This is a genomic window from Ekhidna sp. (genome assembly GCF_040223195.1).
Lineage (GTDB): Bacteria > Bacteroidota > Bacteroidia > Cytophagales > Cyclobacteriaceae > Ekhidna.
Genome location: NZ_JAVKDX010000012.1, coordinates 230,687 through 288,357 on the forward strand (window position 1 = coordinate 230,687; position 57,671 = coordinate 288,357).

Annotated in this window: 53 protein-coding genes (2 of these 53 running past the window's edge); 24 read left to right on the plus strand and 29 right to left on the minus strand. The window is 43.9% G+C overall.

Annotated elements, in window-relative coordinates; all coding sequences use genetic code 11:
- The 4 genes in view from RLN88_RS05890 to RLN88_RS05905 are tightly spaced (at most 40 nt apart) and all read right to left on the minus strand, a layout consistent with a single transcriptional unit that may run on beyond the window.
- Positions 1-55: the 5' portion of a hypothetical protein gene (locus RLN88_RS05890; RefSeq protein ID WP_350220450.1), read on the minus strand. Its footprint begins 845 nt before the window's first position; only the first 55 of its 900 coding nucleotides appear in the window; its start codon is at positions 53-55; the stop codon falls past the left edge of the window.
- 25 nt (positions 56-80) lie between these two features.
- A complete protein-coding gene (locus tag RLN88_RS05895) occupies positions 81-956 on the minus strand; it encodes a bestrophin family protein (protein WP_350220451.1) in 876 nt (291 codons plus the stop codon).
- 40 nt (positions 957-996) lie between these two features.
- Positions 997-2,148 (minus strand): glycoside hydrolase family 3 protein, encoded by a 1,152-nt coding sequence (locus RLN88_RS05900; protein WP_350220452.1) that lies wholly within the window; start codon positions 2,146-2,148, stop codon positions 997-999.
- A gap of 2 nt (positions 2,149-2,150) precedes the next feature.
- Positions 2,151-3,221 (minus strand): alanine racemase, encoded by a 1,071-nt coding sequence (locus RLN88_RS05905; RefSeq protein ID WP_350220453.1) that lies wholly within the window; start codon positions 3,219-3,221, stop codon positions 2,151-2,153.
- A 91-nt stretch (positions 3,222-3,312) separates the two neighbouring features.
- On the opposite strand from RLN88_RS05905, the gene RLN88_RS05910 reads away from it, so the two are divergent.
- Positions 3,313-3,567, plus strand: a complete 255-nt coding sequence (locus RLN88_RS05910; RefSeq protein WP_350220454.1) for a type II toxin-antitoxin system Phd/YefM family antitoxin — start codon at positions 3,313-3,315, stop codon at positions 3,565-3,567.
- Positions 3,564-3,824 (plus strand): Txe/YoeB family addiction module toxin, encoded by a 261-nt coding sequence (locus RLN88_RS05915; RefSeq protein WP_350220455.1) that lies wholly within the window; start codon positions 3,564-3,566, stop codon positions 3,822-3,824. Before RLN88_RS05910 ends, RLN88_RS05915 begins: the two co-directional genes overlap by 4 nt.
- A 3-nt stretch (positions 3,825-3,827) precedes the next feature.
- On the opposite strand, the gene bshC is transcribed toward RLN88_RS05915, so the two are convergent.
- The 3 genes from bshC to rimO all read right to left on the minus strand — a co-directional run bounded on the left by bshC (position 3,828) and on the right by rimO (position 7,370).
- On the minus strand, positions 3,828-5,381 hold the full coding sequence (gene bshC, locus RLN88_RS05920; protein ID WP_350220456.1) for a bacillithiol biosynthesis cysteine-adding enzyme BshC: 1,554 nt from the start codon (positions 5,379-5,381) through the stop codon (positions 3,828-3,830).
- 12 nt (positions 5,382-5,393) lie between these two features.
- Complete coding sequence (gene vapC / locus RLN88_RS05925) at positions 5,394-5,798, minus strand: type II toxin-antitoxin system tRNA(fMet)-specific endonuclease VapC (protein WP_350220457.1); 405 nt, start codon at positions 5,796-5,798, stop codon at positions 5,394-5,396.
- Between the two features lie 255 nt (positions 5,799-6,053).
- The gene (gene rimO, locus RLN88_RS05930) at positions 6,054-7,370 is read right to left on the minus strand and encodes a 30S ribosomal protein S12 methylthiotransferase RimO (RefSeq protein WP_350220458.1); all 1,317 of its coding nucleotides are present in this window, start codon (positions 7,368-7,370) and stop codon (positions 6,054-6,056) included.
- Between the two features lie 189 nt (positions 7,371-7,559).
- On the opposite strand from rimO, the gene RLN88_RS05935 reads away from it, so the two are divergent.
- Both RLN88_RS05935 and RLN88_RS05940 read left to right on the plus strand, forming a co-directional pair.
- Complete coding sequence (locus RLN88_RS05935; protein ID WP_350220459.1) at positions 7,560-8,039, plus strand: hypothetical protein; 480 nt, start codon at positions 7,560-7,562, stop codon at positions 8,037-8,039.
- A complete protein-coding gene (locus RLN88_RS05940; RefSeq protein WP_350220460.1) occupies positions 8,020-8,676 on the plus strand; it encodes a DUF6048 family protein in 657 nt (218 codons plus the stop codon). The genes RLN88_RS05935 and RLN88_RS05940 overlap by 20 nt, the downstream gene beginning before the upstream one ends.
- On the opposite strand, the gene RLN88_RS05945 is transcribed toward RLN88_RS05940, so the two are convergent.
- Both RLN88_RS05945 and recF read right to left on the minus strand, forming a co-directional pair.
- The gene (locus RLN88_RS05945; RefSeq protein WP_350220461.1) at positions 8,673-8,966 is read right to left on the minus strand and encodes a DciA family protein; all 294 of its coding nucleotides are present in this window, start codon (positions 8,964-8,966) and stop codon (positions 8,673-8,675) included. The genes RLN88_RS05940 and RLN88_RS05945 overlap by 4 nt on opposite strands.
- A complete protein-coding gene (gene recF, locus RLN88_RS05950; protein ID WP_350220462.1) occupies positions 8,963-10,030 on the minus strand; it encodes a DNA replication/repair protein RecF in 1,068 nt (355 codons plus the stop codon). Before recF ends, RLN88_RS05945 begins: the two co-directional genes overlap by 4 nt.
- A gap of 239 nt (positions 10,031-10,269) precedes the next feature.
- Between recF and pdhA the strand changes: the two genes are divergently transcribed.
- The 3 genes from pdhA to ribH all read left to right on the plus strand — a co-directional run bounded on the left by pdhA (position 10,270) and on the right by ribH (position 12,658).
- Positions 10,270-11,286: a pyruvate dehydrogenase (acetyl-transferring) E1 component subunit alpha gene (gene pdhA / locus RLN88_RS05955; protein WP_350220463.1), complete on the plus strand. Its 1,017-nt coding sequence runs from the start codon at positions 10,270-10,272 to the stop codon at positions 11,284-11,286.
- Between the two features lie 99 nt (positions 11,287-11,385).
- The gene (locus RLN88_RS05960) at positions 11,386-12,081 is read left to right on the plus strand and encodes a tetratricopeptide repeat protein (protein ID WP_350220464.1); all 696 of its coding nucleotides are present in this window, start codon (positions 11,386-11,388) and stop codon (positions 12,079-12,081) included.
- Between the two features lie 94 nt (positions 12,082-12,175).
- Positions 12,176-12,658, plus strand: coding sequence for a 6,7-dimethyl-8-ribityllumazine synthase (gene ribH, locus RLN88_RS05965; RefSeq protein WP_350220465.1), 483 nt, complete (start codon positions 12,176-12,178; stop codon positions 12,656-12,658).
- On the opposite strand, the gene RLN88_RS05970 is transcribed toward ribH, so the two are convergent.
- Together RLN88_RS05970 and gpmI are read right to left on the minus strand one after the other, a co-directional pair.
- Positions 12,655-13,194, minus strand: a complete 540-nt coding sequence (locus tag RLN88_RS05970; protein WP_350220466.1) for a hypothetical protein — start codon at positions 13,192-13,194, stop codon at positions 12,655-12,657. The two genes, ribH and RLN88_RS05970, sit on opposite strands and share 4 nt — an antisense overlap.
- Positions 13,191-14,693, minus strand: a complete 1,503-nt coding sequence (gene gpmI, locus RLN88_RS05975) for a 2,3-bisphosphoglycerate-independent phosphoglycerate mutase (RefSeq protein ID WP_350220467.1) — start codon at positions 14,691-14,693, stop codon at positions 13,191-13,193. Before gpmI ends, RLN88_RS05970 begins: the two co-directional genes overlap by 4 nt.
- 96 nt (positions 14,694-14,789) lie before the next feature.
- Here gpmI and RLN88_RS05980 point away from each other — a divergent pair, with 96 nt between their 5' ends.
- The 7 genes from RLN88_RS05980 to RLN88_RS06010 all read left to right on the plus strand — a co-directional run bounded on the left by RLN88_RS05980 (position 14,790) and on the right by RLN88_RS06010 (position 19,300).
- Positions 14,790-15,164: a DUF4783 domain-containing protein gene (locus tag RLN88_RS05980; protein WP_350220468.1), complete on the plus strand. Its 375-nt coding sequence runs from the start codon at positions 14,790-14,792 to the stop codon at positions 15,162-15,164.
- Positions 15,165-15,205: 41 nt separating this feature from the next.
- Positions 15,206-16,063, plus strand: coding sequence for a carboxylating nicotinate-nucleotide diphosphorylase (gene nadC, locus RLN88_RS05985; RefSeq protein WP_350220469.1), 858 nt, complete (start codon positions 15,206-15,208; stop codon positions 16,061-16,063).
- 51 nt (positions 16,064-16,114) lie between these two features.
- Positions 16,115-16,594 (plus strand): YcxB family protein, encoded by a 480-nt coding sequence (locus tag RLN88_RS05990; RefSeq protein ID WP_350220470.1) that lies wholly within the window; start codon positions 16,115-16,117, stop codon positions 16,592-16,594.
- 5 nt (positions 16,595-16,599) lie between these two features.
- Positions 16,600-17,076, plus strand: coding sequence for a regulatory protein RecX (locus RLN88_RS05995; RefSeq protein ID WP_350220471.1), 477 nt, complete (start codon positions 16,600-16,602; stop codon positions 17,074-17,076).
- A 74-nt stretch (positions 17,077-17,150) separates the two neighbouring features.
- Complete coding sequence (locus RLN88_RS06000) at positions 17,151-17,657, plus strand: DinB family protein (protein ID WP_350220472.1); 507 nt, start codon at positions 17,151-17,153, stop codon at positions 17,655-17,657.
- Between the two features lie 6 nt (positions 17,658-17,663).
- Positions 17,664-18,689 (plus strand): ATP-grasp domain-containing protein, encoded by a 1,026-nt coding sequence (locus RLN88_RS06005; RefSeq protein ID WP_350220473.1) that lies wholly within the window; start codon positions 17,664-17,666, stop codon positions 18,687-18,689.
- Complete coding sequence (locus RLN88_RS06010; protein ID WP_350220474.1) at positions 18,686-19,300, plus strand: LysE family translocator; 615 nt, start codon at positions 18,686-18,688, stop codon at positions 19,298-19,300. Before RLN88_RS06005 ends, RLN88_RS06010 begins: the two co-directional genes overlap by 4 nt.
- Here the strand turns inward: RLN88_RS06010 and RLN88_RS06015 are convergent, their stop codons facing one another.
- Both RLN88_RS06015 and RLN88_RS06020 read right to left on the minus strand, forming a co-directional pair.
- The gene (locus RLN88_RS06015) at positions 19,301-19,960 is read right to left on the minus strand and encodes a LiaF transmembrane domain-containing protein (RefSeq protein WP_350220475.1); all 660 of its coding nucleotides are present in this window, start codon (positions 19,958-19,960) and stop codon (positions 19,301-19,303) included.
- Positions 19,961-20,024: 64 nt separating this feature from the next.
- Complete coding sequence (locus RLN88_RS06020; RefSeq protein WP_350220476.1) at positions 20,025-20,612, minus strand: hypothetical protein; 588 nt, start codon at positions 20,610-20,612, stop codon at positions 20,025-20,027.
- A 295-nt stretch (positions 20,613-20,907) separates the two neighbouring features.
- Between RLN88_RS06020 and RLN88_RS06025 the strand changes: the two genes are divergently transcribed.
- Positions 20,908-21,282 (plus strand): Hsp20/alpha crystallin family protein, encoded by a 375-nt coding sequence (locus RLN88_RS06025; protein ID WP_350220477.1) that lies wholly within the window; start codon positions 20,908-20,910, stop codon positions 21,280-21,282.
- Here the strand turns inward: RLN88_RS06025 and RLN88_RS06030 are convergent, their stop codons facing one another.
- Both RLN88_RS06030 and RLN88_RS06035 read right to left on the minus strand, forming a co-directional pair.
- Positions 21,283-23,907 carry an ABC transporter permease gene (locus RLN88_RS06030; protein ID WP_350220478.1) on the minus strand — a complete coding sequence of 875 codons (2,625 nt, stop codon included), beginning with the start codon at positions 23,905-23,907 and terminating at the stop codon, positions 21,283-21,285.
- Entirely contained in the window at positions 23,900-24,232 is a 333-nt protein-coding gene (locus RLN88_RS06035) for a PadR family transcriptional regulator (protein WP_350220479.1), read from the minus strand. The genes RLN88_RS06030 and RLN88_RS06035 overlap by 8 nt, the downstream gene beginning before the upstream one ends.
- Positions 24,233-24,357: 125 nt before the next feature.
- On the opposite strand from RLN88_RS06035, the gene RLN88_RS06040 reads away from it, so the two are divergent.
- Positions 24,358-24,954, plus strand: a complete 597-nt coding sequence (locus tag RLN88_RS06040) for a bifunctional class I SAM-dependent methyltransferase/NUDIX hydrolase (RefSeq protein WP_350220480.1) — start codon at positions 24,358-24,360, stop codon at positions 24,952-24,954.
- On the opposite strand, the gene gdhA is transcribed toward RLN88_RS06040, so the two are convergent.
- On the minus strand, positions 24,951-26,300 hold the full coding sequence (gene gdhA, locus RLN88_RS06045) for an NADP-specific glutamate dehydrogenase (protein WP_350220481.1): 1,350 nt from the start codon (positions 26,298-26,300) through the stop codon (positions 24,951-24,953). The two genes, RLN88_RS06040 and gdhA, sit on opposite strands and share 4 nt — an antisense overlap.
- A gap of 182 nt (positions 26,301-26,482) precedes the next feature.
- On the opposite strand from gdhA, the gene RLN88_RS06050 reads away from it, so the two are divergent.
- The gene (locus tag RLN88_RS06050; RefSeq protein WP_350220482.1) at positions 26,483-26,656 is read left to right on the plus strand and encodes a hypothetical protein; all 174 of its coding nucleotides are present in this window, start codon (positions 26,483-26,485) and stop codon (positions 26,654-26,656) included.
- On the opposite strand, the gene RLN88_RS06055 is transcribed toward RLN88_RS06050, so the two are convergent.
- Positions 26,653-28,572: a CASTOR/POLLUX-related putative ion channel gene (locus RLN88_RS06055; RefSeq protein ID WP_350220483.1), complete on the minus strand. Its 1,920-nt coding sequence runs from the start codon at positions 28,570-28,572 to the stop codon at positions 26,653-26,655. The genes RLN88_RS06050 and RLN88_RS06055 overlap by 4 nt on opposite strands.
- A gap of 228 nt (positions 28,573-28,800) precedes the next feature.
- On the opposite strand from RLN88_RS06055, the gene RLN88_RS06060 reads away from it, so the two are divergent.
- From RLN88_RS06060 to rodA, 6 genes are all read left to right on the plus strand, one after another.
- Positions 28,801-30,033 carry a TAXI family TRAP transporter solute-binding subunit gene (locus RLN88_RS06060; RefSeq protein WP_350220484.1) on the plus strand — a complete coding sequence of 411 codons (1,233 nt, stop codon included), beginning with the start codon at positions 28,801-28,803 and terminating at the stop codon, positions 30,031-30,033.
- A 103-nt stretch (positions 30,034-30,136) separates the two neighbouring features.
- On the plus strand, positions 30,137-31,168 hold the full coding sequence (locus tag RLN88_RS06065) for a rod shape-determining protein (protein WP_350220485.1): 1,032 nt from the start codon (positions 30,137-30,139) through the stop codon (positions 31,166-31,168).
- Between the two features lie 7 nt (positions 31,169-31,175).
- On the plus strand, positions 31,176-31,979 hold the full coding sequence (gene mreC / locus RLN88_RS06070) for a rod shape-determining protein MreC (RefSeq protein WP_350220486.1): 804 nt from the start codon (positions 31,176-31,178) through the stop codon (positions 31,977-31,979).
- Complete coding sequence (locus tag RLN88_RS06075) at positions 31,976-32,491, plus strand: Rod shape-determining protein MreD (RefSeq protein WP_350220487.1); 516 nt, start codon at positions 31,976-31,978, stop codon at positions 32,489-32,491. Before mreC ends, RLN88_RS06075 begins: the two co-directional genes overlap by 4 nt.
- Complete coding sequence (locus RLN88_RS06080) at positions 32,488-34,311, plus strand: penicillin-binding transpeptidase domain-containing protein (RefSeq protein WP_350220488.1); 1,824 nt, start codon at positions 32,488-32,490, stop codon at positions 34,309-34,311. Before RLN88_RS06075 ends, RLN88_RS06080 begins: the two co-directional genes overlap by 4 nt.
- Positions 34,280-35,548 carry a rod shape-determining protein RodA gene (gene rodA, locus RLN88_RS06085; protein WP_350220489.1) on the plus strand — a complete coding sequence of 423 codons (1,269 nt, stop codon included), beginning with the start codon at positions 34,280-34,282 and terminating at the stop codon, positions 35,546-35,548. Before RLN88_RS06080 ends, rodA begins: the two co-directional genes overlap by 32 nt.
- Positions 35,549-35,564: 16 nt before the next feature.
- Here the strand turns inward: rodA and RLN88_RS06090 are convergent, their stop codons facing one another.
- The 11 genes from RLN88_RS06090 to tpiA all read right to left on the minus strand — a co-directional run bounded on the left by RLN88_RS06090 (position 35,565) and on the right by tpiA (position 54,594).
- Positions 35,565-38,459 (minus strand): AsmA family protein, encoded by a 2,895-nt coding sequence (locus RLN88_RS06090; RefSeq protein WP_350220490.1) that lies wholly within the window; start codon positions 38,457-38,459, stop codon positions 35,565-35,567.
- A gap of 79 nt (positions 38,460-38,538) precedes the next feature.
- Positions 38,539-38,937, minus strand: a complete 399-nt coding sequence (locus RLN88_RS06095) for a hypothetical protein (protein WP_350220491.1) — start codon at positions 38,935-38,937, stop codon at positions 38,539-38,541.
- Between the two features lie 25 nt (positions 38,938-38,962).
- On the minus strand, positions 38,963-40,363 hold the full coding sequence (locus RLN88_RS06100; RefSeq protein ID WP_350220492.1) for an aldehyde dehydrogenase family protein: 1,401 nt from the start codon (positions 40,361-40,363) through the stop codon (positions 38,963-38,965).
- 60 nt (positions 40,364-40,423) lie between these two features.
- Positions 40,424-42,475: an OmpA family protein gene (locus RLN88_RS06105; protein WP_350220493.1), complete on the minus strand. Its 2,052-nt coding sequence runs from the start codon at positions 42,473-42,475 to the stop codon at positions 40,424-40,426.
- A 10-nt stretch (positions 42,476-42,485) separates the two neighbouring features.
- Positions 42,486-43,163: an OmpA family protein gene (locus RLN88_RS06110; protein WP_350220494.1), complete on the minus strand. Its 678-nt coding sequence runs from the start codon at positions 43,161-43,163 to the stop codon at positions 42,486-42,488.
- Between the two features lie 96 nt (positions 43,164-43,259).
- Positions 43,260-44,567: a peptidoglycan DD-metalloendopeptidase family protein gene (locus tag RLN88_RS06115; RefSeq protein ID WP_350220495.1), complete on the minus strand. Its 1,308-nt coding sequence runs from the start codon at positions 44,565-44,567 to the stop codon at positions 43,260-43,262.
- 18 nt (positions 44,568-44,585) lie between these two features.
- Entirely contained in the window at positions 44,586-46,589 is a 2,004-nt protein-coding gene (locus tag RLN88_RS06120; protein ID WP_350220496.1) for a protein-disulfide reductase DsbD family protein, read from the minus strand.
- 3 nt (positions 46,590-46,592) lie between these two features.
- A complete protein-coding gene (locus RLN88_RS06125) occupies positions 46,593-47,960 on the minus strand; it encodes a dipeptidase (RefSeq protein ID WP_350220497.1) in 1,368 nt (455 codons plus the stop codon).
- Between the two features lie 68 nt (positions 47,961-48,028).
- Positions 48,029-52,951, minus strand: a complete 4,923-nt coding sequence (locus RLN88_RS06130) for a hypothetical protein (protein ID WP_350220498.1) — start codon at positions 52,949-52,951, stop codon at positions 48,029-48,031.
- Between the two features lie 54 nt (positions 52,952-53,005).
- Entirely contained in the window at positions 53,006-53,830 is an 825-nt protein-coding gene (gene prmA, locus RLN88_RS06135) for a 50S ribosomal protein L11 methyltransferase (RefSeq protein WP_350220499.1), read from the minus strand.
- Positions 53,830-54,594 (minus strand): triose-phosphate isomerase, encoded by a 765-nt coding sequence (tpiA, locus tag RLN88_RS06140; protein WP_350220500.1) that lies wholly within the window; start codon positions 54,592-54,594, stop codon positions 53,830-53,832. Before tpiA ends, prmA begins: the two co-directional genes overlap by 1 nt.
- Before the next feature lie 167 nt (positions 54,595-54,761).
- Between tpiA and RLN88_RS06145 the strand changes: the two genes are divergently transcribed.
- Positions 54,762-55,172 carry a tellurite resistance TerB family protein gene (locus RLN88_RS06145; RefSeq protein WP_350220501.1) on the plus strand — a complete coding sequence of 137 codons (411 nt, stop codon included), beginning with the start codon at positions 54,762-54,764 and terminating at the stop codon, positions 55,170-55,172.
- Here the strand turns inward: RLN88_RS06145 and uvrA are convergent.
- Positions 55,167-57,671, minus strand: partial view of an excinuclease ABC subunit UvrA gene (gene uvrA / locus RLN88_RS06150; RefSeq protein WP_350220502.1) — the 3' portion only. Its footprint extends 288 nt past the window's final position; only the last 2,505 of its 2,793 coding nucleotides appear in the window; its start codon lies off the right edge, out of view — the gene reads right to left on this strand; it ends in the stop codon at positions 55,167-55,169. The genes RLN88_RS06145 and uvrA overlap by 6 nt on opposite strands.

Sequence of the window (57,671 nt, forward strand, 5' to 3'; positions counted from 1 at the left end):
TAAGCACTGCTGCAGATAGTGCAAAAGAGGCTAGTTTGAGTTGATTGAATTTCATAATTAGAAGTTTTTAGCTTGCCAAGTTAGTTATTGTTGAAAATTTCGATAATGTTCTTTTTGATCTTCACACAAAGTTCATCCAAAGGAAGGTCATTGATGTCTCTGCCGAATGGGTCTTCAATTTCTTCCGAAATAAGCTCTACACTCATCAAAAAATAGAAGGCGATGGCTACCAATAAAATGGACCAATATCCAAACTCACCAATGAAGGTCATTGGAAGTGTGATACAGTAGATAAAAAGGAATTTCTTGATGAACATACTGTATGAGTATGGAATCGGGGTGGTTTTGATCCGCTCGCAGGCTCCTATGATGTCTGTAAACCCTTTAATTTCTTTATCAAGAATGAACAGCTTGTCTGCTGTGATTAAGCCCCGCTTGTTCATGTCCATCACCCGCTCCATCATTATTTTATTGATGATGTTAGGTCGGTGCGCGCTGTTGATAATTCGTCTTTTGTGGTTTTCATCGTGAAAATCCATTTCACCCACAAGGATGCTATTCCTAAGGTGATGCTTCATTGCGAATGTCACATTTGGAATCATCTTCTTAAAAAAGAGGCGATCTTCTGTGGCTTCTTCAGGGATAAAAGTCGAGATTTTAATTGCCAACTGACGGGTATCATTTACCAACTGACCCCAAAGCTTTCTTCCTTCCCACCATCGATCATAAGCAGTATTTGTCCTGAGCACCAGGAATAGACCCAGGATCACCCCGAGAATAGAGTGGAATGCTTTGGTATCCTCAATGGTGATATGAAGTACATCAATGAAAAGAAAGCAAAGCACAGCAGTGAGTACTCCTGCAAACAGAATCAGTGGAAAAAGGGCTCTGATGACGTATCTACTATAGACGTCAAAGATTAGTGAGAACCACGATTTGGGATTGTATTGGATCATGGATTGGTGAAGATAGTAAAATCAGGCTTTTATTTTATAGCTAGTTGTAAGCACGCAATTTATTTTTAAGGGACCGAAAGTAATTCTCATCGCACAATCCAGTTTCAGCCTTCAGTTTCATGATTCGGTTATAAGATTGATAAATGCGCTCGCGAGTGACAATGCCTTCAAACAGCAGGTCTTTAATGATGCCGTGAACAGCGCTGGCAGTGATGCGATTGTAGTCCTGCACATTGTTGGCAAACATGAGCATATCCACTCCGGCATCAATCGACATTCTTATAGCTTCTCTCAGCCCATATTCATTGTTGATGGCTCCCATCTGCATGTCATCAGAGATGATCACGCCGTTAAATCCGAGGAAGTCTCTAAGCATACCGGTGACCACTCTTTTGGATAAGGTGGCGGGATTCTTGGTTGCATCCAAAGACTGGTTAACAATATGTGCGGTCATCACGGCTTTTACCACACCGCTATCGATGAGCGCAGAGTACGGATACATCTCCTCGATTTGCCAGGTTTCAGTCACATCTGTCAGGCCAAGGTGAGTATCGCTTCTACTACTGCCGTGACCGGGAAAGTGCTTTAATACCGGAACAACGCCATGTTTGTTGTGTTGATCAATTACTTCGAAAGCCTGACGAATCACTTCATTATAATCTTCAGAGTAGCTTCGTTTGATCCGGCCAATGACAGGGTTTCTTGGGTTCAGGTTTAAGTCAACTACCGGCGCATAGTTCATGTTGATGCCAAAGCTATTGAGCAAAGAAGCCGTCTGGCCTGCATAAAATCGAGTTGAGTCCAGGTTGTTCATATCGCCCAGATATTGTGCGGAGACGTTTTTGGGGAAGCCATAGCGGGTCTTCATCCGGGAGACAAGACCTCCCTCTTCATCTATGCTAATAAAAAGTGGTATGGATGCATTTTTTTGAAGGGTCTCCACCAGTAAAGCAAGCTCTGGCTTGGGGCTCTCAAAGAGGATATTTTTTTCATACAACACCACACCCCCAACTTTCCCGGACTTCACCTCATCAAAAATTGGCTCATCCCCATCCACCAGGTTGAAATCCCCGATTCCGATCATGATCATCTGTCCGATCATCACGTCTATGGTGTCTTTGGTTGGGTCGTTATTTTTGGAAAAACCAGAGAGGGCGAGTAAAGTAAAAAGCAGCGAAAGTGTTTTTTGCATGTTTAATTCTTCGTCATCTTTTCAATTCTCTCACCGGAGGTGGAGAGGTAGTGTCTCTGCAAATCAGCAGTAAGGCACGAATGTACAGGAATAACACCAATCACATCACCAACTTTTACATGAGCGAGCTCGCCTTCATTGAGCTTAATGATGCCGTGCTCTTGGGAAATCCGACTTACATTTCCAATGACTTTTGTACTCCAGCCGATTTTCTCCAGCTTCACCGCTTTCCCAAAACTCTTGGTCTTCAATTCTCCTAGTGAATCTTTGGAAAGATGAACGGCTCCTCCGTAAATAACAATTTCGTTTCGCGAAGGGTGGATAGCCACCACAGGACAGGCCAAACAAACAGCGATCTCTTCAATGGAACAAGAACCAATCTCATGTTGCATCCAATCATAAAAAATGAAATTTCCAGGACGAAGCTCGTCACAAAACGAAAGGTCATCCATGAGGCTACAAGAGGGGGTGTCTCCATAGGAAATGATACCCCCAAACTTATTTTTTAGATCGGTGAGTACTTTAGTAGCTCCATCAAAGATCCATTTCACACTATCAAAATCTTTGCAACCGTAGGTGTGTCCGGCATGAGCAAGGAGCCCTTTGTATTGAAGCTTGTCTGTAGATTGGTTAAGAAGGGATTTGATTAGGGATTTATTCCGTGGGTCAATTCCGGTTCGGTTGCTGCCCACATCGATTTTAACGAAATAGCCAACCGTGTTTTTCAGGTGCTGTTTTGCATGAGCGAGACTCTCCTCGGACTCAATTAGAATATTCAGCTTAACCCTACCTGCCAATGACGAGATATCGCCAACCTCAAGTGGATTGTAGGGAAAGGCAATGGTGATATCAATCCAGCCATGCCCGGCAAAATAATTAGCCATGGATACCGAACTTACTGTGCATGCTTCAACACCCACATCTTTATAGAGCTGTCCTATTTGAGCAGAAAAATGCGTTTTAAAATGAGGTCTTAGCTGAGCAGACGATTGCTGTGCCTTTTTTAGCGCGGTATCGATGTTGCCTCGGCATTTTTCCAGGTCTATAAGGAGGGTGGGAGTCTTTATGTCCATTTAGCTGAATAATGTTGATACAGTAAAATACTAATGAATTTGTTGTCAACAAAAACTAAAACACGTACGTTTACATGTACAAAATATTATTATGTTATCTACAACAATTTCGGATTTCAGAAAGAATATTAAATCCTATTTGGATAATGTTTCTGAAAACTTTGAAACACTGATTTTGAATAGAGGGGAAGGGAGCGGGGTTGTCATCATGTCCTTGGAAGAGTACAATTCGCTAAACGCCACTAGCCACGAACTGTCTTCAAAAACAAACGAGCAAAGACTGGACTCAGCCATAGAGAAATTAAAATCAGGCAAGGGGGAGGAAAAAAAGCTGATTGAAGAATGAAGCTTGTTTTTGTCGACGAGTCTTGGGAAGATTATTTGTATTGGCAGAAAACGGATAAAAAGAGACTAAAGAGAATTAATGATCTCATTAAGGATATTTCAAGGAACCCCTTCGATGGAATAGGAAAACCCGAACCTTTAAAACATAGATATCAGGGATTTTGGTCTCGGAGAATAGATCAGGAACATCGGCTGATTTATCAGGTAAAAGATGACAGTATCCTGATAGCCAAATGCAGGTTTCACTATGATAAATAGTACTTACTTTTTAAGTAAGTACATTCTGTATTCAAACGCATCAAAAGTGGTAAGGAGCTTCTGTATAAACTGCGGATCCTGAAGGTAGAAATTCAGAAAGTTGTCCCTTCGCTCTTGCAGGCTGCCACCAGGGAAGAGCGTTTCCTTCACTGCTTCTATTTGCCTCCGTCGATCTTCATGCTTTCGCTTTTCGGCTCGTTTGAGTTTCTTTTCAGCCTTCTCAATTCGCTTGGAGAAGGAAGCATGCAAAGCGTCCAGATGTTGTACCAATGTGGGGTCTACTTCTGCCGCTTTCTCCTTTAGCTCAGTTTCAATCGTATGGATTTTTTGCAACTCTTCCTGATACGTGAGGGCGTTTATGGTGTTGGCTTCTACCCATTTGGTAAATGCCTTATCAGTATTTAAAAACAGGTCCGCATGAGATAGTCCTGTTTTTTCCCATTTTTTGGAAACCTCATCAGGGATGATCAGCGCAAAATTTCGTGGCATCAATAAAGGAAATGAGGTTTCGAAGTGATCGAAAACAGCCTTGAGTTGCAACCAATATATGGCTTCCGATGGACCGCCCACATAGGCCAGATTGGGGAGGATGGTTTCCTGATATAGCGGACGGAGGACCACATTCGGACTGAATCGCTCCGGATTGCTCTCGATCAGTGATTTCATTTGATCATCACTAAACTGAAGATCAGTATTCAAAACGGTAAATCCGTCTTTGGTTTTTTCTATTCGTTCTCTAATGCCTTTACCGAGATAGAAAAGATTGATCTGACGGGCATAGACCTGAGTTTTGTATCCTAGCGACTCTAACGAATCAGATGTCTTCGCCACCAGATTCTCGGCAGAGTGAATGAATAAATCATCTTCAATCACTTTGGCAAAAAGGCCTTTCAATTTGGGATGATCAGCATCAACAACCACCAATCCTTCATTGCCGAATATATGATTGACGTAAGATCGAACCGCACCTGCTAATGTTTCTCTTGAATAGGCTTCTTTAAAAAACTCTGCTCCCTTCGGGAGCTTGTCTGCCATCTCTGTTAATCCTGAAGGATCGAAATGCCCAACTGCTCCTGTTTGATCCGTTTTCCATTCATACTTCTTTCCTTCGAAAAAGAAGTGGTTGATTTCTGCAAAATCGTGATCCTCACTGGCCATCCAGTAGACCGGCACGAAGTGGTAATCCGGGTAGGCCTGCTTCAGTGTTTTGCAAGCATTGACCACTGTCACAATTTTGTAAATGAAGTAGAGCGGGCCTGTAAAAATATTAAGCTGATGACCCGTAGTGATCGTGAAAGTTTTGTCGTCACCTAAAGACTGTATGTTTTGACTTACTGCGGAATTGATTGTCAGGTCGTTGTATTGCTCATGCACCGCGTCTACCAGCACTTTCCTGTTTGACGCAGGAAAACGCCTTTTTTCAATGGCGGATTTGAAATTCTTAACCGATGGAAAATCCGAGTAAAAAGGCTTTAGCGTTTCTTTTTCATTGATGTAGTCAATAAAAAAAGATGAAAAACAGTCGGTTTCGTCTAAAGGGATGGTCTCTGTGTGCACAATGGTGTTTCCTTATTGAACGTCTTTAACCCAATTTTCAATTTTGAGGTTTTCTAATCTTGAAAATTCGCTTTCATTCTCAGTAACCATGATCATTTTATTGGCCAAAGCTGTTGCGCCAATTAGAAGATCAAAGTCACTGATTAAAGTCCCTTTTTTCCTTAAATCAGATTTTAATTTTCCGTAGATTGGAATGGCATCATAAATGGGGAGAATAGGAATTTGGGATATAAAATCTGAAATTATTTGGAGATGTTTTTTGGGGTTGGCGCTATTTTCAGCCCCATATGTCAGCTCGGCAAGGGAGATTTCTGAAATAGCACAATTCTCCACCTCTCGTTCAATGATTTTTTCATCTATTTCATATTTGCCACGAAATAGATAAATGCAAATGTTGGTATCGAGTAGATACTTCATTCAAAATTCAATTCGGAAGAACGATCGATTCTTGAATTTCGAATTTCCCCAATTTGCTTTTCCACGGGGAGTGAATCTTCCCATTTGCCATACAATTCCTTTATTGTAAGGGAGCCTTTTTGGGGTTTAGTAATAGACTTCCTTAATCTATCTATTAATCTGGTTTTGGAAGAATCATCAAGCTTATTTAGAAAAGCAAAATATTTCTTTAATGTCTTATCGCTAATGTTCAAAGCTCCCATGATTATAAATATATCAATTAATTATTGGTTCACCGTAAAGATCAAACGCCGTAGCATCGGTGATTTTAATTTGAGCAAAATCTCCAATCCTCAAATAGGTCTCATCTGCAGGAATAATTATTTCGTTATCCACTTCCGGGGAATCATGCTCGGTTCTTCCGATAAATGCCCCACTCTCCATCCGATCGATCAAAACTTTGAATTCTTTCCCCACTTTCTCCTCATTTCTCCTCATGGAAATTTCTTCCTGAAGTTCCATTACGGCATTTGCACGTTCTTGTTTGGTTTCATCCGGCACATCATCAGCAAAATTGTATGAATGGGTATTTTCCTCGTGTGAATAGGTAAAAATGCCCAATCGTTCAAATCGATTCTTCTCCACAAAATCGAGCATCTCCTCAAAGTCTTCTTGTGTCTCTCCTGGGTGTCCTGCTATGAGTGTCGTCCGTATGGCAATATCAGGAACTTTGCTTCGCATCTTATCCAGCAACGCTTCGGTCTTTTCTCTGGTTGTGCCCCGACGCATCATTTTCAACATGTTGGTAGAGGCATGCTGGAGGGGGATATCCAGGTAGTTGCAAATGTTTGATCGCTTGGCCATGACATCCAGCACATCTTCGGGAAAACCTGTTGGGAATGCATAGTGCAGACGGATCCATTCCAGGCCTTCCACATCTGCCAGCCGATCCATCAGCTCGGCAAGGTTTCGCTTTTTATAAAGGTCCAATCCGTAATAAGTGGAATCCTGTGCGATGAGTAAAATTTCTTTTGTTCCCTGACGAACGAGTGATTCAGCCTCAGCAATGACCTGCTCCATTGGTTTGGAAACGTGCTTTCCTCTCATCAATGGGATGGCACAAAAGCTACAGGGTCGGTCACAGCCTTCAGCAATCTTTAAGTATGCATAATGATTGCTGGTGGTGAGAATTCGTTCACCAAGCAGCTCTTTCTTATAATCTGCTTTGAATTTTTTTAAGAGCGCCGGAAGGTCGCCGGTCCCAAACCAGGCATCCACATCGGGAATTTCTTCTTTGAGTTCTTCTTTGTAGCGCTGAGAGAGGCAGCCGGATACATAAACTTTCTCTACCAGGCCTTCCTGTTTGGCATCTACATAGCGAAGGATCGTGTCGATGGATTCTTGCTTGGCATTATCGATGAACCCGCAGGTATTTATCACCACCACACTTGCATCGTCTTTAGTGGACTCATGTGTGGCATCAATGTTGTTTCCCCTCAGCTGTGTCAGCATCACTTCAGAATCCACCAGGTTTTTGGAGCACCCAAGTGTGACAATGTTGACTTTCGTTTTCTTTAACCCCTTTGTTTTCATGACTTTACTAGAACCCTACGATCTTTTATTTGTTCAATTCCGATTGACGAGTGCAAAGCTAATGGAATATAAAGTGCTTTGTCGTTTAGCTAAGCCCATTTGTCTCCCTTCGGTGGGAGTGAGAAGGAGGACAGATTAAAAACTCTTTGCTAAACGACATTGAATACTAAGGTTTAATTTTGCCAGCCTGTGAAAAAACTCGAAATCATACTTTTTGGACTGCTAATTCTCTCGTGCCAGGATATTGAAAACTGTGGCACAGATGACAATCGTGATTTTATAATCGTAAGGTTTTTCGATTTTGAGACAAAAGATCCAAAAGTTGTTGGGTTCACTTTCACGGCAGAGAATTCCCCTTACCAATTTCGCTTTTTGGCGGATACCACGGTTTCAACTTCGGGTGATACTACGATCGTTTCGGATTCCACTTTTATTCTGCTACCTCTTGACCCCTCCACTAGCTCCACTAGGCTCCTGTTTGATTCGGATACCACCAGTCATTTTATTGAGCTGAGCTATGATAAAGAGTATTCAATCTTTGATCCGGCCTGTGAGCCGTCCCTGATTTTTTTGAATATTGATACAGTAGGGTATTCCTTTGATTCACTTTCTATTCCGGGTACGGTTACCAACAGACAATTAAGCACCAATGTGGAAGTGTACTTTTAGCATATTGTCACTGGTGTTCTGTCTGGGTCTGAGTGGCCAGGAGCAGCCTTCTGAAAAGAAGGAGAAGCTGAGCTTTCGTCCGTACGAAGTGAAGATCGGGATGAATGCAATACGAACCGGAAGAACTTTTTTCAACTCCGGGCTGACCACCCATGAAGTGGAAGTCGCACTGGCGCTACATCGGTACAATGTGGTGCTGGATTATGGTATAGAAGAGCATCAGCGGGGAGAGACGTTTGACTATGAAAACAAGGGAAGTTATTTCCGGACGGGCATAGACAGGAATTTTACAAAGGATCAGCAGAGCGGGAATGTGCTCTCGTTGGGCTTGCGGTATGCCAGGGCCAGCTTTGAGGATCAGCTAATCTATACTGAGGATTATGATTTTGGTGAAGAGACTTTCAACTTATCAAACCCAGACCTATCCGCCCGATGGTTTGAAGTGGCTTTTGGTTTGCGGGGGAAGCTCGTCTCCAATTTATACATGGGGTTCACGATGAGGTGGCAGTTTGCACGCAAAATCGATGGAGAGGGCGAACTCAAAACGTATGAAATTCCTGGCTTTGGAAAAACAAAGCGACAGAACTCTACGGCATTTGATTATTACTTGATGTGGAGGGTGCCTTTTAAAAACTAGAGAAACCTCACATCATCTACCTCACCTTTCCCAATCTCCTTTTCTATCAGCTCTATGATCTGTGCTTTGGAGTTTTGCATTTCACTTTTAAGCGGTGCTGAGGAAAGCTTTACAAAAAGTGTTTTTTGATTAAAGAACATTTTAGTTGTACGAGAGGCGATGGTTTTGCCCATGATGCGCTCCCAATCTGCAATGACTTGCTTTTGTTTATAGGTATGCTCCAGGTTTTCTTCTTTCAGGAATCCCTGAAATGCACTTCTGAAACTTTTGATTGGGTCTTCCTTTATCATTGTGCAATATCAATAAAGTTTACCTCTTTCTCTTTTTTGAAAAGCTCTTTACTCCGGTCTTTACGAGCATCAGTGATGAAAATCTGCTGAAAACGATCGTGATCTAGCAATAAAGAAACTAGAAGCTCGATTCTGGAGTCATCCAGTTTATCAAAAATATCATCGAGGAGGAGAAGTGGCTTTTTGCCAGTTTTTTCTCTTAAGAAATCATACAGCGCCAGCTTCAAAGCGATGATAAAGGTCTTCTGTTGTCCCTGTGAGCCAAACTTTTTGATCAGCTCATCATCTAGCAAAAACTCAAAGTCGTCCTTATGGCTTCCGAGCAAAGTTCGCTGCATGATCTGGTCTCTTTGCGTGTTGGCTTTGAACCGATCCGCAAATCCCTCTCCCACATGCGTCTTGAAGTTCAGGCCAGGCGTTTCCCCACCTTCATGCAGGTCTGCATAATTCTTCTGAAGGAACGGCAGGAATACTTCCTTCATTTCTTGCCGCTTTTTTGAAATATCTATCGCAAGCGGAATAAGCTGATCGTCGTAGGTTTCTAGCAGCTTTTTGTTGAGACCTCTTTCTTCCTCAACTTTTAGCAGGCTGTTGCGCTGTTTCAAGACCTTGTTGTATTTCAATAAGGATGTTAAGTATTCACCATCAAACTGTGATAGCGCACCGTCAAAAAACTTTCGACGTTCCTCGCTCCCTTCTTTGATCATGGAGGTATCATCCGGAAGCACAATGACCAATGGCACTTTTCCAATCACATCGCTCAAACGTTCAGGTTCCTGACCATCGATCTTCAGGGTTTTCACTTTTCCTTTTTCAAACTGAAGAGCGATGGTAAGTGCATCATACGTACCAAAAAGAGTGAATGCACGGTGATCGTGTGTGATCGCCAGCTTATCCTGTGAGCCAACTGCACTTTTGGTGAAGGAGAGATAATAGATGGCATCCAGCATATTGGTTTTGCCCACCCCATTTTTTCCCAGAATACAATTGATCCTTTCCCCAAAATCGAAAGCAACTTCTGGGTGATTCTTGAAGGACGTAAGTTTTAATTTTTTGAGGAACATATGCTATATCAAATCCCCTCCCGGGAGGGGTATGGGGTGGGTTTTCGTTAACATTTTATATTCAAAAATGACAGTTTTAAGATTGACCCACCTCTATCTCCTCCGAGGAGGAGACTAAATTGTGTCATTTTTGAATATCGGAATATCTCGAAGCATCTCAAGGCAAATCTTTTCTACTCACCTTGTTTTGAGCTAATTTCGCTATCCGTTTAGCAAAGTAAATCAAACAATTGAGTCCTATGGCGGCTAAAAAGACAACAAAAAAATCAGGAGAGTTTTCGAAGGAGCAGTACATGGAGTGGTTTCGCTCGATGCAGCTGATGAGGAGGTTTGAAGAGAAAGCAGGCCAGCTTTATGGTCAGCAGAAAATTCGCGGATTTTGTCACTTATACATAGGTCAGGAGGCATGCGCATCCGGAGCTGTTTCAGCATTGGATAAAGATGACAAATGGATCACAGCCTACAGAGATCACGGACACCCATTAGCACTTGGAACAGATCCGGGAAAAGTGATGGCGGAGCTTTACGGTAAGGCAACAGGTGTTTCGAAAGGCAAAGGAGGCTCTATGCACATGTTTGATAAAGAGGTCAACTTCATGGGAGGGCACGGTATCGTAGGCGGCCAGATTCCACTTGGAGCGGGCATTGGATTTGCTGAGCAATATAAAGGCACAAAAAATCTGTGTATCTGCTACATGGGTGATGGGGCTGTTCGTCAGGGAGCTTTGCATGAGGCTTTCAACATGGCGATGACAATGAAAATGCCTGTAATCTTTGTGGTGGAAAATAATGGCTATGCGATGGGTACTTCAGTAAAAAGGACATCCAATGTGACTGAACTTTATACGCTGGCAGAAGCGTATGATATGCCATCTGAACCGGTTGATGCTATGAGAGTTGAGGATGTACACATCGCTGTAGAGAAAGCGGCAAAACGTGCGAGAAAAGGTGATGGACCTACATTCCTCGAGTTTAGAACGTATCGATACAAAGGTCACTCTATGTCTGATCCGGCTAAATATCGAACCAAAGAAGAGCTGGAAGAATATAAACAACAAGATCCTATTGAGCAGGTGAAACAAACCATCCTGAAAAATAAGTGGGCAAAAGAAGAAGAGCTCAAGGAAATTGACAATGAAATCAAAGACGTGGTGGCCAAAGCTGTTGAATTTGCGGAGGAATCACCTTGGCCGGAAGCTTCTGAGGCCTATACGGACAACTATGTGGAGAATGATTATCCATTTGTAAACACATAATTGACTGAGAGTCTTACACATCTGAACAAAAAATATATCTTTGCGACCGCATTTTCCGGCTTGAGTCCGGAATTTGATTAACGATAAGATTTTAGAGAAATGGCAAAAGGAAAAAAGCAAGATGACGGCATTGAGATTTTAGAGGATCCAAATGCAATCGTTGAGAAAGCCAATGAATTTTTTAGCAGCAAACGAAATAAAGGAATGGTCTTTGGAATCGGGGGTGTTATCGCACTTTTGATTGTGGGTTTTGCAGGATACAACTACTACATCACCAACCAGAATCAAACTGCTCAAGAGGAGCTTTTCCAGGCGCAGTTTTATTTTGATGCAGATAGTCTAGCCCTTGCACTGAATGGTGACGGAAACAGCTACGGATTCCTTGAGATCATTGAGGAGTTCCCTGGTACGAAGGCCGCTAACCTTTCCAGGTTTTATGCCGGAGCATCATTCCTAAAGCAAGGAGATTTTGATGGTGCGGTACGTCAGCTAAAAGAATTTAGCAGTGATGATTACTTACTTCAGGGCAGAGCATATTCATTGATCGGTGATGCATATATGGAGATGGATGATTTCTCTAATGCAATTGAGTATTACGAAAGAGCCGCAGATTATAAGAAGAATGAATCTTTTACTCCGGTGTATCTGAAGAAGTTGGCGATTGCTCAAGAGCAGAACGGAAGTCTTAAAGATGCGGCAGGAACTTATGGAGTGATCGTTTCCGATTACCCAAATTCAGCGCAGATTCATGATGCAAAAAAGCAGAAAGCAAGATTGGAAGCTTTAGCTCAATAAATATTTGTCATGCTGAATTTATTTCAGCATCTATATTAAAAGGAAGTTGATCCCTCGACATGCTCAGGATGACTTCCTTTTTTAATTTTACATTATGTCATCAGCAGATAAAAACCTCAGCGACGTTAAGATCAGCGCATCTATAGATGTTAGCAAATTCAAGTTTGGGATTGTCGTAGCGGAGTGGAATGAACAGGTTACAGAATCACTTTACTCAGGAGCATATCAGACTCTTATCAATGCAGGAGCTGATCGGGACAAGATCGAGCGGATGAATGTTCCCGGCACTTTTGAGCTAAGTCTTGGAGGCCAATGGATGGCTGAGCGAAAGGATATTGATGCGGTGATTTGCCTAGGATGTGTAATTCAGGGAGAGACTCGACATTTTGATTTCATCTGTGACGCAGTGGCCAATGGCATCACCAATGTCAGTCTGAAATTTAATAAGCCAGTCATTTTTGGTGTGCTCACTCCTAATACTATGAAACAGGCACTGGATCGTGCTGGAGGGAAGCATGGCAATAAGGGCGATGAAGCAGCAGCAACAGCAATAAAGATGCTAGGGGTAAGGCCTTAATCTACTTTTAGCTCTACCCCAAATCGCACGGTATCCTTCATCATCATTTTCTGATAGCCATTGATCTGGTAGGAACTCAAAATTCCTTTCTCGAAATTCAGTTTGATTTCCCGATGATGGATATACACATCTTTGTCTTCATGGAAAGTAGCTTCAATAGAGGTATACCCATCCTCATCTTTAGCATAAATCACCTTCTTCAAAGCTCCACTTTCATTCGCTCCAAGTGAAAGTGTCTGGGTATTCCCTTCTTCAGACTTTTCAAATGTCCCAACATACTCTGGCTGATTTGGATTGATTTCCTTAAGAAAAGAAAGTTCCTCCACCCATCTTGTGGAATCCATCATGATGAATTGGGTTTCCTGCTCATCTCCAAGCATGACCTGTTTCTCAATTTTTCCCTCACCCAGCAATTCCACCTGATCTTTCATCAGTTCCGCAAAGTCAGGATATTCAGGAATACTCACGGATTCGGGCTTCAGCTTTTGACATCCTACAAATAGTAAAGGGATAAAAAGGAGTGTTAGTTGTTTCATGCTAGAATTTCGCCAGTCATTTCTTGTGGGATTTCCAATCCCATAAATTTTAAAATGGTTGGAGCCAGGTCTCCGAGTTTGCCATTCTTCAGGGTTCCTTTAAACTCTTTATCAACCACAATGAATGGAACAAGATTCGTGGTATGTGCAGTATTTGGGGTTCCATCCGGATTGACCATCATGTCTGAGTTGCCATGATCAGCGATAATGATGGATAAGTAGTCATTTTCCAATGCGGTATTCACGACTGCCTCAGTACAGCTATCTACCGTTTCGCATGCTTTTACAGCTGCTTCGAAAACGCCGGTATGCCCCACCATGTCCGGGTTGGCGAAGTTTAGACAAACGAAATCAGCGGACTTTGACTTGAGTTCAGGGATGATCTTATCACGTATGTCATAGGCACTCATCTCTGGCTGGAGATCGTAAGTGGCCACTTTGGGAGATGGGCAGAGTATTCGTTTCTCCCCATCAAAGGGCTGCTCCCTTCCGCCGGAGAAGAAGAAGGTCACATGTGGGTACTTTTCTGTCTCAGCTATTCGAATCTGCTTTTTGCCATTTTTCTCCAACACCTCACCCAATGTCATGGTCAGGTTATCTTTTCCATACATCACATGCACGCCTTTGAAGGAATCATCGTAGTTGGTCATCGTTGCATAATGAAGATCCAACTTCTTCATTCCCTGCTCGGGGAAATCCTGCTGCGTGAGTGCCTGGGTAATTTGGCGTCCTCTATCTGTTCGGAAATTGAAGCAAAGCACCACATCTCCATCCTGAATCTTTGCATCAGCACAGATAATAGGCTTCAAAAACTCATCTGTCACATTCTCCTGATAGGATTCTTCCACGGCTCGGAGCGGATCCTGCACTTTTTTTCCTTCACCTTTTACCATTGCGTCATAGGCGAGCTTCACCCGTTCCCATCGGTTGTCCCGATCCATAGCAAAATATCTTCCCGTAATGGTAGCAAGTGTGCCAACTGTTTCAGCCATGTGGTGCTGAACATCCCTCAAATAGCCAACTCCACTCTTTGGATCAGTATCTCTTCCATCCGTGAAGGCATGAACGAACACATCATCAAAACCCTGATTATAAAAGGCAGTTAGAAGTCCTTTCAAGTGATCGATGTGAGAGTGAACACCACCATCGGAAACCAGCCCAATCAGATGTATGGGTTTGTCCTGGATTCGTGCATACTCAAGTGCATTTTTAAAAGTGTCATTTTGAGCAATGGAGCCATCCTTCACCGCATTGCTGATTTTCACCAGATCCTGATAAACCACTCTGCCTGCCCCAATATTCATGTGACCCACCTCCGAATTTCCCATTTGCCCATCAGGTAGACCCACTGCCAGACCTGAAGCCTCCAGCCTCCCATGGGGATACTCTTTGAATACCCTATCCATAAAGGGTGTGTGAGCAGCATCAATTGCAGAGACGGATTTGTCTTTGGCAATGCCCCAGCCGTCGAGAATCAGGAGAATGACTTTTTTGTCCATATGGCAAATATAGAAGCGCCATTTTTTGAATGTAGTTCATTGAATGAATAAATTGGGCATGGTTTTTACTACATTGTGTATGACTTTTGAAAACCGATGAAGACGCTAATCCTTGTTTTATTCTTTTTTCTTACTCCCGGTCAGGATGAAACGATCCGAGATATAGGCACAGCTATGAAAGCCGGAAGTTCCAAAGAGCTCATTAAATTTTGTAATCAGACGGTGGAGATTAAGATAAATGGGGAGAGCTCAAACTACAGTAAAGCTCAGGCGGAAGTAATTCTGCGAAATTTTTTCAATAAAAACGCCCCCAAAAATTTTACCTATATCCATCAGGGTGCTTCGCCGGAAGGACTGAAATACACGATTGGCAGATACACCCACTCTGATGGGGCCTACCGGGTGGTTATGTTCATCAAAAAAATTGGCGATAATTACCTGATAGACACTTTGAATTTCAGTCAGGAGTAACTTATTTCGTCCTACCGCCTGCTTCATTTAAACCGCCTGATATGAATTTGCCGTATTTGACCACAAAAAATATCAATGCCTTTATCAAGGCTGCCCTGGCAGAGGATATTGGCAGTGGAGACCACTCTTCTCTGGGATCAATTCCGGAAAATGCCACCAGTAAAGCACATTTAATTATTAAAGATGATGGGGTCATTGCCGGGCTTGAGCTGGCTGAGAAAATTTTCCATTACCTAGATAAAGACCTCCAGCTGGAGTTCATCAAAAAGGATGGTGACATGGTGGAACACGGGGAAGTGGGCTTCAATGTAGAGGGAAGTTCACGATCCATTCTTTCATCGGAGCGCTTAGTTCTGAATTGCTTGCAGCGAATGAGCGCGATAGCCACTTATACCCATCACATGAACCAACTGATTAAGGGTTCGAAGGCCAAATTGCTGGACACAAGAAAAACCACACCGCTTTTTCGTTTGCCCGAAAAATGGGCCGTGGTGATTGGAGGGGGAGTCAATCACCGGTTTGGACTGTATGACATGGTGATGCTCAAGGACAATCACATAGACATGGCCGGAGGGGTAAAAAATGCCATCAATCAGACAGTGGCTTACCTTGAAAAGAATGACCTCAAGCTTGATATCGAAATTGAAGTAAGAAGTTTAAAAGAGCTTGATGAGGTGCTTCAGGTAGGAAAGGTGAATCGGGTGATGCTCGATAATATGCTTCCTTCGGACATCAGACAGGCCATCAAAATGATCGGAGGTCGATTTGAAACAGAGGCTTCTGGCGGAATCACCGAGAAAACCATTGCAGAGATTGCTGAAACAGGTGTCGATTTCATTTCGGTGGGTGCACTTACCCACTCATACAAGAGCATGGATATGAGTCTCAAAGCGTTTTAAATTCTATATTCGCGTTGTAATTGTTATTGAAGTAGAAAGAGCTAATGAGCCATGATCGTACGAACAAAAAAATACCAGCTTCCAACCAAAAAATACATCGGCATTGCATTTAAAGCTGCCCTAAAACAACAGTGGTGGGTCTTCCTGATTTATGTAGCAATATGCTCAGGCTACTTTTTGGCACCAAGCCATTGGTGGATCACCGGGGCAACCATTGCGCTTGCTCTTTACATGCTTTTTTGGCTGATCCAGTTTGCTGGCATCACTCAACTAGAGCAGGGCAAATTCATGTTTCAGAAGCTGTCCTACGAAATCTCATCCCAGCAAATCCTCATTAAGATGAATGCCAAGCAAGGCATGCCGATGAAATGGGATCAAATCAAGCGAGCAAAAAAGGGAAAAGATGCTTTCGTTCTTTTTGCCAGCAAAGCACAGCTCGTTCACCTTCCTTTTAAAATTTTCAACAACGACAATGAAATCCGATTCATTGAAACTGTGCTGAAGAGAAAAGGCTACATTCCGGAGAAATAATTGCCATGGCTCGCAAGCTTGGGATAAGGGAAGCAAAGCAGCGGGCGGGGAGGTTTTGTGCTTTTAGGGAGCGCTCACCCAACGAACTTTTAGAGAAACTTCAAAGCTGGGGACTCACCCACGAGGAGGCATCATCGCTGGTTGCTGAGCTAAGCAAAGAAGGCTTTGTAGACGAGCAGCGGTTCGCCAATGCTTTTTGCAATGACAAGTTTGAATTCAACTCTTGGGGGAAGCAAAAAATCAAAGCACACATCTACACTCACAAGCTTTCCCAAGGCGCTATCCAGGAGGCACTAGATCGAATTGATCCAGAAAAGTACGAGGGGCGATTGTTGGAGCTTGCAAAGTCCAAGTGGAGTAAGCTGGAAAAGGAAGATTCCATGAAACGAAAACAAAAAACAGTTGCTTACCTGGCCGGGAAAGGATTCGAAATGGATTTGATCTGGAGTGCTATTAATAAGTTAAGCTCAGAAAGTCTTTAGCCTTACTTTTTTTAAAATTTATAAAATCAGTAAGCTGGAAAATCCGTAAGTTTAATTTTCGATATTCAAAGATTATGCTTCACACATCAGCTAAGGATCTGCTTTCTCAACTGGATCATATTATTCAATCTTGCAAGGAAGAGGATTTTTCCAGACCGTTGGAGGAATTGAGTGGCTCTACGTTTGGTCAGCATATCCGTCATACACTAGAGTTTTTTATCTGCCTTTTTGATGCGAAAAATGACGGGGTGGTAAATTATGATCAGCGCAAACATGACACTTTGATTGAGACAGATCGCAAACTGGCTTGCAGTGTAATTGATTCCATCCAGGATTTTCTGGACAAGAATGAGGAAGACTTTGAGCTAAGATTTGAGGCGAACTATACAGAGCGGGAAGGATCAAATGCCGGTATGAGAAGCAGTTTTTACCGAGAGCTTTCTTACAATATCGAGCATGCAATCCATCATATGGCGTTGATCAAAATCGCCGTGAGGCAATCGCTGAATTACATTTCATTGCCGGAGCACTTTGGAGTAGCCAGCTCTACGGTAAGATACCAAGCCTCCAAAGCCAATTGACCTCACTTGAAGAAGCTACTGATTAGACTGACTAATTGGGAGTATTGGCCTTTCTCCATTTTGTACTTTCCTGTTTTCATTTATTACGGGTGGTTGGCTTTGAAGAACCGATCGCTTTTCTTTTTTACGGCGGCTAATCCCAGCATTGAGTTTGGTGGTATGCTGGGCGAGAGAAAGTCAGACATCTTCAAATTGATACCAGAAATTTATCTTCCAAAGACGATTTTGATTGGAAAAGGAGATCTGGAACGTGCAGCACTTTTTGGTGAGCAAATCGGTTTTCCGCTGATTGCCAAGCCGGATATCGGGGAGCGTGGGACCTGGGTGAAAAAGATAAATGATCAGGCTGAGTTGAGAAGTTATACCGAAACCTGTCCGGTCGATTTCCTGCTTCAGGAATTGGTTGAAATGCCCATCGAGCTTGGGGTATTTTTTATAAGGTACCCAAATGAAAATCAAGGCAGGGTCACCTCCATCGTGCGAAAGGATTTTCTAAAAGTAACCGGGGATGGGCGATCCACAGTAAGGCAATTGCTTGAAAAAAATCCACGGGCCGCTCTGACTGGAAACTTGAATAGCGAAAAGCACAAATGGATTGAGACATATGTTCCCAAACAGTCCGAAGATGTGCTAGTGGAACCAATCGGTAACCATTGTAGAGGCACAAAATTTTTAAGTGACAATCACGAAATAGATGAGGGCTTAAATGAAGCATTCAATAAACTGGCGGATCAAATACCGGTCTTCTACTTTGGCCGCTTCGACTTGAAATGCGAATCCTATGAAGAGCTGAGACAGCTTAGAAACTTTAAAATCCTGGAGCTAAATGGTGCAGGGGCAGAGCCTGCACATATCTATCAGCCGGGATATTCTTTGATCAAAGCATACCGTGACCTCTTTTGGCATTTAGGGGTTTTGTCGGATATTAGTGCTCAAAATCGAAAAAACGGGCATTCCTATTGGAGTTTTAAGCGGGGCTTCAGAAAATGGAAATCGCACCAACGATATAATCGCCTGCTTGCCAGTAAATGATTGTACAGACATTAATTGTTGCATTTGTAGTAAGCTATTTCGGATCCATTCCTCCGGGCACGATCAACGTATCCGTGATGCAGCTATCGATGCAGAAGAAACAGCGGGCGGCTATTTTTTTGGCTTTCGCAGCATCTGTTATTGAATTTGTCTATGTGGGCATTACGGTGCAGTTTCATCTGCTCCTGACAAACAATGAAACTGTGGCTGTCTATTTCAGGATTATCACTTCTCTTGCGCTCATTGGCTTGGGAATCTGGAATATATTCTCAAAATCTACTTCCACAACAGTGAAGGTGGAGGAAAAAATCACTGGTCGGCATGGCTTCCGAAAGGGTATGCTGCTCGGCATTCTCAATCCAATGACGATTCCTTTTTGGCTGGCTATCACGGCGCAGCTTGAGGGAGATGGATGGGTGGATGTTTCGGAGTTTGGGTTTTGGGCGTATTTGATTGGCTTGTCGACAGGTACATTTTGTTTGCTGCTTACGGTAGACGCCCTGGGTAAGCGCTTTACCAAAATCGCTGATAATTCATTTCTGGTTCACAAAGTGCCGGGTTTTATTCTTTTAGGATTGGGAGTTTACTTCCTTTCAAAACTGATCTTCTGATCAATTCCTTATCTCCCCACCCCCAAATATGACGAACCCTTTGATGTGAACGGTGCTAGTGGCATTGCTGCTAATTGATTTTCTGGAGTCGCTGAAGCCACCAAAAATGGCGGTGGCACCCATGTTCACTTTCCAATCTTCCGGGAGCATGAGCTCTACCCCACCAAACATGCAGAAAATTTCGATCACTGCACCGTCCTGGGCTTTTGATCCTCTGAGATCGATTTCAGAGCCACCAAAAATATTGGTGACTTTGCCTCCTTGAAGGTTGTCCGAGATGTATTTTTTTTCCGTCCCACCGAATATGGCCACTTCATCAAAGTAATTGTCATCAGCCTCAGTAATTTTCTTTACGGTAGGTTTTTTTCTCAGGATCACCGATAGGCCAATGACAATAAGGATCACCGGCCAGAACGTTCGGATATTTATTACATCAAAGTGATGGAGATAGAAGACAGCACCAAGCCCGATTAGGATCATAGCAGCCCTGCTATTTCCCGAGAGGAGGTTGACGATCCCCAAAACAACCAAAATGGCAGGCCAGGAAAAGAGATAGTAAGGGATTTCAATGTTGAAACCCAGATTATCCAAAAGGAAAATCGATCCAATAATGACCAGAATGATCCCGATGATCGCCCGTTTGTGACTTGATGATGCCATAAGAAAAATGTTTTCCTGCCTCAATATGAAGCAGGATGCTTAAACGGGAATTTACAGCATTTGATCAATTAAACCATCCAAACAACAGCGATATGCCGAACGTAGGCCCGTCATAGTCACCGGAATCGAAGTAGGGATTGTCCACACCAATCGTCTTTTGGAATCCGATGGCAGCATTCACCTTAAACCAATAGGCAATATTTGCCTCCCCCATAAATTGCGGGTTGAAAATGAATACATCGTCTTTGTTTACCTGCTCATTGGTAGCAAGTGATTTTGTGGTGATCCCGCCCCAGCCAAGTTTAGTTTCTACGCCAAAATGAAGGAGGTTGTCAGGGTTGATATTGTACCCTAGCCAAAAGCCTCCATGACCGAAGCTTGAGGTATACTCTGTGCTCCCAACCGTCACATTTTTGTTTCCAGTGAGGCCAAGACCATACCCGCCAATAAAAAAAGTGTTGTCAAAAAGTATAGCCCCTCCGCCACCAGTGAGGGTGGATAGGTCTCCGTCGATTGGCATGAAGGAAAACAAAACCGCTCCAAAACCCGAGATATCTTCAGGGTCGCTTCCAATGAGGGTTTTTGGCCGTTCGCTTTGAGCCATTGTGATAATAGACATCACAAGCAATAGAATAGTAAAAGTCCTTTTCATGTGTATAGTGTTTAATTTTCTAGGCACATGGAATTCGCATAAATAGTATTCATTCACCGGTTGGTGTTTATCATCTACGCTCATTTCATGTGTATAGTGTTTGTCTTTTGAGTTATGAAATTATGTGTTCAGGTCATTGGAAGGACAGAGAAAATGATGGAATGTTTCCAGCGCCGGATGAATTGTTGAATAAAGTATCCGGCCAAAATGACCGTATGGATATAAGCTTCGGCCATAGTGGCACGTTGGGGTTTTTGGAATGGCTTTTGTTTTTTACCGAAGAAAGGAGACTGAAATGAGAGTTGATAAAAATGTGAGTAAACGGCTGGCAGAGACCGCCAACATCATAAACACGATACATGGGGGAAGTATTTATCCTACTTTTAATACGACGACTGAAAAGGATCACTATCGCCTGGAAGTAAGCGCACCTACGATTGAGCCTGATGATATTAAGGTAGAAGTAAACGGGAGTGACCTGATGATTTATCAGAACATTCACGTAAATGCATACACCCTCCCGAATATTCTGGGCATTATCAAAATTTCAACTGATGTGGAGTTGGAAAATATCCACGCGGAGTATGAAGATGACCTGCTGGTGGTGATCCTACCCTTCAGCGAGATGTCCGGTGGATTTCAAAAGGAAATAGACATCTTTAAGCGATAATTATTCATCATGCAATGTGTCGGCAGGGTTGAGCCGTGCTGTTTTGAATGTGTGAAATGCTACGGTACTTATTGCAATCAGTACTATTAAAATGGCAGGGGTCAAAAATATTGCTAGTCCAAGCTGAATTCTATTTTCAAAATTATTGAGCCAGTTGGTCATCAGCCACCAGCTTAAAGGAGCGGCAATGACAATTGAGACAACCACTAGTTTCACAAAATCCCATGTGAGCAAGGTCAAAAGTTGCTGGATGGAAGCCCCTAGCACCTTTCTTACTCCGACCTCTTTTGAGCGCAGACTGGTGTTGTAAGAAGCCAGCCCAAAGAGACCTAAACAGGCCACCAAGATGGCAAGTGCTGCAAAGAGCCCGAAGATTGATCCAAACTTTACTTCAGCTTTATACTGTTCATTGTAATAGTCATCCAAGAAGAAGAAGTCGAAAATTTTGTTGCCGAAAGCAGCTTCCCAATTCGCTTGTATATAGTCTACAGCATCAGCTATATGGCTACTTACTTTGACCGAGTAGAATCCGGAAGTAGATGGGAAGTATCTAAAAATTAGGGGGTCATAGGCCTGCTTCGGGGATTCTTGCCTATAGTTTTTTACCACCCCCACAATATTGAAGGTATCTCCCCAGAACAAGATTTTTTGGTTGATGGCTTCCTCTGCCTCTTTAAATCCCATCTGCGCAACAGCAGCTTCATTTAAAAGCACATTGCTTTCTTCCGACCCAAATGTCTTATCAAAAGCTCTGCCAGAGACCAATTCCAGCCCATAAAATTCTGTGAAGTTGGCATTGGCACCAAGTATTCTGTATTGGTTACTTTCCGAATCATCCTGAGATAATAGCCTTATGCCACCAGCATTCCAGTTGGGTGTTCGGCCAGGAACAGCCGATGAAGTTGTGTAGTCTTTGATAGTGGGATTTGAATCCATGAAATTTCTGAAAACTGCATCTTTTATGGACATTACCGAATCACTTTGATAAACTGGAGTTTTTATAACCATTGTTTGATCAATCTTCACACCTAAGTCCTGCGATTGCAGAAAGTACATTTGTTTGTAGACTACAAATGTGCCGGTAATCAACACCACCGAGGCTAAAAATTGGAATGTAACTAAAGCTCTTCTTAGGTTGTTTCCACTTGTACTTGAGGTAAATTTTCCTTTTAGTACTGAAATAGGCTTGAAGTTGGAAAGTACAAATGCAGGATAGAATCCTGAAATGATCAAACCTAATAGGAACACTAAGCCAAGACCAACCCAGAAAAATGGAGCATCGGGCCATGTATATGGGATGCTTTTTCCAACAAAACCATTGAAGGTCGGGAAAATCAGGACAACAAACAGTGCTGCAATTGTGAATGAAATCACGTTCAGGAAGAAGGATTCGAATAAAAACTGACCGATAAGTTGCGCTCTATGGCTCCCAAGCACCTTCCTGATGCCCACTTCTTTAGCTCGACTCAATGCCCGAGCGGTTGTCAGATTCACATAGTTGATCCATGCTATGAAAAGAACAAAGAGACCAATAATAAGTAGAAAGTAAGTTGTCTTTTCGTCCCCTGTTGGCTTTATTTCTGCTCGATAGTTAGATGTAAGATGAATTTTAGTGAGAGGTTGCAAAATAAGCTCGATTCTAAAATTTGTTTGATCTTCTTCCCCTATGAGTTCGGTGAGCCACGGATCAAATTTTTCGGCAAGTAGATGTGGATTCACCCCAGAGTGTAGCTTCACGTAGTTCAAAAAACCATCCCAATTCCATTCGGTTCTGGAATCTTCACTTGTGAAGAATACAAATGAATCGAATGAATAAAGAAGATCGAACTTCATATGAGATCTTTCAGGTAAATCAGGAAAAACTGCGGTTACCTTAAAATCATAAGCATCATTTTGCTTGATCATCTTGCCCATGGGATCTTCGTCACCGAATATTTTCTTTGCAAGTGACTCACTCAATGCAACGGTCATTGGTTCCTTTAAGGCGATACTGTCCACGCCTCTTAGGAGTGGAATAGAAAAAAATTTGAAGAAATTCTTGCCGGCATAGTAGGGATTAGAAAGCTCAAAGTACTTCTTGTCGTATGAAATTTGAGCTCTGCTCTGAGTTAGGTTTACAAATTCTTTTACCTCCGGAAAATCACGATTCAAAAAGTGCCCAGCTCCAGCGGCTCCAGCCGCCCACTGTGTGGACAGCTCACCTTGGTTGTATCTATTGGTTTGAACTCTATAGATATTCTCTTTGTCAGGGATGAATGTATCATATGTGAGCTCCTGATACACGTACTGGAGAATCATAAATCCGGCGGCCATACCAACAGCGAGTCCAAAGATGTTGATGGAGGCATAAAACTTATGCCGTTTCAGATTTCTAACAGTTGCAATGAGGTAGTTTTTAAACATAGCTTCAATATTTGAGTGTTTTGACCTTTTTCTAAATCTTGGCCGCAAGAACCCCAGCACCTGAAAAAGATGAATGATATTGGTTCTAAAAGCCCCTTTTATTTCTTTGTTTTCCAGATATGATTCTTCCAAGTCACCTAGTATTCCTTCCAAAATGGAGGGCTTGCAAAAGCGCTCAAGCAGATCGCTTGTAAACGAAAGAATTCTAGGCTTTCTATCCATTTGTCAGTGCTACTTCTGGCATAGACTTCCACATTTCATCTCTCATTTCTTTCATTCTTGTAATCGCGGCTTTGCCTGAAGTGGTCAATTGAAATAGTCTTTTCCTTCTACCACCTCGCTCCGGGGTAGCTCCGTCGTATCTGGCGCTCAGATACCCCTTTTCCTCCAGTCTGGATGTCACAGAGTGAACTGTACTGATCGTGATACTACGCTTGCAGCGTTCTTTGATTTCTTTTTGAATAGCCAGACCATAGGCATCATCATAGAGGATGCCTACAGATAGCATAACCAATTCTTCTAATTCACCCAGATTTGTTCCCTTCACAATGATGTTACTTTTATAAATTTAGGATGGTTACAGATTTCTTTCGATTTTGTCGAAAACGAAAATTTAGACAAGTAGTTTCATATAACAACATATTTCTTTCGATTTTGTCGTAATTGGTTAAAATGAATAATAGCGATATCAATAATCACTTTGGGGATATGGATCTATTCCTGATGGATGCGATCCTAAAAGGAAAGATCCCAGAGGGTGGACGTATTTTGGATGCGGGATGTGGTGAGGGCAGGAATGCAATCTACTTTTTGCAAAATGGTTATGAATATCACGGGTGGGATTTGGAGGAATCTGGGATTCGCCTGGTGGAGTATCTGGCCAAAAATTCAGAAGGAGTAAATGCGAATTTCAAGGTTGCTGATTTTCGAACCGAAGAACCCAATCAGCCTTTTGATATTATCATTTGCAGCAGAGTATTACACTTTGCCAGGGATGAGGAAGATTTCAAGTTGATGATCAATGCAATGGACAAACTTCTTAAGGAATCCGGATTGCTATATTTTTCGATGGATTCCGTAGTTGGAAGTTCAATAGCAAAACCGCTCCCCGATGGAAAATGGGAATTTCCTGGTGGAAAAATAAGGTTTTCACTGACAGAAGATCTCTATGAAGAAACAAAAAAAGGGTTCGAAGAAATCGAACCCTTAAAAACCGTAATTTACCAAAATGAAAGAGCGCAGAGTTTTGCGCTATTGAAAAAGCTTTAAACGCACCCTTGTGCAAGCATGGCATCCGCCACCTTCACAAATCCTGCGATATTCGCTCCTTTCACATAGTCTACATAATCTTTGCTCACCTGACCATGATTCACGCAGTTTTCGTGAATGTTTTGCATGATGCCTCTCAGCTTATCGTCTACTTCTTCTCTTGTCCACGACAGTCGAAGCGAGTTTTGTGACATCTCTAGTCCTGATGTAGCCACACCTCCGGCATTGGATGCCTTACCCGGGCTAAACATCATTTTATGCTCTTTGAACACCTCAATGGCTTCTGCGGTGCACGGCATATTGGCGCCTTCATACACACCAATGCATCCGTTTTTCTGCAATACTTTGGCATCATCAAGGTGAAGCTCGTTTTGAGTAGCGCATGGATAGGCAATGTCACATTTAATGTGCCAAGGGGTTTTCCCCTCATGATATTCCGCACCGTATTTATCGGCGTATTCTTTTATCCTGCCCCGCTTCACATTTTTCAGTTCTTTTACAAACTCAAGTTTTTCCTGCGTAAAACCTTCCTTATCATATACAGTCCCTCCAGAATCAGACATGGAGACTACTTTCACGCCATTTTGAAGGAGTTTTTCTACGGTAAACTGTGCAACGTTTCCAGACCCGGATACCAAAGCAGTCTTGCCGTCCAGATCATCGCCCTTGAATGAAAGCATCTCCTTACTGAAGTAGACACATCCATACCCGGTGGCTTCCGGTCTGATGAGCGACCCACCAAAAGGCAGCCCTTTGCCGGTCAGCACTCCCGTAAATTCATCCCTAACCCGTTTGTATTGACCAAAGAGGTAGCCGATCTCCCGGCCGCCAACACCAATATCTCCGGCAGGCACATCTGTAAACTGGCCAATGTATTTGCTCAGCTCAGTCATGAAGCTTTGGCAAAAACGCATAACCTCATTGTCGCTTTTTCCTTTTGGGTCGAAATCAGAACCGCCTTTTCCGCCTCCCATGGGCAGGGTAGTCAGGCTGTTTTTAAACGTTTGCTCAAAGGCCAAAAATTTGAGAATACTCAAGTTTACCGATGGGTGAAATCTTAGACCTCCTTTATAGGGGCCTATTGCTGAGTTCATTTGAATTCGATAGCCTCTGTTTATCTGCGCTTTCCCTTTATCGTCGATCCAGGGCACGCGAAACATAAATACTCTTTCGGGCTCACACATTGCTTCTAGCACATGAGAATCTTTATATTTTGGCTTATCAGCAATAAATGGGATAATAGTTTCGGCCACCTCGTGTACTGCTTGCAAAAACTCAGGCTCGTGGGGGTTTTTCTTCGCAACTGAATCTACAAATTGCGAGATTTCTTTGGAGTGATTGGACATGTTGTGATAGTTCTATTTATGAGATGAATTTAGGGGTTTTTTATCTGAAAATGATCCGTAAAAAGACGGAATATTGTCAATGTTAAACTTAGGTCAAGCGTATTTAATCGAAATACAATATTAACCTAAAACCTGACTAACACGTGAATCGTAAATTGACTGTGATATAAACCACTATCAACATGAATTATTTAAGACTAGAAAACGAGATTATTTCTTCGGTTCAGAGCTTAAATGGCCATCAGCAAAGTGATGTTTTGGACTACATCAAAAACATCAAACCTACTAACCACAGCACGAGGCTGTATAGAAGGAAGGCCATGAAGGAGATAAGAGAGGCACTGAAAGGTGCTTAATCCTCGGACAGAACGATAACCATATCGTTTTCCGCAAGGGTAAACTCTTCTGATTTCACAGGATTCAATACCACACCGTATTGTTCATCGGCACTTCTTGCTTTGCTAATTGTTCGGTATCCTATTGCTACTTCATTCTTTCTCGCAGCAGACTCCAGTATGGTATAGAAATTCATCGGAACGCCGGTTTGCACATATTCTTTGGCCGGCTTGATATAAATCTCAGACCCATCTGCATCAAACAGATCTTCAAATACACGCATCAAATCTTTGTTTTCGGAAACCTGGCTCATCAATAAACTGATCAGCTTGTCACTTACAATAAAGTCATCTGCACTGGTGATATCAGCAAGCTGCCGGTTTCGGATGTCGAGCATCTCACTCACAATTTTGTACTTGCTTCCTTTTATTTCAGTAAAGTTTCTTAAGTGAAGAAGGGTAATTAGCGTTTGTGCATCTGCCTCCTGAATGGGGAAATAATTTTGATAGCAAAGCAGTATGATGTAGTCATACTTCTCCAGGTTCATTGATTCCAGCGTTTCCCTGCCAGTTGTGTCGATTACTTCAAAATCAATGTTAATGTTGCTAACAGTATTTTTAAGTTTTTCTACTGTTTTCTCCGCATCTCCAAACTTGGAGACAATGTGAACCTCCGATCCTGGCGGCACGTAATTGTCAAGCTCCCGGATGATATATCTCGCCCGATTGTTCCATCCTACAATCAGGAGCTTTTCAGCATCTTGTGGCTCAGGCTCTGTATACACGATGTTGCTTTCAATGGGCTCGGTTGGTTTGGCATTAGGTACCAGCGTATCATCATCTGCTGTGATGCCGATAACCTTGTCCCCACTATTGAAAATTGTATCCATTGGTGGATTGATGGATACACTACCATCTTCAAATTGTATCCCCATAATGGAGGAGTCTTCATAAGCGAAAAGAACCTCACGGAATGTCTTTCCTACTAAAGAAGGTGCGCTTTCAAAGTAGATTTCATCTCCGTCAAAGTCCATCAAATCCTGATAAACCACACTTAAACCGGACTGCCTGCTGGTCTGAACCATGATTTTTGAAATAATCTCATCAGAAAGGATCAGCTCCACTTCACCTTTCCCCACCATCTTAGCCACATCGAAGTTTTTCTTATCTTCCATTTCTGCGGTGATGTGGTATGGTCGTTTTTCGGGGAGGCCCCTAAGCTTTTCCCTTTTCGGATCGGTTACGATGGCCACAATCGTCTTGATGATCTGGCTGTCCGAGTTTTCATTTTCTTTGTCCAGGATGATGATCGATTTTGCATCAAAGGGGTTGGCGATTTTTAAATCATGTACATCAATCGGATTACCTGTTCGGCAGATCACCTGAGTGTTTCGGGTATTCCCCACCTTGTCCTTGATTTCATCCTCCATTAGCACCTTATCCATATCGGCTAGGATAACAACTACTCCCCTTTTCTGATTTTCATTGGCTTCTACAAGCTCAGGGATGATTGTAAATATTTTTGAAGACCAACCGAGGATGAGCACATGATCCCGCTCAATCACAAATGACCGGCCTTTTCTCAACGCTTCCAGCTTTGTCAAAATACCATTAGAAACAAGACCAATCAACGTGGAGATAATAACCAGACCTATTATCGTGGTTAGCATCATGAACAACCTGAATGGCCAGTTTTCATCATGGTTTCCCAATACCCCGGGATCCAACGCATGAGTGAGGTTTACCCAAAATGATTCATATATTGTGAACTCATTGTCGTGATCAGGGTGTAAACCAAGCAGCAATAGAAATGTACCAAAAATGACAATAATGATAACGGTAATTACACCAAGTCCTTTTATCATGGAGATGGTACCCTGAGACACAAAACTGTCAAAGCGATACTTGATCCTATCTAGAAGGGAAATATTTCTCATGTTTTGATTGTTTCTTTCGGCCCTTTTAAAATTAAGGTCTGGTAGTAATGAAAGTACTCCAGACTTGCGTTAATTCAAAAATGAATCATTCATGGTTACAGGCAGCAAAACTACTCCTAAAATAATGCAAATTTATGACTGAGGGAGATTTAGGCTCAAAATGCCAATTGTCAATAAGATGACACAAAAAAATTGGTAGTATTTTTAAAGTAAGCGTAATATGCTTCTATGAATAAGATCATCACCTTCCTGATTGCCATTCTTTTGCTGGCATCTTGCAACCCCACCACTCTCACCTTTTCATTCATATACAATGATGAAGGCCCCAACAAAGAGATTGCCACTCGTATGAAAAACCTGCTGGAGAGCAAGTATAATGTGGAGATTAGGCTTGTAGAGGGAGTGGGCACAGATGCGAACCTGGATAGTTTGGTAGAGGGCAAAATAGACATAGCCCTGGTGGAAAATTATGTAAACTACCGTGAGGGGCTAAACTCTGCATTTTCGGTCTACTCGGAGGTACTCCACATTTTTCACAAAGAAAGTGTGGATGGAAGCTCTTTTGAATCACTAATTTATAGTGGGCCTGTCTACATCGGTCGGGAGCAATCTCCTACCTACAACCTAATGATGGATTTGTTCGATTTCTACGGTCTTGACCCATCACTTATTGACGTTACATTCAACATGTCGGAAGCTGGAGTAGTGGTAGAACTTACCAACCTCTTTTCAAAGGAGTCACTTAAAGCTTACGAGGGATTTAACATGTTTTCTTTCGACAATGTGGAAAATCTGGGTAGCGCATCCATAGCTGAAGGGATAGCCTTAAAGTATCCCAGAATGTCCCCATTTGTAATTCCGCAAGGTTCGTATTGGGGATTTTCAGACGTGCCAATAGTGACGCTCGCAGTAGACTTGATAATGGTCGTGAGGTCCGGGATGCTTGAGGTTTCGGTCAATGATTTTGCACAGACGATGCTCAGAAACAGACAGATTTTCACTTCCATAGACCCACTCCTTTTCAATGGGCTCAGGGAGGATTTTGATCAGAGTATACTAAATATTCCTCTGCACGAGGGGGCACGAACCTTTCTGGACAGGGATGAGCCGAGCTTCATAGAGCGCTATGCAGAACTTGGAGGTGTGATTCTTTCAATCATCATCGCACTTTGGAGTGGGATCGTGTCGCTCACCAAATGGCAGGCCCAGAAGAAGAAGGATAAGATTGATGAGTTCTATGAAGACCTCATTAAAATCAAGAATGCAATTCCTACTCTCAAGACAATTTCAGAGGGAATACAAAAGATTCGCAGGGTACAGGCCGCTCAGAACAAAGCTTTTGAAATGCTTATTGCCGAGAAATTGGTGGCGAATGACAGTTTCCGTATTTACATGGAATTGTCTAAAGAAACCATCAACGACCTGAGGGGAAGAATGAGAGTGCTAAAGGCAAAAGGTTAAGACACAACTTCTTAAAAATGAAACTTTTACCACTTATTGGTGATGCTTTAGCTTTTATGCAAAATCGAACCTAAATTCGTGCTCAAATTCTGAGTGAGCATTCATGGGTCTTTTTGATTTTTTCCAGAGCGACATAGCTATTGATTTAGGTACTGCCAACACGCTGATTATCAGCAAGGATAAAGTGGTGGTAGACGAACCTTCTATCATCGCCATTGATAAAAACACGAACAAGGTACTTGCCATTGGGCGTGAGGCCATGCAAATGCATGAAAAGACCCACGAAAATATAAAGACGATCAGGCCGCTTAAAGATGGTGTGATTGCAGATTTCCATGCTGCAGAGCACATGATTCGGGGCATGATCAAGATGATGGATAAAGGGAAGAAAAGCTTTTTCCCGGCATCACACCGAATGATCATTTGCATTCCCTCTGGGATTACCGAAGTGGAGAAAAGAGCTGTGCGAGATTCAGCAGAGCACGCAGGAGCTAAAGAAGTTTACATGATCCATGAGCCAATAGCCGCTGCAATAGGTATTGGTATTGACATAGATCAGCCGGTTGGTAGCATGGTGGTGGATATCGGAGGAGGTACTACTGAGATTGCAGTTATAGCCCTGAGTGGAATAGTTTGTGATCAATCGATCCGTGTGGCTGGAGACTCTTTCAACAAGGACATTCTCGATTATATGAGAAGGCAGCACAATCTTTTGATTGGGGAGAGAACGGCCGAAAAGGTAAAAATCGAAGTTGGCTCAGCATTGACAGAACTTGATGATGATGCACCGGAAGATTATGAAATCCGGGGCAGAGACCTAATGACCGGAATACCGAAAGTGATTAAGATTTCTTATTCAGAAATTGCTTTCGCAATTGACAAGTCAGTCTCGAAAATCGAAGAAGCGGTACTGAAGGCCCTGGAAATTTCTCCACCCGAACTTTCTGCGGATATCTACGACAATGGAATTTACCTGACAGGAGGAGGAGCTATGCTTCGAGGCTTGGATAAGCGCCTGGCTATGAAAACCAAACTTCCTATTCATATTGCTGAGGATCCATTGAGAGCGGTGGTGCGAGGTACTGGTGCGGCACTCAAAAATTTGAATCAATATAGAGCGGTATTGATGACTTAAGAAGTGAATGCAAAGGCTTTTAGATTTCCTTTATCAACAGCGAGAAATAGCCGTATTCATCGGTCTGGAAATACTAAGTGCGTGGTTACTCATCAATTTTAACAACCGATACAACGCATCTTTTCTCAATTCAAGCAATGAGGCAGCCGCTTCGCTGACACAAACATCCAATAACGTGAGCGATTACTTTCAGCTTACGGAAATCAATCAGCAGCTCATGCTGGAGAATTCTCAACTACAGGAGGAGCTCCGAATGCTTCGCACTGAAAAGTACTCATTTCTGGATACGGTAGATCAATACCAGGTCATAGGAGCACGGGTGATCAACAACACCTTCGATCGAAGCACCAACTTTGTGACTATCTCGGCCGGTAGAAAAGATAGTGTTGAGGTAGGCATGGGCGTGATTTCTTCTTTTGGAGTCGTTGGTCAGGTAAAGTCGGTGACCAACAATTTTGCAACGATTTACTCCCTGTTGCACCCTAAACTCCTGATCTCATCTAAGGTAAAAAGGACGGAAACCAAGTGTACGGTACAGTGGGATCAGGAGAGCTATGACAGGGCAAGCCTAAAATATATTCCAAGGCACATTAAGCTGAAAGCAGGTGATTCGATTGTGACATCCGGCTATAATTCAGTTTTCCCGGAAAATGTGCTTGTAGGCATAGTGGACGAATTGAACCTTGAAGATCACATGACTTTTTATGAGGCTAAGGTGAAGTTGGCAACTGACTTTACCAGCTTGTATCAGGTTTTCGTTATCAAGGATTTGTATAAACCGGAAAAGGACTCACTTGAGATTGCCCAATGACACGAATCAGCATCAATGAACAGATTCTCAACCTGATCCTGCTTTTGCTGGTGCAATTGCCGCTGATTCATCGGGTCACCCTGTTCGATAAGGCTTTTGGCTTCTTTTATGTGGGCTTTCTCTTGCTTCTCCCTCGCACGCTTAGCAGGTCTTATTTAATGCTGATCGGATTTCTCTCAGGTTTGCTGGTGGATGTATTCACGAATACTCCCGGTATTCATGCATCTGCCTCAGTGTTTATCATGTTTATTAGAAGCTTCTGGCTCAATGTGGTGACGGATGATGCGCAGGAAATCACAAACCTTGATATCTCAAGCCTGAAAAAGTCGGGATTTGTCTATTTCATTTTTCCTCTTGTCTTTGTCCATCACTTCCTCATTTTTACCATTGAGAATGGCGGCTTCCACTTATTTGGCATGGTTTTGAGCAAGGTGTTCTTCAGTGCTATCTTTAGTACGGTGGTCATTTTCACCACCAATTTTGCAATCACACCAACCAGAAAAAGGGTATGAGAGGACGGAGCATCATCATACGCGGCATCATTCTTCTCACCGTGTTTGTGTTTGCGGTGCGCCTTTTCTACATCCAGATCCTGGAGGAGGACTATAAAGTAGCAGCAGAAAACAACGTGGTTCAAAAGATCGTGCAATATCCCTTTCGTGGATTGGTGTATGATAATAATGACAGTCTGGTAATCTATAATTCCCCGGTTTATGATTTGATGATTGTGCCTAAGGAGGCCGAGATTTCCGACACCACCAAGTTTTGCAATTTGCTTGGAATCGACCGGGTAGAACTGGAAGAAAAGCTCATCAAAGCCAAGGGATACTCCTCCATTCTAGCATCAAAGTTTATCGAGCAAATCTCCGACGAACTCTTTGCCAGGCTGCAGGATCAGTTGATCAATTACCCGGGATTCTATGTGCTCCCAAGAACGATCAGGTCTTACAATACCAAATCCCTGGCCAATGTGGTTGGCTATGTGGGTGAGATAAGCGGAAGGGACCTGGAGCGAGACACTACCAACTACTATCGCTCCGGGGATTACATTGGAATAGGAGGCATTGAAAAATCTTACGAGCAGCATCTCCGTGGCAAGCGAGGGGCTACCTATAAGGTGGTGAATGTGCAGGGAATTATCAAAGATGATTATCGGGATGGCGAGTATGATACCCTGCCCCAACCCGGAGAGAATATTCACCTGACCATCGACCTGGAGCTACAGCAATATGCTGAGAAGCTGATGGAGGGAAAGGTTGGTAGCGTGGTGGCCATAGAGCCAAAAACAGGAAGAATTTTGGCACTGGTATCTGCCCCATCTTATGATCCACAGCTGCTAAGTGGAAAAAATCTGAGCAAGAATTTTCCCGAATTGAACGGCAATGAAGATAAGCCATTATTTAACAGGCCCCTTCAGGCAAGATACCCACCAGGCTCTATGTTTAAGACGATCCAGGCAGTAATATCCATGCATGAAGGGGTGGTGGGGAAAGATGAAATTATCATCACAGATGGCAGCAATATTGGAGATCTGGCTCCTCCGGGCCCGTACAATATGGTCAAGGCCATCACCAAATCTTCCAACAATTATTTCTATCTGGTAATGAGACGAATGGTGCAGCAAGGGGAGGATGAGAGCCCTTTCATAGATTCTCGGATAGGTCTGGAAAAATGGAGGGATTATGTGATGGAGTTTGGCTTGGGGCGAAAGCTAGGTGTGGATTTGCCCAATGAGATTGCGGGCAATGTCCCAAGCATCGAATATTATGATAGATTTTATGGGGCTAAGCGATGGAAGTATTCCAACATCGCGTCTCTAAGTATCGGACAGGGAGAGCTACTGGTGACCCCTCTCCAAATGGCAAACCTTGGAGCAATCCTGGCCAACAGGGGGTATTTTATCACCCCGCATGTGGTAGAAATGATTGAAGGATGGCCAAACCCAAATATCAAGAAAGAGATTCTCCCCTTTGATCCTGCTCATTTCGAGCCGGTGATCCAGGGCATGGAGCTGGTGGTCAAAGCCGGTTCCGGAATTCGCGGATATCTGGACAGCCTGAAGCTTGCCGGCAAAACGAGTACAGTCCAAAATCCACATGGTGAGGATCATTCAGGTTTTATGGGGTTTGCTCCGTTGGATGATCCGAAAATCTCCATTGCAGCTTACGTGGAAAATGCCGGACAGGGTGGTCGTGCGGCAGTCTCTGTGGCCAGCTTACTGGCAGAAAAATATGTGATGGGCAAGGTCTCACGACCATGGCTCGAAGATTACGTTTTAGAAGAAAGATATTTACCTCAAAATGCGCCAAGACCCACTCTCGCAGAAAATTGATTGGATTTCGGTCCTTTTGTTTGCGGTGCTTGTGATTGCAGGCTGGCTGAATATCTATGCAGCGGAGTATGACCCTGAGATTAACCAGAGCATCTTCGATTTTAGCACACGAGCCGGCAGGCAGCTGATTTGGATTTTTGCCACTATTGCTATTGTTTTTACGATCTTCTTTTTTGACTATAAGTTCTTCGATTCTTTCGCTTACATCATTTATGGGATATTTATTGTTTTGTTGCTATTCATTTTGATCGGTGGAAAGGAAGTGGCCGGATCGAAATCGTGGGTAGGTATAGGTGGTTTTGGATTACAGCCATCCGAGTTTGCCAAGTTTGCAACAGCCTTTGCTTTGGCTAAATACCTCGATCATACCACCAGAAAACTTACCAACCTCAACACGCTCGGAGTAGCTTTTGCCATCATCTTATTGCCAATGGTGCTAACAGTTCTTCAAGGAGATACTGGAACGGCACTAGTGTTTGTAGCTCTGATTGTGCCAATGTTCAGGGAAGGAATGCCCCCCTTGTTGCCGATAGTCGGGTTGTCAGTATTGGCGGTTTTTTTGCTCACATTACTGGTGAGCCAGACAGTTTTGTTGGCAGGAATTGCAGTAGTAACCCTACTTGCAATGGGGTTAAATGCTCGCCAGCCGAAACGTCTTTTATACATCATCACCAGTGCGGTGGTGATCACATTTGCAGTGCGAAGTGTGGACTTCATTCTTACAGATGTGCTAAAGCCTCACCAGCAGAAGCGTGTGCTTTCATTGATCAACCCGAACATTGATCCGCTGGGGGCAGGATGGAATGTGACCCAGTCCAAGATAGCCATCGGATCGGGAGGATTTGCCGGAAAGGGCTTTTTGGAAGGCACACAGACTAAGTTTGATTTTGTGCCAGAGCAAACCACTGATTTTATTTTCTGTACCATCGGGGAAGAGCATGGCTGGCTGGGGAGCATTTTGCTGCTCGCACTTTTCACCACACTTCTGCTTAGACTGGTCTTTTTGGCTGAACGACAGAAGTCCACGTTCTCAAGAATCTATGGCTATGGGGTGGTGGGAATTATCTTTTTCCACTTCACAGTAAACATTGCCATGACGATTGGTTTGTTTCCTGTAATAGGCATTCCTCTGCCGTTTTTCAGCTACGGTGGTTCCTCGCTTTGGGCTTTTACGATTTTGCTTTTCAGCTTTTTGAAGCTTGATGCGCACAGAATGCAGGTATTGCAAAGGTGGTGAGGTGGCTCACTACCTGCTAAATTTTTGCTGCTTTTACTTTCGCTTCCGATACTACTTTAGCAGCTTTTTTATTTGCTTCCGATTCAATCTGGGCGGCTTTTTCATCCGCTTCAGATCGCATCTTCTTGGCCGCTTCCTCAGCTACCTTCTTTTTGAGCGGATTGGATCCTGCATCAGCGATAAGTTTGTCGGCAGCAGCATATCCTTCTTTCCTCACCTTTTCTGCACTGGCCTTGCCTTGTTTTCGTATTTCTGCTGCTTTTGCTTCGGCTTCAGAAATTATTTTCTTGCGCTGCTCTTCCTTAGCTTTTTCTAGTTCCGCTTTGGCCTCTGCCTCTGCTTTGGCAAGCTCAGCTTCTGCTTTCGCCTTTTGTTCGTCTGCCTTGGCGGAAAGTTGCTGCTTAAGTGCGTCGGTAGCACTAGCACTTCCACCGGCCGAATTGCTTGTGCCAAGCAGCTTCACAGATGGATCATCGTAGGTACCGCCTATTCCCAGGTTGAGGTTGATCTTGTCTGCCACCAAATTCTTTCCACCGGTAAATGAGCTCAATGCGCTGTTGAGTGCATTTCCGATTTGACCGGTAGGTACATCCCTCAGGAGCATGGAATAATCCAGACTTCCATCCAGCCCGTTGTTACCCCCTACCACTGCTTTTTGTCCACTCACCTCCAGCTCAAACGGCTCTACGTACATGCGACCGTCTTTGATTTCAGTAGTAACTAGGACATCCTTTAGGGAAATTTTTTGCTGAGGCTGAGAGCTGGCGCCAGTCTTCAATGCGGCCACAGCTGATAACTTTTGCATAAACTCACCCTTTTCAAGGGTAGCCTGGGCAATGTTTACCAATCCGGATAGGTTGATTTCCTCCATAATTGGCATCATGTCTTCACCCAAAAGTCCATTGACAGTGAAACTGGTCGAAAACTTCCCTGATACCTGCTTGGCTATTGGTACATATGTTTGAATTGTTTCAAATGATTCAAAGGCACTTGCAATAGACAAATCCTTGATCTTGAAACTAAGATCATATTGGGGCTTTTCCAGGTCTTTGGTCACATATGAGCCGGTCATTTCAAATGTTCCATCCAGCATCTTGAAACTGTTTTTGTCTAGGATAATGGCTCCATCCTTTATCAGCACATTGCCCTGAAAGTCGGTAATTGGCATGTTTGAGTAGGCAATCTTACCAATAGAGGATGCGAGTGTGAAATCTATATTTTCCGGGATTTTGACTACTTCCAACGAATCATTTTCTACGATGGATTCTGTATTGGTTCCTGTTTCCGTTGTTGCCACTTCTTCTTCCATGCTCTCCTCAGGCATCAACTCATTGATGTCGATTAAATTGGAATTGAAGTCAAGTCTTCCCGTTAAAAGGGCATCTTCAGAAAGCGCATAAGCCAGGTAGTTGCTGATTTTTCCTTTCATGCTGAAATCTGAATTGCCGGATTTTGCAGAAAACTCGTTCAGGTTGATTTCTGAAGGATCGAATGACAGATTGGCCTGAGAAATCTCAAAACCTTGAGGAAGGTCTTCACTCTTAAATAGAAAATTGTTGATCGTAAGGCTCCCTGAGGTGGGTATTTGATCATATCGCTCGGCCTCTACGTCAGACATTTGACCGGCCGTGTTCAGCTTGGCGTTTATTTTTCCAAGCAGCGTCATGCCTTCGAGCGGCACTACTTTCGTGATTTTTTCCAGATCGGCATTTCCATCAAACCCAAAATCCCACTGATAATTCTCGAGGTTCTTGAATTTCAAATAGGAGGTCACAGACTCACCGTCAACCAGCATGGAGAAATTATCAACGTTGAAACTTGTCTCACTAAGGTCTGCCGAAGGGTAATTGAAACTGGATTTGATATTGATATTTTCGATTGGGATATTGAAATCTGCGTAGCGCACACTTCCATTGTCCACACTAAGATTAGCAGCTACCTGAGGCATTGAGGTTTCGTTGAAAGTCCCCTTTACATACCCATCGAAACCGATGCTTCCTGCTGCGGTCACCCCATCCAGATATTCCTGATACACTCCCGGGATCAGAGACAGAATACTTTTTAAGCTGATATCCTTGCCCCCAAAAGTGATGTCCATATTTATGTCTTCCCCAGGCATGGCTACATATCCATCAACTCCCATAGCAAAATTGTTTACTGCAATTCGATTCTCTTTGAAGGTAAACTTCATCTCTGCCAGGTTCATATTCAGCGTCACATCAGCTGCCAGTCGCTTGTTTGAAACATAATCTATCCCTTCAAATCCCAATGATGCCGCTTCAATCGTCGTATTGGTTTTCATATCAAAGACATCCAAAGTGAAATCCCCTGACCCTTCGTGATTCAGGCCAATCAAAGTGGTGTAAAAATTCATGGATTGATCTCTGTATGTGACTGTTCCATTCTTAATCGCCCACCTGTTGATACCGATATTGACTGCTCCAGATTCATCGGATAGTTCTGGTTCTTCAGCAACAACCCCTTGAGCTGCCTCACCTGTATTCTCAGCCTCTTTGGCTATGTCATAATTCGCTGTGCCGTCCGGCAGCACTAGGACGAGAATTTTTGGCTCATCCAATAAAATTTCTTCAATGATAATTTGATCGCCACGAATGACAGACATCAGATCAATAGTAACCTGAAAGTTGCCAATGGAAGCCAGCGTATCCTTTTCGAATGGGGCATTGCCCACCACACCAAAATCACTCATGCTAACGGTGATATCTGGAAAATTTTTGATCAGAGACAGGCTAAACCCATCAATGTCGTAAAAGACTTTTGCATTCAGGTTTTCGGCCATGGTGTCATCCAGCGCTTGCCTAATGTCATCTTTGAAAATGATTGGAACTATCACGATTGTCCCTATTAGAATGACGAATATTACGCCTATGATGATCAGAAATTTTTTCATACCATTGATATTTTAAACCAAATTACTGAGAATACGCCCCATTTAATAAAATGCAACGCATCTTTAACATTTGGGCAACCTACTTTGTGAGGGTAACGAATATGTCCTCCATTAATTGGAGCCTGATTCTTTCAGGGGATTTGGAGGCTACACGGTAAGTCATGCCCGGGGTATTCGGTTCATTCACCAGAAAAAGGGTATCGTTGGAGACATACCAGGATTGGGTATGTGAAAGCGTGTCTACATTGAAGATGCATTCGGGATATCCGTTAGCAGTTACAGTGAGGCTGTCCTCAGTGAAGACGAAGCTTCCGTTCATGTAAAATTCCATGTCTGATACCTCCGGATAAGATTCCGGTGGTGTCTCCCACTCCGCTTTCCATGAGCCAGGCCATTCGGATGGGCGATTGTCTGCTTTTTCCTCGCCTGAAGTGCTACAAGCAAACACGATTAATGGGATAAAGAGTAGTTTTTTCATATCTATGTTTGACTCATTTTACACATCAAAAATACTTAACCATGAAGTCAATCATAAATTTTTTGAATGCGGAATATGGCGGGTAGACGGTCTTGGCCATGGTGAGTCCTCTGCGTTGCTTCACAATGGCTTTTTCGTTAGAAAAGGCAATGAATCCCGTGTGTCCGTGTGCTTTGCCGATCCCACTGTTATTCACCCCGCCAATTGGCAAATTGGGGTGGGCAAACTGTAGCACCACATCATTGATGGTCATCATGCCGGCGCTGGTTTCCTTCTTCACTTTATTGATGATGGAGTTTTTACTGGAGAATAGATAGAGCGCCAGTGGTTTTGGTTTTTGATTGATGAAATCTATGACTTCCTCGATGTTTTGATAGGGCATCATTGGAAGGATAGGGCCAAAGATTTCTTCTTCTAGCACTCTGGAGTTTTTGGAGACATTTGAAAGTAGTGTGGGAGTAAATCTCAAATTGTCCCGGTCTGATTTCCCACCAAATTCAATATCAGCACCCTTATCAATAGCGTCTGCCATGAGGTCGTTGATACGATTGTGATGATGACGGCTGATGATTCCGCCATACGTTTCTTTGGTTCCGTAGAGTTTATTGGATTGCAGCACCAGCTCTTCCACTAGCTTGTCTTTTACATCTTCATGCACGTACAGGTAATCAGGTGCGATGCACACTTGCCCAGCATTTTGCCATTTTCCCCATGCAATTTTCTGTGCTGCGTCTTTGATGTTGGCACTCTTGTCCACGATGGTTGGGGATTTTCCCCCCAGCTCTAATGTTACTGAGGCGAGGTGCTTTGCTGCAGCTGCCATCACTATTTTCCCAACCTGTGGGCTGCCAGTGAAGAATATATGATCGAAGGGTAATGCAAGCAATTCCTGCGACTCCTCCACTGCACCTAGCACCACCGATACCTCTTCTGGTTTGAAGAGATCGAGGCACATCCGCTGGATGAGATCGGAAGTATGTTCAGAATACTCGGAGGGTTTTATGATTGCGGTATTGCCGGCAGCCAGCGTGGAAACAAGTGGAGCAATCGCTAGCTGGAATGGGTAATTCCAGGGGGCTATGATCAGGCAGGCACCTTTGGGTTCATAATACGTCTCAGCCTTTGTGCCCAAGTAGGTAATGCTAGTAGCTGCTGGTTTTGGGGACATCCAGATTTTCAGGTTTTTCCTTGCTTTTCGTATTTCCGATAGCACCACAAATACTTCGGTGAGGTCAGTTTCCTGAAATGGTTTCTGCAAATCCTTATGCACAGCTTCATGAATTTCCCCCCGGTGACTCATGATCCAGTCTTCCATTCTCTTCAAAGTGGCTCTTCGCTGAGAGGTAGTGGAAGTTCTTAGTTTGATTGAATGGCTCTTGACCCCTTCAAAAAGCTCCCGAATATTAGATTTTGTAGCTGTGTCCATACTTAAAAATAAAAAAAGTCAGCCCGAAAGCTGACTTTTAAAACCTGTTTCCAATTTTAATTATTGTATCTCGAATTCTACTCTTCTGTTTTTCTGCATGTTTTCAGGGGTATCGTTCGGGAATTTCGGCTTGGTTTCACCAAACGCTTTAAAATCAAGTCTGTCCCTGCTAATTCCATTTTGAATAAAATAATCCATTACTGACTTGGCTCGTTTGCCGGAAAGTGTCATGTTGTAATCATCTCTACCACTACTATCGGTGTGGCCTGTTATCAGGATTTTGTCTATCGTTCCTCTTTTCAGGTAGTCAAGCACCCGGTTTAGTTCTGGATATGAAGCCGTTTTCAACTCCCACTTATTCAGGTCAAAGAAGATGTTTTTAAGCTCTATGGTTTCTCCTTTTTGAACCGGGAAAATTTTGATTGCTTTTTCAATTGTATCAGACTTCTTCAAATTGACAAAATCAAGCCTTTCTGTTTCCGAGATGAACCCCTCAGCTTCCCCCACCAATCCGTACTGCCATCCACCCTGCACGGTAAATCTGAAGCTACCAGTCTCATCTGTTGCGGCGTGACCGATATCCAGTCCATCAGGTAGTCGCTCAATTAGTACTGTTGCTCCTTCTATTGGCTGATTAGTTTTGGCATTTAGCACAGTTCCCGAGACTGTTGCTATGATATCTTCCGGTACCAAATGCTCTACTGAGGCTACCAAAGGGGATTCTACCTGATCTGAGAAAAGATCCTCCACTTTGAAGGTGAAAATATCTGTGTCTTCCCCCTTTTCCCCACGCGTGAAGTAAAGATTTTGACCTGTTGCCGGAATACTGAAGTACTCATCATTTCCTTCCTGATTTATTCCAGGGCCCAGGTTTTCTGGTTCAGACCATCGTTTCCATGTATCATCCAGCTTGAAAGAGACGTAAATATCTGCCCCTCCATATCCCGTATAGCCATCTGACGAAAAGTAGAGTGTTCGGCCATCTTCTGCCATGAATGGGGATTCGTCTTCGCCTATAGAGTTGATATCATCGCCCAGGTTCATAGGTTCGGTCCATGTGCCGTCATTCTTTTTGAATGAGACATACAAATCCCGACCACCGTAGGTGTCATCCCGCTCAGCAGACATGATCATCGCATTACCGCCAGGGGCAAGGAAAAAATCAGCATTGGGGGAGTAGTTGTATTCGTTTTCTATTTCTACCGATGTAGGATCCGCAAAGCTGTCTCCTTCTCTGGTAGACATGGAAACCCCTGTGTACATCCTTCCCTTTTTGCCATAGCGATTTCCGAGGATGAGTACTTCCTGATCTCCAATCTTAGTGATTGAACTGATAAAGTTTGGCCCCTGGGTATTTAATGGAGGCCCCAGGTTTTTGGCAGGCAACCATTCTCCGGTTTCTTCATCCAGCTCAGACACCCAGATGTCTTCTGCATCATTTGATCCCCCCACGTTATCCGGGTGGAACTGACGGCTGAAATAGAGTTTTTTGCCATCCGGGGAAATGATCGGGCTGTGTTCTACATAATCACTATTAACATTCGTGCTCAGCTTTTGCGCATCCACGGTGCTGTTCACTCCTCTGGCAAGGTTGAGGAGTACATTGATCGGAATATTCGAAGCTGATACACCAATGGCATCAATGGCGTTGTATCCATCTGAGACGCTACAGTCCAGGACAACCCTTACTGCCTGAACAGTATATGGTGTTTCTTCAAAGAATAGGTTGAGCAGCCGTGACTCGATAGGCAAGTCGCGTGGGGTTAGCTCGAAAAGCAAGTATTCATTGTATTCCGGATCGTATCCGTAAACCGCTTTCACGGCTCCAGGATTTTCTGACTCGGCAATGGCTATCTGTTTGGCTTTGATGGGTGTATTAAAAGAGACCATGATGAACTCTTCCTTGTCCTGACTCTTGGGTCTCCATGCATTCGGATTTTCCCCGCCATTGGGCAGAACGTTTGGTCGGTGCAATGTTTGAATAGCGGAGTACTCATAGGGAGAATACTCGGACGAAACATCAATCACCTGTGTACCCCATGATACAGTCTCTTGGGCTTGGGCAGCATACATTGCCAGAAAGCCATATACGAAAAGGTAGATTTTTTTCATAAGTCTTTGTTTAACGACGGATAACTCTTACTTCTACTCTTCTGTTGAGGGCTTTTGCCTCATCAGTTCGCTCCTGGGTCACTGGCTGAGTGCCACCAAATGCTTTGGTGAATATCCTGCTTTTTTTCACTTTTTGATCAATGAGGTATTCCTGCACGGCTAGTACCCTTGCTTCTGAAAGGCGCATGTTTGCATCGGGATTTCCGGCAAAATCTGTGTGCCCTTCCAGCTGGATTATGATGGAGGGATTCTCATTCATCCAAGTGGCGAGTTCGTTTAGCTCCTGGTAGGAGCTTGGTGAGATCAGATCACTACCACGATCGAAAATCAGATTTTCGAGCTTTCTCAGCTCCACAACATCTTCTTCTACAAATATGTCAAGGGCCAGATTGCCATTGACAGTTATTTTGTTGGTGTATTTGTTATACCCACTTTTTGTCACCGAAAAGTTATACGTCTCTCCTTTGATGAGCTGGATCTCATAGGATCCATCAGTTTTGGTTGATGCCATTCCCATATCATCATAATAAGGAAGCTTTTCGTATAGGATATTTCCCACTATAGGCGTAGAATCGGCAGCTTTTAGCATTTTACCGTACACCAAGACGAGCGTATCGCTGGAAATCTGGGCGTAAGTAGTGGCGACTAAAGCGAGCGAAAAAATGGTAAACAGATAAATTTTTCGCATTTGATTTTTGGATGATTTAGGCCAAAATAACTCAAATAAATGCAAAAACTAAAGAATACTTATCGTTTTGATTGTCCAGGGCGTCTGGCAGATTATTCAGGGGTTCTGATTGTTATCTTCTTCCGAAGGGATTTTGGCCAGAAGTGTCTCGTTCACCATGTATTCAATTCCATCAAGAACAGATTTGATAGAATCGCTGACCACTTTAAACTCAGCCAGCTGAGTGGTGTCTATTCCACTGGATGAAGGAATGTCTACCTTCAAGGCATCTACTTGTCTGCCGTTTTTCCAGAATCGGAAGCATAGGTGTGGCCCATTCGCAAGCCCGGTGCTTCCTACGTATCCGATGGTTTGGCCTTGCTTTACTGTAACCCCGGGCCGGATTCCTTTTGCAATTTTCGACATATGAAGGTACTGGGTGGTGTAGTTACTATTGTGCTTGATCTTCACATAGTTGCCATTGCCGCCGTGGTATTTCGCTTCCAATACAACACCATCTCCCACGGTGCGTATAGGCGTGCCTATAGGAGCGGCATAGTCTGTCCCCAGATGGGCCTTGTATCTTTTCTGAACCGGATGAAATCTCCTTAAGGAATAGCGCGAACTAATTCTGGAGTACTCCAGGGGAGCCCTCAGAAGCGTTTTTCTTAGGCTATTGCCCTCTTCATCAAAGAAATCCAGCTTATCCTCCGTCTCATAAGGAATCGCATAGTATGATTTGCCCCAGTGCTCAAAATATGCTCCCTTGATGCTTTTTATTCCTACGATTTCTCCATCTACGGTTTCCTCTTCGAAAATGAGTTTGAATTTATCTCCTTTGGCGATCCGGAAGAAGTCCACCTGCCAGGCAAATACATCCACCATTTTGTGCACCAAGAGTGGAGAAGCACCCTGATCCAGAATGGCATTATATAGTGATGAATTGATCTCTGCGGCAAGGGTGCGCTCGGATAATTGAATCGGTTTTTTCTGCACTTCCACGTAAATCGAGTCAACCAGATTGTAGACCACATACTCGGTTGGTGAAGGCTCAAAAATGAATTGCCGTGCGGTTCTCAACGAATCACGATCATGAATGATGGCGTAGTTTGATCCGGCCTTCAGCCTCCTTACATCGTAAACGTCCCTGGATCTTTGTGAGAGGGTGTGAAGATCCTGATAGGAAATGTTGAATGCTGAAAGTATTTCTGAGAGGTTTTGATTCCACTTTATTTTTCCCTCCGCTACCGCAAAAGAGTCGATCGGGTAGCCATAGAAGAGGGTGGGTATGTGAAAGAAAGACGAGTCTACTTCGATCTCAACAATTGGCTCCTCCTCTTGCTGGAATGGACTATAAAAATACTTTGCTGAAATTAGCGTGACGGCAAGCCCTGCAATGGCTAGCCAGATTCCCGTTTTCTTCATGCTGTTAGCTTGATGACGCTACAAAACTGCGTTTTTTCGGTGGGTTTCCAAGGCTTTATCCAGAAAATCCACAAAAGCTGAGATATTCAGATTGTAGGCTCTTGGTGGGATGATCAACTCTTCGTCCTCGCTGAGGATCACATAAAATGGCTGTGCATTATTATTGAACCGGGTGATTTGAAAATCCGCATTCTGCTGACCGATGGTCTTTTTAGTTTTGCCATCATACGATGATTTATACCAGTCACTTTCTGGCAGGATGGTACGATCATCCACGTACAATGCCACAAGCACGAAATCTTCACTTAGTCGCTTAAGCACAGCAGGGTCTGACCATACCCGCTGCTCCATCTCCCGGCAATTGACACAGCCATGCCCCGTAAAGTCTATGAATACCGGCTTTCCTTGCTCTTTGGCACAAGCAATTGCTTGCTCATAATCGAAATACCCGCTCAGGCCATGAGGCCAGTGCAGGATGTCTGAATATTTGGGTTCTTCACAGGTGTTTCCTCCCGCTTCGGCTTTCAGCAGGTTGAAGTTGTGAGTTGCCATGGGAGGAAGAAATCCTGAAAGGGATTTCAAAGGAGCACCCCAGAGGCCGGGGATCAAGGCAATCACAAACGCAAAGGTGCCGATCCCCAGGATCAACCGTGCAACAGAAATCTTGTCTGAATCTGTATCGCTTTTGAGCTTGAGCTTCCCGATGAGGTAAAGTCCTAGCAATCCAAAAATTGATATCCATAGTGCAATAAAGACTTCACGATCCAATAAGCCCCAGTGATATGCCAGGTCTGCCACACTTAGGAATTTCAGCGCAAGTGCCAACTCCAAAAACCCAAGCACAACCTTCACTGCATTGAGCCAGCCGCCGGATTGAGGCATAGACTTGAGCCAGGCAGGGAAAATGGCAAACCCGGTAAATGGAATGGCGAAAGCGAGTGAGAACCCAAACATAGCCATGGTGCCTTCCATGATGCTGCCGCCACTCAGCGTATTGATAAGTGCCGTACCCACGATTGGGAAGGTACAGGAGAAGCTCACGAGCACAAGGGTGATGGCCATGAAGAAAATGCCGATCAGTCCGCCCCGGTCAGCCTGCTGGTCAATTTTAGTAACAAGTCCAGAAGGGAGTGTGATTTCAAAAAGCCCAAAGAAAGAGAGCGCAAAGAGTACGAATACGGAGAAGATGATCAGGTTAAACAGCCAGTGTGTGCTTAGCTCATTTAGTGCTGTGAAGCCCCAAATCAGTGAAATAAGAAATCCAAGGAGGCTGAAGAAAACCACGATCGAAAGACCATAAATCAAAGCCTTGCCAATACCTTCTTTCTTGCTTTTGCTTTGTTTCAGGAAAATGGAGACGGTAATCGGGATCATCGGGTAGACACACGGGGTGAGCAGTGCAACAAGGCCAGCAAGGAACGCGGTGATCAGGATAGACCACAAGCTGCTCTTTTTTTCTTCAGGTTCAGAAATCTGACTTAATTCCGTCTTTTTTTTTGAGTCTCCGGTTTTTGAATTTGCGCTCAAAGAAAACTCATCATCAAACGGGATGCACTTGCCATCTACATCGGAGCATACCTGGTAGAAATAGCCACCCGTGATTTTATAGTTCTCTTTTAGGATTTTGACCTTTTGAATGAACAGCCCTTCCTTTTTGAAATAGGTGTACTCACCTTCCCAGAGCGAATCATACTTTCTCTTGGCATCAATGGGTTCTATTCCCCCGATCAGCTCATAGGTATCATTTTCATCGAAAGTGAACTCAGTGACCATGGGCCCCAGGTCCGGATCAAAATCAGAAGAATAGAGGTACCAGTCTTTCTCGATTTTTGCTTTGAATCGAATTTCAACTTCATCACCAGCTTTTGGAGACTCGTTGGATAATTCTACTTTCCAGCTGATTGGTTTTAGGATTTGGCCCAGAGATGAAAATGAAAAAAAGAGGAATCCTATAACTAATAAGCCTCCCCCTAACCCCCTCCGAAGGGGGAATAACCTATATGAATTAGATTTTCTGCTCATCAATTATGATTTTGACATATCCGTGAAAAACCGATAGAAATGTGAAATCGTTTCAATGCCTCTGTAGTAATTGAACAATCCATAGCTCTCATTTGGTGAATGGATCGCATCTTCATTCAGCCCAAAGCCCATCAAAATAGAATCCAGGCCAAGTACTTTTTGAAACAATGCCACGATCGGAATACTCCCACCTTCTCGTGTCGGGATCGGCTCTTTGCCCCAGGTTTTTTCCATTGCTTTGGCAGCCGCTTTATAGCCAATGGAATCTGTTGGGATTACTGAAGGCTCTCCGCCGTGGTGGGGGGTCACTTTTACTTTTACATGCTCAGGAGCGATACTTTCAAAATGCTTAATGAAGAGCTGAGTGATTTCTTTGCTATCCTGATTTGGCACCAGCCTCATGGAAATTTTCGCATAAGCTTTTGATGGGAGAACTGTTTTGGCTCCCTCTCCAATGTACCCCCCCCAAATGCCGTTTACGTCCAGTGTTGGCCTGATGCCCGTGCGCTCAATTGTGGTATATCCTTCCTCACCCTTCACTGCCTCTATGTTCAGGTGCTTTTTATAATCGTTCAGATTGAAGGGAGCCTGGTTCATTTTTTTGCGGTACTCATCAGAAAGTGCCTCTACTTTATCATAGAACCCCGGGATTGTGATTTCACCTTTTTCATTGTGCAGCGAGGCGATCATCTGGCAAAGTGTGTTGATCGGATTTCCTACCGCACCGCCATAAGTGCCGGAGTGAAGGTCCCTGTTTGGTCCGGTTACTTCAACTTCCAAATAGCTAAGCCCTCTCAAGCCTACTGTAATTGAGGGGATGTCATTGCTGATAATATGGGTATCAGAAATCAGAATCACATCGGCTGCAAGTTTCTCTTTATTTCCCCTAACAAATACTTCCAGGTTTTCAGAGCCTACTTCCTCTTCGCCTTCAATCATAAATTTCACGTTGCAGGGCAGGCTGTCGGTTTTGATCAATGCTTCATAGGCCTTCACGTGCATGTATACCTGGCCCTTGTCATCGGCAGAGCCACGTGCGTAGATTCTTTCATTTTTGATCACCGGCTCGAATGGTGGGGAATCCCACAACTCATACGGATCAGCAGGCTGCACATCGTAGTGTCCGTAAACTAAAACAGTAGGCAGGCTCGGGTCAATGATGTGCTCTGCATAGACGATAGGATAACCGGCAGTCTCGCAGATTTCCACATGGGTGCCCAGCTCATCAAATCGATTCTTCAGAAATTCAGCGGCTTGCCGCACATCACCAGCAAATTTTTTATCTGCGCTGACGGATGGGATTTTAAGCAGTTCCAGTAGCTCATTCAGAAATTTTTCTTTGTTCTCCTCGATGTATGAAATAGTACTCATGTGCTAGAATTTTTTTGGCAAACTTAATCAACGAAGAGCACCTGACAGGCTAAGCACCTTCAAAGGTCTTATTCAAACCCAAATCCATCGTCATCATCCTCCTCGATGGTGTCAAAGTTTTCATCTTCGGTGCTGGTATCGTCTGGTGAAACGAGATTGTAAGGCTCTTTGATTCCAAAATAGTTTAAGCGGAAATCGTTGATGAAGCCGAGGGTTTCATTTTCCGTGCCCAACCCAATGATAAGCTCACCCGGCTTAGAACTTTCCGCGTTGGATTTTGATTTGATCAGCTCGTTGAATTTTGGATTGGATGAGTAAAGGATCAGTTGATTGAACGTGTAACCGATGTAATACCATATCCCGGGAGCTGCCTGGATAAAGAGGTTTACAACCTCAGCCCCAGATTCATCTTTTTTGATCTCCAGAAACCCATCGAGTTTGGCATTGAGGTCGTTTTGATAGATGTTTGAGATGGCCAGTTTCGTGGTATTGTGCCAGGCCTTTTGCTCAGGGCTCCACTTCATCTTCACACCAGAGATGAACAGTTGGCGCTCCAGGTCCCTTGAAACAGAAACCAGAGATGTATAATCTTTCAGGCTCGACTGTTCGTATTGCTTGGCTATCCCATCGCTGGTCATGTTGGCGAGCTTGTATAAAAGCTCCAGCGAGATATCATTGGCCAGTGGGGGGCCTATTCGCTCAATGATATCGATCAGGTCTTCTGCCATGATGTCGAACGAACCATTTGGGGCAGGGAAATCCATGGCAAACATGGCATCTGCCGTGTATTCATTGGTCTCTTTGTTTCCCACGCCGAGAATTGATGACTCAATTTTGATCTGGGTATTGATCGGGCTGATGAAGTTGGCTTTGCCTTCAAAAATGATTGACTTCAGCGTATCCGTGTACATCATGGTATGCCCCTGATAGGAGCTACCGTCGGTTTTAGCCGGATTTTCAATGCGATAGGTCTGGATGGAATCGGTATAGGTGAGGAGGCCGCTTGCACGGAAGAAATCCAAATCAGAACTACTTGCTTTGGGCTCGATAAAAGTGGAGTACAGTTCATCCCGGATATTTAGGTGGATACCAGCCGATACTTGCTCACCGCTTTCAAAAAGGGCATTGTCAAAGGGCAATTGAACGTCCCGCTCACCTTCCGTCCGCTTGAATTGTACCCAATGATTGTAGGTTGGATCAGCCAACTTTAGCTTGACCAAACCATCCAGCTCCAGTGCGGGTTTCGAGGCATACATGATTACGGATCCTTTGTAAAGGAAGCCCGGGGAAATGGTAACGTTTTGATTTTCCAGCACCTCACCACCGGACACTGTCATCAACCGGGTTTCATAATTTCCTCTTCTGTCCGGCTCACCTACCTGCACTTCCTGCAGCTCAAAGCTGTCAAAACGAATGTCGAATGTGTCTGTGCCCACAATCTGCTGATAGAAGGCGTTTCCCTCAAACTTATTTCTCGACCAGATTCGGATGGAGGCACGATCGAGATAGTGGTATCCATTCAGCGTGTCGATGATGATTTCGGCGTTTTCGAATTTCTGCAAAACGGAGTTTGCAAGAATGGTCGTTTCATGCCCAGCCGGGATGATCTTGGAATCAGCCACCGTGATGTACGGAATCCCCTGCACATTGAGTTCTTGAGAATTAATATCGTAAACCGCACGCTCGGCATTGAATGCCAATGAATCCAGATCGTCACGCGTGGTGAAGAAGTAGGAGTCTTTGATATCAATGTTTTCGGGCTTGGTCATGGTTACCACCGAATCTTCCAGATCCCAGACCGCCTCGGTGATGGAGGTCTTCATCTGGGCATAAGGAAATGAAATGGCAGCCACACCTACCTTTTCAGGACGAATGGTTGCCGTGTTTGATGTCAGGTCAAAGTCCAGTCGGATATCATCCCCTTCCATCGCTGACTTGGTAGGGTCATCCGTCAATACTTCAAACTGTGCATGACGTGCGCCATACTCCAGCTCCTTAAAGGTCAGGTCGCCCGACTCGGCTTTCGATCCGCGTGTAAGCATGGTTCCTCCTCCAAATACGCCTTTGGTGGTGATATTGGCAAAGCCTTCCAGCTCAGCGGTGGAATTGTAGAATTTGAATGGCTCTCCTACCGTTCGCAAATACATACTGTCTTTTCGCGGTAGCCAATACATGTCATAAGTTCCCAATACGGCCTCAGGGAAGCTGGCTCCTTTGTAAGTTCCGGGAGATATAACCCCACCTGTTCCGTCCGTGGTTACAGAGTCAGGATAGTAGATGAAGTCATCCGAATAGATGGTAGTGGTGAGAAAGTCGATCTGTCCATAGCCCCTCATCCCCTTGCTGCTCAAGCGAATTTCCTCGTATGTTTTTGCCTCAGTTCCATAAAGGTTGTAGCCTTCATCCGGAATCTGGTGTGTAAACCCAAGTGATCGGTCTTCCTGGATGTGAAGCGTTTCCGGGAACGTTGGGAAGATGCCGCCTGAGTTAAATGTCCCCTCAAAGCTGATGGATTCGCCATCCTTTCGTTCCAAACTATCTACTTCAAATGGCGGGATGATGAACTTCACTGATTTGTCATAAGCGCCATTTAAGATTTCTTTTCCATCAAAATAGACAATCGCCTCACTGTCTGAATTAAAGTACGGGTAGCGATTGTTTTGTCTCACCCCGGACCTGTTGTCCGGGCTATTCAAATAGAGTGTGCCTGATGTTTCGGTCAGCTCGTTTTGAAGGGTGACCTGCTCAAACCCTGCGTCAGCCTTGGTGGAGTCACGCAAAGGCACTGTCAGCCTCATCGAATCAATTTGAGGCATGTTGAACAGAAATTCACCATAATCAAACTGGTGACCTATTCCCTTGTATTGAAAGTCACCGGCATGCACCATCCCGTCAAATTCCAGGTTTCTCCCCTTCAGTAAAGTGACAGAGCTATCCTGAGGTTCAGCATAGATTTTATAGTCTGTGGTGAGGTAAAACCTGCTCACACCTCGCACCTTTAGTGTACCGCTATCCAGACTTAGGTGTGCGTTTGATCCATTCTTGATTTTGGATGGTACCATCAGGTTATCAAAGTCAACTTTTTCTGCGGAAGCGTCATAGTAGTGGAAAGCTTTGGGGTAAAGCTTGACAAGACCTGTTGTTTCATTGTAGTCAGCAAATCCGTATTGAGAAAGCACCTTACCTGCACCTTTGGCAAATCGCTCGTCTATTTCGTATTCGGCGGCCAGCTCACCCACATAAAACTCTTCCAGCCCATATTTTTTTGCATAGTAAACCGAGGCGCTGATTGGGTGAAAATCCAGAAACTGTCCGAGCTTTCTGAACCTGATTGCATCAAAAAAATCTTCTGACTCAAACGTGGCTGGGAGCAGGTCTTTTCCATTCATGATCTCCAGGGAGATGGAATCCCTTTCCATATTCCATTTGACAAGATCTACATTCATGGATATTGCAAAATAGGAGGAGTGAAAAGGTGTAAGCGTAGAGTTCCTCAGCACCATTAGCTCCCGGTCGATCAAATTAAACTTAGCCCTGACGGACTTGTGGAAAATGGAATCGCTTCCATGCACAATGGTGATGGAGCCACTATTCATCGATACGAGGGAATCCCCAAGAAAAAACTCTTTTGACTTCAGCACCACCGAATGGCCCCTTCCATCCAGAATTTTTAGCGTCCCTGCTTCACGGGATACAGACTTCCCGTACAGCTTATTGCCACGGAGCTGGATGCCTCCGGTGTAGCTCAGCTTTTCATCAGTGAGTTTGACGGTGACATTTGCTTTGTTGGAAGTAAAAGTTGGGAAGTCATTTAGTGCCCGCTTGGGTCTTGCCAGGCTCTTATATTCAAACACTCCTTCTACCTGCCCACCCACCAGCTCGTCAAACTGAAGCGTGGCATTAGGAGTCCAGAAATCTGACCGGTCTTTTTTCAGATGGAAATCTTTGAGCTGGATGAGTGCCCCTCGGAACTTGGTATTTAATGCCGGCCACTCGATAGAGCCCTGGCTTCCGAGAAGGGATCTGTTTTTCAGAAGAAATGTACCATTTACACTTTTTATCCTGAGCGAGTCATAGGGTGTGGAAAGAATCACCCGTGCATTTTTGATTTCGATTACTGGCCCTTCTGGTTCAGGATGCACGTATTGATATTGCTTTAGCGTCAAATAGTCTGGGATGTTTGGTGAATAGCTGGGACGCACAGCCTGAGGGGCAGCTTCTTCAACTGGCTCACTTCCCCAAGTATCGTTGCTTCCCCATGAATCATTCCCCCAGCTGTCGTTGCTGTCTCCCCACGAATCATCACTATCACCCCATGAATCATTGCCCCACGAGTCGTTGGAATCTCCCCAGCTATCATTACTGTTGCTCCATGAGCTGTTTCCCCAGCTATCGCCGGAGGTGTCATCTACGATTTCGGGCATTTCTTCTTCTTCAATAAGAGGCACTTCATCTTCCTGTACAACCTCTTCTTCTGGCTCCTCAATTGCGACATATTCGTCCAGCAGCTTGAAGTCAAACGTACCTTCACTGGCCTGCACAGCCAGGTTTTTATCGAGGCTCAGATATCTTCTGGCAAAGTAGATGTTGAGCCCAAAGAGAAATTCCTTGTATTCGGACTTGCTGAGGGTTCGCACCACCTGTTCGTTTATTTCCAGCACTTTGTCTAGCTGGTCTCGTTGTAGATTTTCCTGTGTGACAGAGTAGGCCAGATAGGTAAAAAAGTGGTAGAAGTAGGGGTAAAACTGATACCCTTTCTTTTGCATGGTCAGTGCGATCTGGTGTGCTTTGTCCTGCTGTGCTGAGGTAAACTTGCCATCCCATGCGTTTTGAAAATCGTAAGCAATCTTATTGGCAGATTCAGTTCCGATAGCGCGCAACTTAGCGATAGCCTGAGCCCGAAACTCCGTCTTGTCCTGGGAGAATCGCTGAGCCTGTGCCACGGTAATCATGAGCACACATGCGAAAACGGAAACTATTAGCGAGCGCATCAAGCGTTAAAGATATTTATAAGTATACAGTCTATCGCCACATAGACGTCTGTTTTAGACGGAGAGTTTTTCCAGGGCCAGCATAGCCCAATTGTCTCTGGTCGTGGTTTTAAGTTTTTTGAGGTGATGATTTTCGGCTTCTCTCACCAGGTCATCCACATCATTTTCGTAAAAGCCACTCAATATGAGCTGTCCTCCATTGACCAGCCTCCTGGTATATTCACCAGTTTGATCCAGCAACACATTCTTGTTGATGTTGGCTATCACAATATCAAAATCGTGAGCACCTACTTCCGAGATTTGTCCCTTGATCAACTCTACGTCTTTCACGTCATTTAACGCAAAATTCTCTTCGCTATTTTCAATGCACCAGTCATCAATATCCGTGGCAACCAATGTGCTGGCTCCTCGCCTGGCAGCCATGATTGCTAAAATGCCAGTGCCAGTGCCGACATCAAGTACCCGCTTGTTTGCGTGATTAAGGCCTATTTGGTAATCTAATACCTGATAGGTGGTGGCATGGTGCCCTGTACCAAAGGACATTTTTGGGGTAACGATGATTTCGTATTCAAACTGGGGCTGTGGCTGGTGAAATGAAGCACGCACGATACACTTGTCACCCACGATGATGGGGTCGTAGTTTTTCTCCCACTCCTCGTTCCAATTGATTTTTTCCTGCTCCTTGATCTCAAAACCAATATTTGGAAACAGGGCGATGATCTCATTGACTTTCGCATCATCATAGCTTTCCTGATTGCAACTGCCCTCAAACCCATCATCAAATTCCTGAAAGGAGTCAAAACCGATTTCGAAAAGCTCGGCAATCAGTACCTCCGACAAATCAGGCGGGCAGGTGACTTTGATTGTGACAAAATCCATCAATCGAACGCTTTAATGATGTTGGTGAAGTCGCGAGATTTCAGACTGGCCCCACCGATCAGGCCTCCATCTACATCTGGCTGGGAGAAAATTTCCTTGGCATTTTCCGGCTTCACACTTCCTCCATAGAGAATGGAAATGGAGTCTGCCACCTCCCGGGAATATTTAGCGGATAGTTGCTCCCTGATGAAAGCATGCATTTCCTGAGCTTGCTCAGCGCTGGCAGTTTTCCCCGTGCCAATGGCCCAGACAGGCTCGTATGCAATCACTACTTTCCTGATCTGGTCTTCTGAAAGGCCAAATAGCGCTTTTTCCACCTGAGTGTCAACCAGCGACTCGTGATCTCCTGCCTCTCGCACTTCCAGCCTTTCGCCGCAGCAGAAAATAGGGGTCAGGTTATTTTCTAAAGCAAAGCTTACCTTCTCTGCAAGCAATTCATCCGTTTCCCCGAAAAATTCCCTCCGTTCACTGTGGCCGAGAATTACATAGGTAGCTCCGCAAGAGACCAGCATAGCAGCTGAAACTTCGCCGGTGTAGGCACCACTTTGGCTTTGGTGACAATTCTGAGCACCCAGGGAAATTTTACTTGATGAACCAATGAGATTGAAGATGCCGGTGAGATGAATGAAGGGCGGGATGAGAACAACCTCTGCATTGTTGTTTACCTCGTCTTCCACCATGTGAATGACTTCTGAAGCCAGCTTTTTTCCTTCCGGCAGGGTACAGTTCATCTTCCAGTTTCCAGCTACTATTTGTTTTCTCATGCTCAAGTATGTTTTCAGACTGCAATGATAGCAAGCTTAGGGTATTTGATCGTTGAGAAAAAGTCTTCTGCTCATAGGTGTAGATGCGCGCTTATCGATTAGTATTTCGGATTTAGGTAATTTCGATTCTTTTCTAGCCATCTTGGCAAATCATAAAAGCTGATAATATGAAGGATGTTGTAAAGTTCAGGGCACTGATAGGAATAGCTCAGGCAGACGGAGAGTTTGATAACTCCGAAAAGGAGTTTATTCGTCATTTAGCGGAACTGGAGGGCTTATCCATGAAAGAGCTAAAGGAACTTCTTCAGCATGCGGATAAAACAGGAAATCTTGTAAAGAATCTGACCTTTGATGATAAGGTCGATATTCTGGTCTACACTGTCAAGCTCATGAAGATCGATGGAAAGGTTTTGTTGAGTGAAATTAAATTCAGCGAGAGGGTGGCCAAGGCACTTGGTTTTGAGGAAAAGGCCATCGGGTTTTTATCGGGGATTATTGAGGGGAACCCCAACGTCACCCCTAATGTTGGGAGTATCAATCACCGGATGAGGAAGTATATGGTGGAGGAAGAGCTATAGCTTCTCCTTCAAATACTTGGCTGTATAATTATCCTTGAGCTTGATCATCTCCTCTGGAGTACCAGCGAAGCACAAATTACCACCTTCTTCTCCACCCTCTGGACCAAGATCAATGATCCAATCCGCATTTTTGATTACTTCAGTATTATGTTCGATAATCAGGACAGAATTTCCACCTTCCACTAGTGCATTGATAGCATCTAATAACTTCTTGATATCATGAAAGTGGAGTCCGGTAGTTGGTTCATCAAAGATGAAGAGGATGTGATCAGTGTTATTCGTTTTACTGCCTTTCGATAGAAAGGATGCAAGCTTCACCCGCTGTGCCTCTCCACCACTCAGCGAGTTTGATCCCTGGCCAAGTTTCACATAGCCTAGTCCTACATCGAAAAGAGGCTGAAGTTTATTGGTGATTGTATTATTTCCTTCGAAGAATTCTAGTGCTTCCTGTACGGAAAGGTCAAGCACATCTGAAATGTTCTTGTCATTGTATTTGACTTCCAGAATCTCTTTCTTAAATCTTTTACCACTACAATTTTCACAAGTCAGGTGGAGGTCCGCCATAAACTGCATTTCAATTTTCACGGTTCCCTCCCCTTCGCAGACTTCACATCTACCTCCATCTACATTGAAAGAAAAATGTGCTGGTTTAAAGTTGTTGGTTTTAGAAAGTGGTTGTTCAGAGTAGAGTTGACGGATTGAATCATATGCTTTCACATAGGTTACCGGGTTGGACCGAGAGCTTTTCCCTATGGGGTTTTGATCTACAAATTCTACCTGAGTGATTTTTTTATAATTGCCAGTCAGATTGGTAAATTTTCCTGATGCCTCCCCAATCAATCCTAACTGTTTTCCAATGGCCGGGTGAATGATTTTGCGCACAAGTGTAGATTTGCCAGAACCACTCACACCCGTAACAACTGTAAGTACACCAAGAGGAATTTCTACATCAATATTTTTGAGGTTGTTTTCTCTTGCTCCCTCAATCTGGATTGAAGTTCTCCAGGGTCTTCTTCTCTCCGGTACCGGAATGGTTTCTTTTCCTTGAAGGTATTTCGAGGTGTAGGAGTTGGTTTCTCCATTCATATCTGAAGTCTTGCCTTGAAATACCAACTCTCCACCAAACACTCCCGCATCCGGTCCAATGTCGATGATTTGATCAGCCGCCTCCATCACCTTTTCCTCATGCTCCACAACAATGACAGTGTTACCTACATCGCGAAGTGTTTTTAATACATCGATCAGCCTATCCGTGTCTCTTGGATGCAATCCAATGCTCGGTTCATCCAAAATGTACATGGAACCAACTAGTGCACTTCCCAATGAAGTAGCCAGCTTGATTCGTTGAAATTCTCCACCGGAGAGTGTGCTTGTGAGCCGATTGAGCGTGAGGTATCCAAGCCCAACCTGATCCAGATATGAAAGCCGGTTTTTGATTTCTTCCAGGATTCGTTTAGCTACTTTTTCATCGTGCTTGCTTAGCTTGACAGAATCGAAAAAGGGTCTCAACTTTTTGACCGGCATCAAAACCAAATCTGTGATCGAGTGCCCGTCAATTTTTACGTAACTGGCGTCTTTTCGCAGCTTTGTTCCTCTACAATCCGGGCAGGTAGTTTTGCCCCGGTACCGGGAGAGCATAACCCGATACTGGATTTTATGGAGCTTGGATTCCAGATGAGCAAAAAAAGCATTTAGTCCATCAAAATATTCATTGCCTGTCCAGAGGAGGTCGTATTGTTCCTGAGTCAGCTCAGCAATAGGGCGATGGATTGGGAAATCAAATCGTATACCGTCTCGTAGCAAAGGTTCAGCCCACTTTTTCATGGTTTCTCCTTTCCAAGGAGCGATGGCCCCCTCATACACTGACAGGTTTCTGTCTGGAATCACAAGATCAGGATCTATGCCCAAAACCCGTCCAAACCCTTCGCATTTTCTACATGCACCATACGGATTATTGAAGCTAAAAAAATTAACAGAAGGTTCCTCAAACAGAATTCCATCGAGTTCAAAACGATCCGAAAAATTCTTTTTTCCTTTCCCTACTATGGTCACCAGGCAGTCTCCTTCTCCTTCGAAGAAGGCCGTTTGCACCGAATCGGCGAGCCTGAACTGTGTGGCTTCATCATTTTGAACCACGGCCCTATCTATAAGAATTTCAACATTCCCGTTCGGCGTTTTCTTGCTATCTAAAACATCCTGAATATATGCCACTTCGTTTTCGATGAGCACCCTGTTATAGCCTTTACTCATCAAGATTTGAAACTCTTTTGTCAGGGTTCGCTTTTCTTTTTGCTTGAGTGGGGTGGTGATCATAAGTTTAGATCCTTCTTCATGAGAGAGGATGTAATCCACCACATCAGTCACCGTGTCTTTTTTCACTTCTTTGCCCGAAGCAGGAGAAATGGTTTTTCCTATTCTAGCGAAAAGAAGCTTTAAATAGTCGTAGATCTCTGTTGTGGTACCTACGGTGGATCGAGGATTTCTCGAAGAAACTTTTTG

Excerpts from the sequence above, each read along its gene's own strand:
- RLN88_RS06020 (WP_350220476.1), bottom strand. The coding sequence starts at position 20,612 with ATGAAAAGGACTTTTACTATTCTATTGCTTGTGATGTCTATTATCACA.
- RLN88_RS05940 (WP_350220460.1), top strand. The coding sequence starts at position 8,020 with ATGTGGAAGTGTACTTTTAGCATATTGTCACTGGTGTTCTGTCTGGGT.
- RLN88_RS05945 (WP_350220461.1), bottom strand. The coding sequence starts at position 8,966 with ATGATAAAGGAAGACCCAATCAAAAGTTTCAGAAGTGCATTTCAGGGA.
- nadC (WP_350220469.1), top strand. The coding sequence starts at position 15,206 with ATGAATTTGCCGTATTTGACCACAAAAAATATCAATGCCTTTATCAAG.
- RLN88_RS06145 (WP_350220501.1), top strand. The coding sequence starts at position 54,762 with ATGAAGGATGTTGTAAAGTTCAGGGCACTGATAGGAATAGCTCAGGCA.
- RLN88_RS06075 (WP_350220487.1), top strand. The coding sequence starts at position 31,976 with ATGACACGAATCAGCATCAATGAACAGATTCTCAACCTGATCCTGCTT.
- RLN88_RS06120 (WP_350220496.1), bottom strand. The coding sequence starts at position 46,589 with ATGAGCAGAAAATCTAATTCATATAGGTTATTCCCCCTTCGGAGGGGG.
- RLN88_RS06025 (WP_350220477.1), top strand. The coding sequence starts at position 20,908 with ATGAGAGTTGATAAAAATGTGAGTAAACGGCTGGCAGAGACCGCCAAC.
- RLN88_RS06130 (WP_350220498.1), bottom strand. The coding sequence starts at position 52,951 with ATGCGCTCGCTAATAGTTTCCGTTTTCGCATGTGTGCTCATGATTACC.
- RLN88_RS05910 (WP_350220454.1), top strand. The coding sequence starts at position 3,313 with ATGTTATCTACAACAATTTCGGATTTCAGAAAGAATATTAAATCCTAT.
- tpiA (WP_350220500.1), bottom strand. The coding sequence starts at position 54,594 with ATGAGAAAACAAATAGTAGCTGGAAACTGGAAGATGAACTGTACCCTG.
- vapC (WP_350220457.1), bottom strand. The coding sequence starts at position 5,798 with ATGAAGTATCTACTCGATACCAACATTTGCATTTATCTATTTCGTGGC.
- RLN88_RS06040 (WP_350220480.1), top strand. The coding sequence starts at position 24,358 with ATGAATAATAGCGATATCAATAATCACTTTGGGGATATGGATCTATTC.
- RLN88_RS05915 (WP_350220455.1), top strand. The coding sequence starts at position 3,564 with ATGAAGCTTGTTTTTGTCGACGAGTCTTGGGAAGATTATTTGTATTGG.
- RLN88_RS05905 (WP_350220453.1), bottom strand. The coding sequence starts at position 3,221 with ATGGACATAAAGACTCCCACCCTCCTTATAGACCTGGAAAAATGCCGA.
- recF (WP_350220462.1), bottom strand. The coding sequence starts at position 10,030 with ATGTTCCTCAAAAAATTAAAACTTACGTCCTTCAAGAATCACCCAGAA.
- RLN88_RS05900 (WP_350220452.1), bottom strand. The coding sequence starts at position 2,148 with ATGCAAAAAACACTTTCGCTGCTTTTTACTTTACTCGCCCTCTCTGGT.
- RLN88_RS05960 (WP_350220464.1), top strand. The coding sequence starts at position 11,386 with ATGGCAAAAGGAAAAAAGCAAGATGACGGCATTGAGATTTTAGAGGAT.
- mreC (WP_350220486.1), top strand. The coding sequence starts at position 31,176 with ATGCAAAGGCTTTTAGATTTCCTTTATCAACAGCGAGAAATAGCCGTA.
- prmA (WP_350220499.1), bottom strand. The coding sequence starts at position 53,830 with ATGGATTTTGTCACAATCAAAGTCACCTGCCCGCCTGATTTGTCGGAG.
- RLN88_RS06065 (WP_350220485.1), top strand. The coding sequence starts at position 30,137 with ATGGGTCTTTTTGATTTTTTCCAGAGCGACATAGCTATTGATTTAGGT.
- RLN88_RS06010 (WP_350220474.1), top strand. The coding sequence starts at position 18,686 with ATGATTGTACAGACATTAATTGTTGCATTTGTAGTAAGCTATTTCGGA.
- rimO (WP_350220458.1), bottom strand. The coding sequence starts at position 7,370 with ATGAAAACAAAGGGGTTAAAGAAAACGAAAGTCAACATTGTCACACTT.
- RLN88_RS05895 (WP_350220451.1), bottom strand. The coding sequence starts at position 956 with ATGATCCAATACAATCCCAAATCGTGGTTCTCACTAATCTTTGACGTC.
- RLN88_RS05995 (WP_350220471.1), top strand. The coding sequence starts at position 16,600 with ATGGCTCGCAAGCTTGGGATAAGGGAAGCAAAGCAGCGGGCGGGGAGG.
- pdhA (WP_350220463.1), top strand. The coding sequence starts at position 10,270 with ATGGCGGCTAAAAAGACAACAAAAAAATCAGGAGAGTTTTCGAAGGAG.
- RLN88_RS05990 (WP_350220470.1), top strand. The coding sequence starts at position 16,115 with ATGATCGTACGAACAAAAAAATACCAGCTTCCAACCAAAAAATACATC.
- RLN88_RS06000 (WP_350220472.1), top strand. The coding sequence starts at position 17,151 with ATGCTTCACACATCAGCTAAGGATCTGCTTTCTCAACTGGATCATATT.
- ribH (WP_350220465.1), top strand. The coding sequence starts at position 12,176 with ATGTCATCAGCAGATAAAAACCTCAGCGACGTTAAGATCAGCGCATCT.
- RLN88_RS05970 (WP_350220466.1), bottom strand. The coding sequence starts at position 13,194 with ATGAAACAACTAACACTCCTTTTTATCCCTTTACTATTTGTAGGATGT.
- RLN88_RS06055 (WP_350220483.1), bottom strand. The coding sequence starts at position 28,572 with ATGAGAAATATTTCCCTTCTAGATAGGATCAAGTATCGCTTTGACAGT.
- RLN88_RS06050 (WP_350220482.1), top strand. The coding sequence starts at position 26,483 with ATGAATTATTTAAGACTAGAAAACGAGATTATTTCTTCGGTTCAGAGC.
- gpmI (WP_350220467.1), bottom strand. The coding sequence starts at position 14,693 with ATGGACAAAAAAGTCATTCTCCTGATTCTCGACGGCTGGGGCATTGCC.
- RLN88_RS06060 (WP_350220484.1), top strand. The coding sequence starts at position 28,801 with ATGAATAAGATCATCACCTTCCTGATTGCCATTCTTTTGCTGGCATCT.
- RLN88_RS06080 (WP_350220488.1), top strand. The coding sequence starts at position 32,488 with ATGAGAGGACGGAGCATCATCATACGCGGCATCATTCTTCTCACCGTG.
- RLN88_RS06110 (WP_350220494.1), bottom strand. The coding sequence starts at position 43,163 with ATGCGAAAAATTTATCTGTTTACCATTTTTTCGCTCGCTTTAGTCGCC.
- RLN88_RS06125 (WP_350220497.1), bottom strand. The coding sequence starts at position 47,960 with ATGAGTACTATTTCATACATCGAGGAGAACAAAGAAAAATTTCTGAAT.
- gdhA (WP_350220481.1), bottom strand. The coding sequence starts at position 26,300 with ATGTCCAATCACTCCAAAGAAATCTCGCAATTTGTAGATTCAGTTGCG.
- rodA (WP_350220489.1), top strand. The coding sequence starts at position 34,280 with ATGCGCCAAGACCCACTCTCGCAGAAAATTGATTGGATTTCGGTCCTT.
- RLN88_RS06095 (WP_350220491.1), bottom strand. The coding sequence starts at position 38,937 with ATGAAAAAACTACTCTTTATCCCATTAATCGTGTTTGCTTGTAGCACT.
- RLN88_RS06105 (WP_350220493.1), bottom strand. The coding sequence starts at position 42,475 with ATGAAAAAAATCTACCTTTTCGTATATGGCTTTCTGGCAATGTATGCT.
- RLN88_RS06015 (WP_350220475.1), bottom strand. The coding sequence starts at position 19,960 with ATGGCATCATCAAGTCACAAACGGGCGATCATCGGGATCATTCTGGTC.
- RLN88_RS06100 (WP_350220492.1), bottom strand. The coding sequence starts at position 40,363 with ATGGACACAGCTACAAAATCTAATATTCGGGAGCTTTTTGAAGGGGTC.
- RLN88_RS06115 (WP_350220495.1), bottom strand. The coding sequence starts at position 44,567 with ATGAAGAAAACGGGAATCTGGCTAGCCATTGCAGGGCTTGCCGTCACG.
- RLN88_RS05980 (WP_350220468.1), top strand. The coding sequence starts at position 14,790 with ATGAAGACGCTAATCCTTGTTTTATTCTTTTTTCTTACTCCCGGTCAG.
- RLN88_RS06030 (WP_350220478.1), bottom strand. The coding sequence starts at position 23,907 with ATGGATAGAAAGCCTAGAATTCTTTCGTTTACAAGCGATCTGCTTGAG.
- RLN88_RS06090 (WP_350220490.1), bottom strand. The coding sequence starts at position 38,459 with ATGAAAAAATTTCTGATCATCATAGGCGTAATATTCGTCATTCTAATA.